Here is a 55,345-nt window from a genome sequence, read left to right on the forward strand (position 1 = left end):
GAGGCGCAGCACGGCCCTATTCCTCGAGCAGGATCTCTTCAGCCACCGCCACTACATTGTCGACGGTGAAGCCGAAGTGCGACATCAGGTCCGCCGCGGGCGCGGACTCGCCGAAGGTCGTCATGCCCACCACCCGGCCGTCGAGGCCGACAAACTTGTACCAGAAATCGGTGTGCCCGGCTTCCACCGCGACCCGGGCCAGCACGTCACTGGGCAGGACCTGTTCACGGTATTCTGCATCCTGCTCCATGAACAGCTCGGCACAGGGCATGGAGACCACCCGCACCTGCCGCCCCGCAGCGGCCAGGCTTGCCGCGGCGTCCACCGCCAGCTGCACTTCCGAGCCGGTGGCAATGAATATCAGCTCCGGATGCTGGTTACAGTCCACCAGGGTGTAGGCGCCGCGGGCGATCGCGACCACCTGCTCCGGCTCCCGGGGCTGGTGGGCGAGGTTCTGGCGCGAGAATACCAGCGCGGTCGGGCCCTTGCTGCGCTCCAGGGCCGCTTTCCAGGACACCGCGGATTCCACCGTGTCACAGGGGCGCCAGGTATGCAGGTTGGGCGTCGTGCGCAGGGAGGTCAGCTGCTCCACCGGCTGGTGGGTGGGGCCATCTTCACCCAGACCAATGGAATCGTGGGTGTAGACCAGGATAGAGCGCAATTTCATCAGCGCCGCCATGCGCACGGCGTTGCGCGCGTACTCCATGAAGATCAGGAAGGTCGCGCCGTAGGGCACGAAGCCACCGTGCAGGGCGATACCGTTCATGATGGCGGTCATGCCGAACTCACGTACGCCGTAGTAAACGTAATTGCCGTTGGCGTCGGCAGCGCTGACTCCCCTGGCGTCGTCCCACAGGGTCAGGTTGGAACCGGCCAGGTCAGCGGAGCCGCCCAGCAGTTCCGGCAGCAGGGGCCCGAGGGCATTGAGGCAGTTCTGGGAGGCCTTGCGGGAGGCAATGGTCTGGCCGTCGGCCTGGCACTGTTCCACCCAGGCCTGGGCCTGCGCCGAAAAATCCTCCGGCAGATCACCGGCCAGGCGACGCCGCAGCTCGGCGGCCAGGCCCGGATGGGCGCTGGCATAGGCCGCCATCGCATCTTCCCATTGTTGCTCGCGGGTGGCACCGGCAGGACGCGCATCCCAGCCGCCGTAGATGTCTTCCGGGATCTCGAAGGGCGCGTGCTGCCAGCCCAGGGCCTCGCGGGCAGCGGCAATCTCCTCGGCGCCGAGAGGCGCACCGTGACAGGACTCGGAGCCCTGCTTGTTCGGAGCCCCCTTGCCGATGATGGTTTTGCAGCAAATCAGGGTCGGCTTGCTGCCCTCGGCCCGGGCGGTCTCGATCGCCTGGCGGATTTCAACCGGATCGTGACCATCCACGCTGGAAATGACCTGCCAGCCATAGGCGCGGAAGCGGGCGGGGGTATCATCGGTGAACCAGCCCTCCACCTCGCCATCAATGGATATGCCGTTGTCGTCGTAGAACGCAATCAACTTGCCCAGGCCCAGGGTGCCCGCCAGCGAACTGACCTCGTGGGAAATCCCTTCCATCAGGCAACCGTCGCCGGCGAAAACGTAGGTGTAGTGGTCAATGACCTCGTGACCCGGGCGATTGAACTGGGCTGCCAGCACCCGCTCCGCCAGCGCCATGCCGACGGCGTTGGCCAGACCCTGGCCCAGCGGGCCGGTGGTGGTCTCGACGCCGGGCGCGTAACCGTATTCCGGATGACCGGCAGTCAGGCTGTGCAACTGGCGAAAATTCTGCAGTTCCTGCATCGGCAGGCCGTAGCCGCTCAGGTGCAGCAGCGAGTAGATCAACATGGAGCCGTGACCATTGGAGAGCACGAAGCGGTCGCGATTGGCCCAGTGCGGGTTGGCCGGGTTGTGCTGCAGGAAATCGTTCCACAGTACTTCGGCGATATCGGCCATGCCCATGGGGGCACCGGGGTGACCGCTGTTGGCCCGCTGCACGGCATCCATACTGAGGGCGCGGATCGCATTGGCAAGATCATTACGGGCTGGCATCGGCAACTCCATGGCGGTAGACGTTCGAGGACTTTGGAAAAAGGGGCGCCATTTTCGCGTAAGCAGGCGCTAACGGCAAACAAATCACCAAACATTTACCATCTGCCGAAGCCCGGCCGACGGCCTTGCCATCTATATCAAAATATTTTGATATAGATGGCAAGGCCTGCTAGACTTCCGCCCCATGTTAGCTGCCACCAGCCCACAACCCGCAGCCGGGGACTGCCTGGACTCGCGCATTGATGCGCTCGCAAGCCTGTGCAAGGCCAGCGCGGACCCTCTGCGCCTGCAGATCCTGCGGGTGCTGCGCAAGGACTCGTTCGGGGTCTCGGAACTGTGCACCCTGCTCGACATGCGCCAGCCCGCGCTCAGCCATCACCTGAAAGTGCTCGCCGGGGCCGGACTGGTCGCCACCCGCCGGGAGGGCAACTCCATTTTTTACCGGCGCAGCGAGCTGGGGCAGCAGCCGGGCCTGGATGCGGTGCAGCAACAGATCCTAGACACCCTGGATGAGCTGCCCCTGTCCGGGAATCTGGCACGGCACCTGGCCGAAGTGCAGGCACAGCGGGAGGCAAACTCGCGGCACTTTTTCCGCGACAATGCCCACAAGTTCCGCCAGCAGCAGGACCTCATTGCCAGCTACGAACAGTATGCCGACACCGTGGCCCAGATCCTGCACGATGCCCCCCTGGCGCGCCTGGACACCGTCCTCGAAGTCGGCCCCGGCGATGGCAGCTTTCTCGCTGAACTCAGTCCCCGGTTCCGGCGGGTCGTGGCCCTGGACAATGCTGCATCGATGCTGGAACGCGCCAGGGCGACCGCCAACTCGGCAGGGCTGGGCAATATCGAATTCGTCCACGGCGATACCCGCCACGCCAGCCTCAGCGGGTTGCAGGCCGACTGCGTAGTGATCAACATGGTCCTGCATCACACCCCCAGCCCGCAGCAGATCCTGCGCGATGTGGCCGGTTGCCTGGCGCCGGGCGGCGTCGTGCTGGTCACCGACCTGTGCCGGCACGATCAGGCCTGGGCGCGGGAGAACTGCGGCGACCTCTGGCTGGGCTTCGCCCCGGAAGAGCTTGCCGGCTGGGCGCACGAAGCGGGCCTCGCAGACATTGCCAGCGTTTACCTGGCACAGCGCAACGGTTTTCAAATCCAGGTGCGCCTTTTCGGCCACCCAAATACAGCAACAAGGAACGCGGTATGAGCGAGTACGCCATTTTCACTTCTGAATCGGTCTCCGAGGGGCACCCGGACAAAATGGCCGACCAGATTTCCGATGCCATCCTGGACCAGATCCTGAAAGATGACCGGGATGCCCGCGTCGCCGTGGAGACCCTGGTAAAAACCGGCATGGTCGTGATCGCCGGCGAGGTGACCACCAACACCTACGTCGATCTTGAGGACGTAGTGCGCAATGTGGTGCTGGACATAGGCTACAACAGCTCCAGAGTAGGCTTCGATGGCGCCTCCTGCGCCGTGCTCAACGCCATTGGCAAGCAGAGCCCCGATATTGCCCGGGGTGTGGACGAAAGTGCCGAAAAGGAACAGGGCGCCGGCGACCAGGGCCTCATGTTCGGCTACGCCACCAATGAAACCGACACCCTGATGCCCGCGCCCATCTACTACGCCCACCGCCTGGTCGAGCGGCAGGCCGAGCTGCGCAAGCACGGCACCCTGCCCTGGCTGCGGCCCGACGCCAAGAGCCAGGTCACCCTGCGCTACGAACATGGCGTACCGGTCGGGGTCGATGCGGTCGTGCTTTCCACCCAGCACGATGAAAACATCAGCCAGGCCGATATCCACCTGGCAGTGATGGACCTGATCATCAAGGAAGTCCTGCCCGAAGCCTGGCTGGGACCGGACACCCGCTACCATATCAACCCCACCGGCCAGTTCATCATCGGCGGCCCCGTGGGCGACTGCGGCCTCACCGGACGCAAGATCATCGTCGACACCTACGGCGGCATGGCCCGCCACGGCGGCGGCGCCTTCTCCGGCAAGGACCCGTCCAAGGTCGACCGCTCCGCCGCCTACGCCGGCCGCTACGTGGCCAAGAACATTGTCGCCGCCGGTCTCGCCGACCGCTGCGAGATCCAGGTCTCCTACGCCATCGGCGTCGCCGAGCCCACCTCGATCTCGATCAACACCTTCGGCACCGGCAAGCTGTCCGATGCCACTATCGTCAAGCTGGTGCGGGAGCATTTTGACCTGCGGCCCAAGGGTATCGTCGAGATGCTGGATCTGAAGCGGCCCATCTACCGTAAAACTGCGGCGTACGGGCATTTCGGGCGCGAAGATCCCGATTTTACCTGGGAGAAGACGGACAAGGCGGAGGTATTGCGGGCAGCGATGTGACGCGGGCTGGTTTGGTGGGCTGTGGTACTCCGTAGCATCGGCTCGGCATGGTGTTGGGGGATTTCGGGACACGCCGTGAACCCATCCATGGGGGCTTGGAGGAAACATCCATGTTTCCTACAGTCCCGAAATCCCCCAACACCACACCGAGCCTGACTTGGGTGCCGCGCCAAACTTTGGGTCAACCACCGGGCAGGCAGCGTTACATGCCTCTGTGCCACGACGGCGGGCAGCGAAGCGTCCCCCGCCGCCCGCCAGACGGTCAGAAGCAGCGCGGCACTCCGCGACCCGCCGGCAGCGCAGCGTCCCGGCGTCCCGGCGACCAGGCCGAGGAGCTGGTGCCAACGAAGGCCCCGCTTGCCGGCCGGTTGGGGCGACCGTAAAGGGCGCCGAGCGGAGGAGTCGGCGCAGGGCCTGGAGGCACAGGGATGTGCCGGAAAGCCCCGCCGCGCAGGACGCGCGTCGGGGCGGGGCCCGGAGCAGGCGCCAGAGCGAGGGCAGCCGCAGGCCGCCCGCCCCGGTCGCCCCGGCCGGCCGGCAAGCGGGGCCGCGCTACGAAGCACCAAACACCGGAACACGGAACACGGAACACGGAACACAAGCAGCATCAATTGAATCAACCAGCAGAAAGGACCTGACAATGAGCACAGCCAAGAAACTCGACACCAAGGCCGACTACAAGGTCGCCGACATCAGCCTCGCCGACTGGGGCCGCCGCGAACTGGATATCGCCGAAACCGAAATGCCGGCACTGATGGCCATGCGCGAGAAATACCGTGCCAGCCAGCCCCTGGCAGGCGCCAAAATCCTCGGCTGCATCCACATGACCATCCAGACCGGCGTGTTGATCGAGACCCTGATCGAGCTGGGTGCGGAAGTGCGCTGGTCCTCCTGCAACATCTTCTCCACCCAGGACCACGCCGCCGCTGCGATCGCCGCCGCCGGCGTCCCTGTCTTCGCCTGGAAGGGCGAGACCGAGGAGGAGTACGAGTGGTGCATTGAGCAGACCATTCTCAAGGACGGCAAGCCCTGGGACGCCAACATGGTACTGGATGACGGCGGCGACCTGACCCTGATGCTGCACCAGAAGTTTCCCGCCATGCTGGACCACATCCACGGCGTGACCGAGGAAACGACGACGGGCGTGCACCGCCTGCAGGAAATGCTGGCCAAGGGCGAGCTGAAGATTCCGGCAGTCAACGTGAATGATTCCATCACCAAGTCCAAGAACGACAACAAGTACGGCTGTCGGCACAGCCTCAACGACGCCATCAAGCGCGGTACCGACCACCTGCTGGCGGGCAAGAAGGCGCTGGTGATCGGCTACGGCGACGTGGGCAAGGGTTCCGCCCAGTCCCTGCGCCAGGAAGGCATGATCGTGCGCATCACCGAGGTGGACCCGATCTGCGCGATGCAGGCCTGCATGGACGGCTACGAGGTGGTGTCGCCCTTCATCAACGGCATCAACACCGGCTCCCCGGACTGCATCAACCGCGAGCTGCTGGGCAGCGTTGACCTGCTGGTCACCAGCACCGGCAACTTCAACGTCTGCGACGAGAATATGCTGCGAGCCCTGAAGTGCAACGCCGTGGTCTGCAATATCGGCCACTTCGACAACGAAATCGATACCGCCTTCATGCGCCGCAACTGGCAGTGGGAGGAGGTGAAGCCGCAGGTGCACAAGATCTACCGCGACGATGCCCGCAGCGACTACCTGATTCTGCTGTCCGAAGGCCGCCTGGTGAATCTGGGCAATGCCACTGGCCACCCCTCGCGCATCATGGATGGCTCCTTTGCCAATCAGGTGCTGGCACAGATCTACCTGTATGAGCGCCGCTTCGCCAACCTGGAACCGGAAATGAAGGCAGCGGCGCTGCGGGTCGAAGTGCTGCCGAAGAAACTGGACGAGGAAGTGGCGGCACACATGGTGGCCGGCTTTGGCGGCGTCATGACGAAGCTGACCAAGACCCAGGCCGAGTACATCAACGTCAAGGTCGACGGCCCCTTCAAGCCCGACAGCTACAAGTACTAGGAGCGACATGAGCACCATCAGCTTCGAGTACTTCCCGCCCAAGACTGCGGAGGGCAGGGCCGCCCTGCTGGAGAAGACGACCCCGGCACTGCAGGCGCTGGAACCGGCCTTCTTCTCGGTCACCTATGGCGCCGGCGGCTCAACTCGCGACAGTACCTTCGGTGTCGTCGAAGCGCTGTGTGCACAGGGTATTGATGTCGCACCACACCTGAGCTTTGGTGCGGATGATCACGACACGGTTGCCCTGCTGCTGCAGCGCTACCGCGACATGGGTGTGCGGCGGCTGGTGGCCCTGCGTGGCGACATGCCCTCGGGCATGGGCGGCGCCAGCCAGCTGGTCTATGCCAGCGAGCTGGTGGCTTTCGTCCGGGAACAGACGGGCGACCACTTCCATATCGAGGTGGCCGCCTACCCTGAAATCCATCCCCAGGCCGCGAGCTACGACAGCGACCTCAAATTCCTCAAGCAGAAACTGGATGCGGGCGCCGACAGCGCCATCACCCAGTACTTCTACAACGTGGAGGCCTACTTCTACTTCCTCGACCAGTGTGCGGCCATCGGCATCGACAAGCCCGTCGTTGCCGGCATCATGCCCATTACCAACTACGCCAACCTGGCGCGGTTCTCGCGCAATTGCGGCGCCGAGATTCCGCGCTGGATCTGCCAGCGCATAGAAGGTTACGGCAATGACCAGGAGAGCATCCGCCAGTTCGGGATCGAAGTCGTGACCCAGCTGTGCCAGACCTTGCTGGAAAACGGCGCGCCCGGGCTGCACTTCTACACCATGAACCAGATCGAGCCGACCCGGCAGATCCGCAACAATCTGGGGCTCTGAGGTCGGGCCGTGCGGGTACCGCGCATCTTTACCCGGCAACCCCTGAGCGCGGGTGCGGAACTGACACTGGAATCCAGTCCCAGCCAGCATCTTGCCCGGGTATTGCGCATGGTTGAGGGCGACGCACTGCGGCTTTTTGACGGTAGTGGCGCCGAATACTGCGCCAGCATTGTCAGCGCCGACAAACGCCAGGTGACGGTGGCAGTACTGGAATCCGAACCTGGCCTGGCGGAATCGCCGTTGCGAATCCACCTCGGCATCGGCATTTCCCGCGGCGAGCGCATGGACTGGGTGGTACAGAAGGCGACTGAGCTCGGCGTGGCCGAGATCAGTCCGCTCTATACCGGGCGCACCGCAGTGCGGCTGCGCGGGGAGCGGGAGGAGCGCAAGCGACAGCACTGGGAGCAGGTGATAGTGAGTGCTTGCGAACAGTGTGGCCGCAGCATCATCCCGGATGTACATGAACCCATGGCATTGTCGCAGTGGCTGCAGCATGCCGCCGGCGAGCGCAGATTCGTGCTTCATCACCGCGCCACGGCAGCGCCGGCAGGGGCACAGCTTCCCGTGTCCATCAGCCTGCTGGTCGGCCCCGAAGGTGGCCTCGACGAGGCCGAGATCGGTGCCGCGGAGACGGCCGGCTTCGAGTCGCTGGCACTGGGACCGCGGGTTCTGCGTACCGAGACCGCACCGCTGGCGGCGCTGGCCATACTGCAGGCGCGCTGGGGGGACATGGGCTCCCTTGAATAAGCCACCCGCACGCCCGGAATTCCCCGACGATGCTTGCGCCGTACCGGCCCATTGCGTACTTTAACTGACCCTCACGACCTGCGGAAATCACTGATGACCATCAAGATCGGCGTAGTCATGGATCCCATTGCGCGGATCCAGTACAAGAAAGACAGCACCCTGGCCATGCTCCTGGCCGCCCAGGCCCGGGACTGGCACTTGTATTACATGGAACCCGGGGACCTGTTCCTGGAGCAGGGCAAGGCCCGTGCCAGCATGGCGCAGCTGACCGTGTTTCGCGACCCCGACGCCTGGTTCCGGCTGGACAGCGCACATGTCCGCGACCTGACCGAGCTCGACGTGATCCTGATGCGCAAGGATCCGCCCTTTGACAACGAGTACGTGTACGCCACCTACATGCTGGAGGCCGCCGAGCGCGAGGGGACGCTGATCGTTAACCGCTGCCAGAGCCTGCGGGACTGCAACGAGAAGGTTTTCGCCACCTGGTTCCCCCAGTGCTGCCCGCCGCTGCTGGTGAGCAGCGACACCGCCCGACTCAAGGCCTTCCACAGCGAACACGGCGACGTCATCTTCAAACCCCTGGACGGCATGGGCGGCTCCTCCATATTCCGGGTCATGCCCGGTGACCCCAATCTCAACGTCATCCTTGAAACCCTGACCGGCCACGGCAAGCACACGATCATGGCCCAGCGCTTCATCCCCGAGATCACAGAGGGCGACAAGCGCATCCTGATGATCAATGGCGAGCCCCTGCCCTACTGCCTGGCGCGCGTTCCGGTCGCGGGCGAAACCCGCGGCAACCTGGCGGCCGGGGGCACCGGCAGGGCACAACCGCTATCCGATCGCGATCGCTGGATTGCCGCCCAGGTCGGCCCCTCGCTGCGCGAGCGAGGGCTCTATTTTGTCGGCCTGGATGTAATCGGGGACTACCTCACGGAGATCAATGTCACCAGCCCCACCGGGGTCCGGGAAATCGACAATGCCTACAATCTGGACATAGGCGGCCAGCTGATGGATTGTATTGCCCAGGAGTTGGCCGCACGCTGAGGCGCGGATGCAGCAGGGCACAGGCACAGAACCCGGAAACGGCCTGGGAATAGCCATTTTCCTTGCCGCTACCCTGCACGCGATCCTGGTGCTGGGCATCGGTTTTGATCCCGGCGCCGAGCCCGCCTACACGCCACAGCTGGAGATTACCCTGGCCCAGCGGCGCAGCGAGCTTACCCCCGATGATGCCACCCACCTGGCCCAGTTCAGCCAGCAGGGCAGCGGCGACCAGGCAGAGGAGAGCAGCGTCAGCAGCGCCGCCAGTGCGCCGCTGGCCATTGCCAGCGAGCAGCAGGCAGAGCTGGCGCCCAGAGAACAGCCACAGACCGAAACGCCGGTAATCAGCAGTGCCGGTTCGCGGCAGATACCCACGAGCCAGCAGGCAAGAGCCCCGGAGACTGTCGCCATGGCGGGCTTGAGTCCGGAAGCGGAGCGCCTGAGCCAGGAGCTCGCCACTCTGGAGGCAGCGCTGGAAGACCAGGCCCGGGACTACTCCAACAGGCCCCGGGTGAAGCGACTGACCTCCCTTTCCACCCGGGAGGCGGTGGACGCAGCCTATCTGTACGACTGGCGGCGACGCGTGGAAGCCGTGGGCAACCAGTATTACCCGGAAGCGTCCATCCGCTACGGCATCTACGGCAGCCTGCGCCTGCTGGTGGTGATCAATTACGACGGTCACCTCGAGGACATTCAGGTTCTGGCCTCTTCCGGCTTTGCGGTGCTGGATGAAGCGGCAATAAAGATCGTGCGCATGGCGGCACCATTTGCGCCATTCCCCGCCGAGCTCAGGGCCAGTGCCGACAAACTGGAAATCATCCGCACGTGGCAATTCGAGGAAAACCGGCTAAGCTCAGGTTAATGGGCGGTGCGAACTGTGCCCGCCGCAGGGAAGAGGTCTACACAAGACAATGTCAGTCCGGACCCCGGCCAGTGCCATCAAGAGCGGGAGTTGCCTGCGGGATCACTTCCTGCTCGCCATGCCCAACCTGTCAGAGGGGCTCTTCTCCCAGAGCATCACCTATATCTGCGAGCATGGCGAAAGTGGAGCCATGGGTATCATCATCAACCAGCCCCTGGACCTGACCGTGGCGGAGATCTTCGAGCATCTCGACATCGAGTCCCACCGGGATTTCAGCGAAGAGCCAGTGCTGGCCGGTGGACCTGTGCAGATTGACCACGGCTTTGTGCTGCACCGCCACTGCGAAAAACGCTGGGAGGCGGGCCTCGAGGTCACCCCGGAAATCACCCTGACCACCTCCCGGGACGTACTCCGCGCCATCGCCGACGGCAGCGGGCCAGCGCAATACCTGATCGCCCTGGGCTACGCGGGCTGGTCCGCTGGCCAACTGGAGGAAGAGCTGTCCCACAACAGCTGGCTTACCCTGCCCGCGGACAGCGATATCATCTTTGCCACCCCCTGGCACCGCCGCCTGTCGGCAGCCGCAGCCGCCCTCGGCATTGACATGAATCTTATTTCCTCCCAGGCAGGGCATGCCTGACTCCAAAACCCCGGCCCACCAGAAACCCGCCACTGTGCTCGCCTTTGATTACGGCCTGAAACAGATTGGCGTCGCCGTCGGCAACACGCTGCTGGGTACAACCCGCAGCGTTGCTGTACTGCGTGCCAGGGACGGGATTCCGGACTGGACGGCGCTGGAGGCGCTGGTGGCCGAGTGGCAGCCGGACCTGCTGGTGGTAGGTGATCCACTGAACATGGACGGCAGCGTCAGCGAACTGGCCACACGGGCCCGCAAGTTCGGCCGTCGGCTGCATGGCAGGCTGGGCCTGCCCGTCACCATGACCGACGAGCGCCTGAGCAGTTATGCCGCCAAGGAGGAGCAACGGCAGCGGGGGCACCGGGGCGACTACAAGGCAGTTCCCGTGGACAGCTACGCGGCGGAGCTGATCCTGCAGACCTGGCTGCGGGAAAACGAAGACCGCCAGCGCGCCGCGACCTGACTGGACCCTCCCCGGCACCCTGCGCGGCCTACGCGGCCTACGCGGCCCGGCCCGGCCCCGCCCGCCTGCACGCGCTACTTGCGGCCCAGATGGTTGCCGCGATCGCCGGCCTCGTCGAAAGTGAGGTCCAGCGTGGTGTCCGAAGTGGACCTGCTTTTTTCGAACATCTTGATCATCAGGCGCACATCGTTGGCCGAATCCGCGTAGCGGATCGCATCTTCCAGGGTGATAAGGCCCTTTTTATAGGTATCGACCAGCGACTGGTCCAGCGTCTGCATGCCCAGCTCCGTGGACTTGGCCATCACGTCCTTGATCAGGTGTACCTCCCCCTTGCGGATGTACTCCTGTATCAGCGGCGTATTCAGCAGCACTTCCACCACCGGGACCCGGCCCTTGCCATCCTTGCGCGGCAACAGTTGCTGCGCCACCATGGCCTTCAGGTTGAGTGACAAATCCATCCAGATCTGGCCCTGCATGTTGGCGGTAAAGAAGCTCTGGATGCGGTCCAGTGCCTGGTTGGCGTTGTTCGCATGCAGTGTACAGAGGCACAGATGGCCAGTTTCGGCAAAGGTGAGGGCCTGGGCCATGGTATCCGCCGACCGGACCTCACCGATCAGGATGACATCCGGCGCCTGACGCAGGGTGTTCTTCAGGGCCACGTCGAAGGATTCAGTATCAATGCCCACCTCGCGCTGGGTCACCAGGCAGTTGCCGTGGTCATGGATGAATTCGATCGGGTCCTCGACACTCATGATGTGGCCGCGGCTGTTGCGGTTGCGGTGCCCCACCATCGCCGCCAGGGAGGTGGTCTTGCCGGTACCGGTGGCACCGACAAAAATCACCAGACCCCGCTTGGTCATGGACAGGTCCTCGATGATCTTCGGCAGGCCCAGTTCCCCGATCTCCGGAATCCGGGTCTCAATCCGCCGCAGCACCATGCCACAGCTCCCCCGCTGCACCAGGGCACTGGCTCGAAACCGCCCCACGTTCTCACTGGCAAGGGCGTAGTTGCATTCCTGGGTACTGAGGAACTCCTCCCGCTGCTTTTCGCTCATCGTGGAGAACACGATTTCACGGGTCTGCTCGTCAGTCAGCTTGACGTCGCTTACCGGGTAGATTTGGCCATCCACTTTGATGCAGGGTGCGGCACCAGCGATGATGAAGCCATCAGAGGCGCCTTCCTTGACCATGCGTTGCAGCAGTTCGTCGATCCTCATGACGGGTTCCTCTCGGCGTCAGGGCTAGAAGTTTTCCGGCATGCGGGCTTTCTCGCGCGCGACGTCCCGGCTGATAACCCGTCGGTCCACCAGTTCCTTCAGGCACTGGTCCATGGTCTGCATCCCCAGCGCCTGACCGGTCTGGATGGCGGAGTACATCTGCGCCACCTTGTCCTCCCGGATCAGGTTGCGGATGGCCGAGGTACCGCGCATGATCTCGTGCGCCGCCACCCGGCCACCGGTGGCGCGCTTGAGCAGGGTCTGGGAAATGACTGCCTGCAGCGACTCCGACAGCATCGAGCGAACCATGGCTTTCTCCGCCGCGGGGAACACGTCCACGACCCGGTCGATGGTCTTGGCGGCCGAGGTGGTGTGCAGGGTACCAAACACCAGGTGACCGGTTTCCGCCGCGGTCAACGCCAGGCGGATGGTCTCGAGGTCGCGCATTTCGCCAACGAGGATGATGTCCGGATCCTCGCGCAGGGCGGAGCGCAGGGCCTCGGAGAAGCCCAGGGTGTCGCGATGGACTTCGCGCTGGTTGACCAGGCACTTCTTGCTTTCATGCACGAATTCGATCGGGTCCTCAATGGTAAGGATGTGTTCGTATTTGTTGTCGTTGATATGATCCACCATGGCGGCGAGGGTGGTGGACTTGCCGGAGCCAGTGGGTCCGGTCACCAGCACCAGGCCACGCGGCATCATCGATATGTCGCGAAAGACCTGGCCCATGCCCAGGTCCTCCATGGTCAAGACCTTGGAGGGAATGGTCCTGAATACGCCGCCGGCGCCGCGGTTCTGGTTGAAGGCGTTGACCCGGAAGCGAGCGACACCGGGGACCTCAAAGGAGAAGTCCGTCTCCATGAACTCCTCGTAGTCCTTGCGCTGCTTGTCGTTCATGATGTCGTAGATCAGGTCGTGCACCTGCTTGTGATCCATCGGCGGCAGGTTGATGCGGCGCACATCCCCGTCCACCCGTATCATCGGCGGCAAACCCGCTGACAAATGCAGGTCGGATGCGCCCTGTTTCGCGCTGAACGCAAGCAGTTCTGTAATATCCACCGATTCACTCCCCTGGGGCCGAGCCAATTATTCTCCACTCGCCCGCCGTGGCCGTTATCCGCTACCATCTCGGCATGGACGCAGATACTCTCAGGCACAACATCGACAGGCTGCTCGAAAGAGTACGACTCAGCGCAGAAAAAAGCCAGCGCGAGCCGGGCAGCGTGCGGGTGCTGGCCGTCAGCAAGACCCGGCCGGCGGCGGACGTACGCGAGGCCGCGGCACTGGGCCTGCGCGAATTCGGCGAAAACTACCTGCAGGAAGCGCTGGACAAGATTGAGACGCTGGCGGATCTGGACCTGTGCTGGCATTTCATCGGCCCCATCCAGTCCAACAAGACCCGGCCAATCGCCAGCCACTTCCACTGGGTGCACAGTGTCGACCGGCTCAAGATAGCCAAGCGTCTGAGCGAGCAGCGGCCAGAGGGTCTGCCGGAGCTGCAGATCTGCCTGCAGGTGAATATTTCCCGCGAGGAGAGCAAGTCCGGTGTCAGCCTGGAGGATCTGCCGGCACTGGCGCACGAAGTCGCGCAATTGCCCCGGCTGCGCCTGCGCGGACTGATGGCCATCCCCGCGCCCGCGGCGGACCCCGCGCAACAGCACCAGCCCTTTGCCGCCCTGCGCCGGGCACTGGCGGAATTGCAGCGCCGGGATCCCGGTCTGGACACTCTCTCCATGGGCATGTCCGGCGATCTTGAGGCCGCGATTGCCGAGGGCGCCACCATTATTCGTGTTGGCACCGACATTTTTGGCCCGCGGAGCACTCCCGCAGGCGGGTGATTTTGCCGCCGCGGGGCGTGTATACTGCGACCTGCCCGACCACCAGCCAACAGGATCAATGCCTTTGAACACCGCGGTTATCACCTTTATCGGTGCCGGTAACATGGCTTCCAGCATTATTGGCGGCCTGCTGGAAAGCGGCCACCCTGCCAGCGCCCTGCGCGCCGCCGATCCCTCCCGCGAGAACCTGGAGAAACTGGGCAAGCTGGGCGCTATCGGGACGTTTCAGGACAACGCAGCTGCCTGCGCCGATGCCGATGTAGTAATCCTGGCGGTAAAGCCCCAGGTCATGGATGCCGCCATGGCCAGCATTGCCGCGCCCGTGGCGGCCAGGGGCGCACTGGTGATCTCCATTGCCGCGGGCACCACCATCGCCACCATGGAAGCCGGGCTGGGTGCCGCCACCGCGGTCGTTCGCTGCATGCCCAATACCCCGGCGCTGCTCGGTGTCGGCGCCACGGCCCTGTTTGCCAACAGCAATGTCAGCAGCGTGCAGCGGGACCTGGCCAGCACCATCCTCGGCGCCGTGGGCATGATCGAATGGGTGCCCGAGGAAAGCCAGCTGGATGCCATTACCGCCCTCTCCGGCAGCGGTCCCGCCTATTTCTTTCTGTTCATGGAGGCCATGGTCAACGCAGGCTGCGCCATGGGCCTGTCGCGGGAATGTGCGGTCGCCATGACCAAACAGACCGCCCTTGGCGCGGCGCGCATGGCCACCGAGAGCGACGTCGACCTGACCGAGTTGCGGCGCCGTGTAACCAGCCCGGGCGGCACCACCGAGCATGCGGTGCAGTGCTTTGAGCACGAGGGCCTGCGCGATCTGGTCGCGCACGCGATGGCAGCCGCGCAGCAACGCGCGGCGGAAATGGGTGCCGGACAGGAGAGCCGCGAAACATGAATGCGGTAAGCGAGATTCTCGCCTATTTGATCCAGACCCTGCTGACCCTGGCACTGGTGGCCGTGGTGCTGCGGTTGCTGCTGCAACTGGTGCGGGCGGATTTCTATAATCCAGTCAGCCAGTTTCTCGCCCGACTGACCAATCCGCTGGTACTGCCGCTGCGCCGGGTGGTGCCCAGTCTCGGCGGGCTCGACCTGTCCTCACTGCTGCTTGCCCTGGTGCTGCAAATGGCCGCCATCGTGGCGCTGCTGGCACTCAACGGCGTCGGGCCGCCCAACATCGTCCTGCTGCTGGTGTGGTCAGTACTCGGCGTGGTGGGACTGGTGGTCAACATCTACTTCTTTGCCCTGCTGGCAATGATCATCCTCAGCTGGATTGCCCCCGCCAGCCGGCACCCCGCCCTGCTGTTGCTGTTCCAGCTCACCGAGCCGGTCATGGCACCCTTTCGCAAGATGTTACCCACTATGGGCGGTCTCGATTTCTCACCCATCCTGGTCTTTATCCTGATCAACATCGTCCAGATTGCGCTGCGGCACATGGCGGCGGGCGTGGGCCTGCATCCGGCGCTGGTGATCGGACTTTGACCCCGGCACCGTGAACCCCGCCAGCGTCGGTATAGTTGAGCCGCAGAGCGCCCGGTTCCCGGAGCCGCTGACCCTGGCCTGTGGCCGGGTGCTGGAGGACTACGAGCTGGTCTACGAGACCTACGGTCAGCTCAATGCCCGACATTCAAACGCCGTGCTCATATGTCACGCACTGTCCGGGCATCATCACGCGGCGGGCTACCACAGCGCCGGGGATCGCAAGCCGGGCTGGTGGGATGAGTGCATCGGCCCGGGCAAACCCATTGATACCAATCACTTCTTTGTCGTCAGCCTGAACAATCTCGGCGGTTGCCACGGCTCCACCGGACCGATCGCCCCCAACCCGGAAACGGGGCAACCCTGGGGGCCTGATTTCCCCTCCCTGCGAGTACGGGACTGGGTACACAGTCAGGCCCGGCTGGCGGATCACCTGGGTATCGACTGCTGGGCTGCGGTCATTGGCGGCAGCCTGGGCGGCATGCAGGCCATGCGCTGGTCCCTGCTCTACCCGCAGCGTCTGCGCCACTGCGTGGTGATCGCCTCGGCCATGCGCCTGAGCGCCCAGAACATTGCTTTCAACGAGATCGCCCGCCAGGCCATCCAGTCGGATCCCGGTTTCGCCGACGGCCACTACCTGGCGCAGAATACACTGCCGGCACAGGGTCTGGCGCTCGCCCGCATGGTCGGCCACATCACCTACCTTTCGGACGGCGCGATGGCCAACAAGTTCGGCCGTGACCTGCGCTCGGGAAGCCTGGAGCTGGGGGATGAGGAGGCCGCCGAGTTCCAGGTCCAGAGCTACCTGCGCTACCAGGGCAGCCAGTTCTCCGGCAGCTTCGACGCCAACACCTATATCCTGATGACGCGGGCCCTGGATTACTTCGACCTGGCGCGAGAGTACGGCGATGACCCGGTCGCTGCGTTCCGGGAAGCCCGGTGCAGTTTTCTGGTGCTGTCCTTCTCCACGGACTGGCGCTTCTCCCCACGGCGCTCGCGAGAGATCGTCGATGCCCTGATCGCTGCCGACCGGCCGGTGACCTACGCTGAAATCGAGGCCGACGAGGGCCACGACGCCTTTCTGCTACCCATACCCCGCTACCTGCAGCTGTTCAGTGCCTACATGCAGCGCGTACGGGACGCCTGCTGATGCGCCTTGATCTCACCCACATCCAGCGCTGGATCGAACCCGGGTCAAAAGTGCTGGACCTGGGCTGTGGCAACGGCGAGTTCCTGCAGCGGCTGCAACAGGAGCGCGATGTGCGTGGCCTGGGCCTGGAGATCGACCCGGACAAAATCACTGCAGCGGTCGCCCGCGGCCTGAACATCGTGGAACAGGACATGGATGCGGGGATGGACAACTTCCCCGACCAGAGTTTCGACACGGTGGTAATGGCGCACGCCCTGCAGGCGGTACACTATCCGGATCGGGTGCTCGACGAGATGCTCCGTATCGGTCGCCAGGGTATCGTCACCTTCCCCAACTTTGCCCACTGGAATTGCCGCCTGTACCTGGGCACCCGGGGCCGCATGCCGGTGTCCCGCTTCATGCCCTATAATTGGTATGACACACCCAATATCCACTTTTGCACGGTGAAGGATTTCGAGGCACTGTGTGGGGAACGCGGCATACGCATCCTCGCCCGGGACATGGTCGGCAACACCGAGCGCAGGCCCCTGCTGGCCAGTGCCTGGCCCAACCTGTTTGCCGTCACCGCCATCTACCTGATCAGCCGTTGAGGTAAACATGATCCGCTACCTACGCTACACTCTGGCGCTGTTGTTGTTGGTCGCCGTCGGCGCGGCAGCCCAGCAATCAGAGCGCTTCGGCCCCTACGAACTGCACTACAGCGTCGTCAACACGACCTTCCTCGAGCCCCGCGTGGCATCCAGCTACGGCATTACCCGGGGCAAGAACCGGGCAATCCTGAATCTGGCGGTACGCGAGCACGTGGACGGCGGCACCGTTCCGCGAGGTATGCAGCTGCAGGGCAGCACCCGCGACCTGATCACCGCGCAGGCACTGGAGTTCCAGGAGATCCGCGAGGGCGAAGCCATCTACTACATCGCTGAATTCCGCTTCATCAACGAGGAGTGGCGCTTCTTTGATATCGACTTCCGCCCGCAGGGCGCGGAGGAAACCTTCCGCTTCGAACTCAAGCACCAGCTGTACGAACACTGATGACCTCGATCGCGCCATTGCAGACCGTCGTCCTCGCCAGCGGCAATCGCGGCAAACTCGCGGAGCTCGCCCGGATCCTGGAACCACTGGGTGTGGAGCTGCGCGCGCAGTCGGAGTTTGGTGTACCCGAGGTTGAGGAAACCGGACTGACCTTTGTCGAGAACGCCATCCTCAAGGCACGGGCCGCGGCACAGCATACCGGCCTGCCCGCCATTGCCGACGATTCCGGGCTGGAAGTGGACTTCCTGCAGGGCGCCCCGGGGATTCGCTCGGCGCGCTATGCCGATGGGGGCGACGAGGCCAACAACCGCAAACTGCTCTCGACCCTGGCCGGCGTGCCCAGGGCCGAGCGCAGCGCCCGCTACCAGTGTGTGCTGGTATTCATGCGCCACGCCCTGGACCCGACCCCGATCATCTGCCACGGCAGCTGGGAGGGCCACATCCTGGAAGCGCCCGCGGGTAGCGGCGGCTTCGGCTATGACCCCCTGTTCCATGTTGCCGCCTTCAATTGCAGCGCCGCCGAACTGGCGCCCCGGACCAAGAACCGCGTCAGTCACCGCGCCATCGCCTGCGCCCAGCTGGAGCAGGCGCTGCTGGGCTCCCTGCGCGGCCCCGACCCCACGGGCAGCTGATGCCCGCGCTGCAACTGCCCCCGCTGGGGCTCTACATCCACCTGCCCTGGTGCGAGCGCAAGTGCCCCTACTGCGATTTCAATTCCCACGAAACCGGCCTTGTTCCGGAACAGGCCTACATCGACAGGCTGCTGGCCGACCTGGAAGCGGATGCGTGTTACACACAGGGCCGCAGCATCGCCACCCTGTTCATCGGCGGCGGTACTCCCAGCCTGTTCAGCGCCGCCGCCATTGCGCACCTGATGGCGGGGATTGCGGCGCGAGTTCCGCTGGCAGACGGCTTCGAAGCGACCATGGAGGCCAACCCGGGTAGTGCCGAGGCGGAGAAATTCGCCGGTTTCCGGGCGGCGGGCATCAACCGCCTGTCCATCGGCATCCAGTCCTTCCAGGACACCCAGCTGCAGGCGCTGGGACGGGTGCACAGCAGCGACCAGGCCCACGCCGCCATCGCCGCCGCCCACGCTGCCGGCTTCCAGCGCATCAACCTGGACCTGATGCACGGCCTGCCGCAACAGGATTCCACACTGGCCCTGGCGGATCTCGCCACCGCCACCGGCCATGGCATCAGCCACCTCTCCTGGTACCAGCTCACCATCGAACAGAACACCGTGTTCTATACGCGACCGCCGCTGCTGCCGCTGGAAGACGCACTGGCGGATATCCAGGATGCGGGCGAGGCGCTGCTGGCCGGCACGGACCTGCGCCAGTACGAGGTCTCGGCCTGGGCAGTGCCCGGACAGCAGTGCCGTCACAATCTCAACTACTGGGAGTTCGGCGATTACCTGGGCATTGGTGCAGGCGCCCACGGCAAGGTGAGTTTTGCCGACGGCCGTATCCTGCGCTACGCCAAGCGCCGACAACCAGAGGCCTATATGGCTGCAGCGCCAGCGCAGATGCAGGTCCAGCCGCTGTGGCTGGCGAAGCGGGACCTGCCCGGGGAGTACATGCTCAATGCCCTGCGCCTGAACGCGGGCTTCCAGCTCGCTGACTACAGCGCGCGCACGGGCCTGGCTGCGGATACGCTGCAGCCGGCCCTGGACTCACTGCTCGGGCGGGGGTTGCTGGAGCAGGAAGCGGGACAGATACGAGCCACCGGTCTGGGGCGGCGGTTTCTGGATACGGTGATTGCGGAGTTTCTGGTTTAGCTGGGGGCGCCTAGCTGGGGGCGCCTGGCCGGCCGCACCTGGCCCGTCGGCTCTAAACGCGCCGGAACAAAACGTCCCAGACCCCGTGGCCGAGGCGCTCACCCCGGGCCTCGAACTTGGTGAGCGGCCGGGTGTCCGGCTTGGGCGCATAGTTGCCGCTCGCGGCGGCATTTTCCAGCCCCGGCGTCGCCGACAGCACTGCCAGCATCTGCTCGGCGTAGTTCTCCCAATCGGTAGCCAGGTGCAAAATGCCCCCGGGCTTGAGATAGCCTACCAGCTGCTCGGCAAAGGCCGGCTGGATCAGGCGCCGCTTGTGGTGGCGCTTCTTGTGCCAGGGATCGGGAAAGAAGATCTGGATTGTGTCGAGGGAAGCGGGCGGGATGCAGTCGCGCAGCACTTCAACCGCGTCGTGGCAGTAGATGCGGATATTGTCCACACCCTCCACCGCCATGCTGTGCAACAGCTTGCCGACACCGGGCCGGTGTACCTCGATACCGATAAAATCGGTGGCAGGCGCCGCCGCAGCCATGGCAACCAGGGACTGGCCCATCCCGAAGCCTATTTCCAGCACCCTCGGTGCATCGCGGCCAAAGACCGCCGCATAATCCAGTGGGCCATCACTGTGGGCCAGGCCATAGCGTGGCCAGTATTCATCAAAGGCGCGCTGCTGGCCGTCGGTGAGACGCCCCATGCGCAGCACGTAGCTGCGGATGGGGCGATGGGGAGTATCAGTCATGATTCAGGGCAGCAGCTTCCAGCTGGCGGCGGCCAGGCAGCCCCAGCCCGCGATGAAGGCCAGGCCACCCAGCGGGGTGATTGCGCCCAGCCAGCGCAGGCCGCTGAAGCTGAGCAGGTACAGACTCCCGGAGAACACCAGCATGCCCAGCAGGAACAGCCAGCCGCTGCTGCGCAGCAGGTTCACGTGGGGATAGTTGAGGGCCAGGATACCCACCGCCAGCAACGCCAGCGAATGGTAGAAGTGATATTGAACGGCTGTTTCATAGACACCGAGCGCGTAAGCGTCGAGCCGGTTCTTGAGCGCGTGGGCGCCAAAGGCGCCGAAGGCGACGGCGAGAGCTCCACTGATAGCGGCGCTGGCAATGAAAATCTGGGCCATGGCAGGGGATCCAGCAAAAAAAACGGGAGTGCCAGTGTAACGCAAAACACTGGCGCTGCTCCCGCGGGATTGTCAGGCGGCGATAGCGGCCCGCAGCTTTTTCATGGCATTCTGCTCCAGCTGGCGGATACGCTCGGCCGAAACCTCATACTTCGCCGCCAGTTCATGCAGGGTGGCCTTTTCGTCCGCCAGCCAGCGCTGGGCGAGAATATCGCGGCTGCGCTCGTCCAGGTCCGCCAGCGCCAGGTACAGCTGCTCTTCGCTGTTTTCCTGCCAGTCGTCGGACTCCACGGCCAGCGCCGGGTCGCTGCGCTGGTCTTGCAGATAATACTGGGGCGCCTGCCAGGCGTCGTCATCGTCCTGGTCCAGGGGCGAGTCGAAGGCCAGATCGCGGCTGCTGAGCCGGCCTTCCATGCGCTGCACTTCGGCGATGTCAACGCCGAGGTCACTGGCCACTGCCTGCGCCTCTTCAGCACTCAGCCAGGCCAGGCTTTTCTTGGCACTGCGCAGGTTGAAAAACAGCTTGCGCTGGGCCTTGGTGGTGGCGATCTTGACTATGCGCCAGTTGCGGAGGATAAACTCGTGCATCTCGGCCTTGATCCAGTGCACGGCAAAAGACACCAGCCGCACTCCCTTCTCGGGATTGAAGCGCTTCACCGCTTTCATCAGGCCGACGTTGCCTTCCTGGATCAGGTCCGCTTCCGCCAGTCCATAGCCGGAGTAGCTGCGGGCAATGTGGACCACGAAGCGCAGGTGCGACATGACCAGTTGGCGGGCGGCCTCGAGACTTTCGTTGTAGTACAGGTCCTCGGCCAGCTCCTTCTCACGCTCCGGGGTCAGCAGCGGAATGCTGCTTACCGCCTGGACATAGGCCGCAAGATTGGCGCCGGGCACCATCTGGTCAACCGGAAGCAGGGTTTTGCTCATGCGGGGCTCTCCATATTCACTGGCCTGATTTTAGCACTCATTTTGTTAGAGTGCTAATCACGGAAAAGTTCCCTGGAAAACTGCGTATTCAGGGAAAATTTACTTGCAGAACAATGAGTTGAAAACCGGTCACCGTGGCGCAATGCGCCCCAGATGGCGGGAAACGGCCAACCAGGCGCCGGCAAGACCGAGCAGGCCTCCGAGGACGACAAGGTTCAGGCTGCCCATGATCCCCAGCCCGCCCAACTCGAAACTGCTCTGGTACAACTCTGCCAGCCGGGCCACGGGTTCGCCGAGAAACCACAGCGCCGCAGCCACCAGCAGGGCGGCAAAAAATCCTCCCCCGACCCCGTACCAAAGGCCTGTGTAGAGGAAAGGCCGGCGCACAAAGCCATTGCTGCCGCCCACCAGCTTGACCACCACGATTTCCTCGCGCCGGCTCTCGATGGCGAGGCGGATGGTATTGCCGAGAATCAACACCACCCCGGCCACCAGCACCCCTCCCAGCGCCAGCACCATGCGCCGGCTCAAATCCATCAAGGTATTGAGCCGCTCCAGCCAGGCCATGTCCAGCACCGCTTCCGCTACCCGGGGGTCGGCAGAAAGTTGTTGCTGCAGCGCCGCCACCGAGTCGGCCTCCGGGACCGGTGTCACCAGCAGCAGGTCGGGAAGCGGGTTGCTGTCCAGGCTGTCGAGCACGTCCGCAAAACCTGACAGCAGGCTGAATTCCTCCAGCGCTTCTTCCCTGGAAACCAGCGTCACCGCCGCGATATCGGGCCTCTCCTGCAGCTCCCGGGACAGCTCCCGGGCCTGCTCGGAACTGACGCTGGCGGAAAGAAACAGTGACAACTGGGCGGGACTGTCCCACTTGTCGCTGAGCTGGCGGGCATTGTCGAGGGCGACGTCCAGCGCCGCGGGCAAGGCCAGGGCAATACCGATCACCAGCCAGGTGAGCAGGCTGGAGACCGGGTTGTCCAGCACCCGCGCCAGGCTGTCGGCGGCCGATAAACGGTGGTGGGCCAACCAGCCGTTAAAGCGATGTCGAAGCCTGGCGCGACTGGTACTGGCTCCCTCCCGCCGGGTCTTGCCGTCGGCGGCACTCATGCGCGGTTGCTCACCAGGCGCCCGTCGCGCAGGGTCAGGATCCGGTGGCGCAAACGGGAAATGAGCGCCAGGTCGTGGCTGGCGATCAAGACGGTCACGCCCACCTGGTTGAAGGCTTCGAACAGTTGCATGATCTCCGCCGACAGGGCCGGGTCGAGGTTGCCGGTGGGCTCGTCAGCGAGCAGGATCCGGGGCCGCGCCACCACCGCCCGGGCAATGCCCACGCGCTGCTGCTCCCCTCCGGACAGGGTGATGGGCAGGGCCCGCTCTTTCGCCAGCAAGCCGACCTTGTCCAGGGCTGCCCGCACCCGGCGCCCGACCTCCCGCTGCTCATAGCCGGCAATCACCAGCGGCAGCGCCACATTGTGATAGACAGAGCGGTCAAACAGCAGCTGGTGGTTCTGGAACACCACGCCGATATTGCGGCGGTGTGCGGGAATGCCGCGGGCGCCGATCTTGGCGAGGTTCTGGCCATCGACAATGACCTGGCCGCGGCTGGGGCGCTCAATCAGCATGATCAGGCGCAGCAGAGTGCTCTTGCCCGCACCGGAGTGGCCAGTGAGGAAGACCAGTTCATCCTGGCGGATCTCGACGCTGATTTCACTCAGGGCCTCGTGGCCCTCCGCGTAGCGTTTGCTGACACGGTCAAAAGTGATCATTGCTCGGGGTCGGCACCTGCAAACAAGGCTTCAATGAAGGGTTCCGCCGCAAAGGGCCGGAGATCGTCGGCGGTTTCACCCACACCGATAAAACGAATGGGCAGGCCCAGTTTGCGGGCAATGGCGAAAATGATCCCGCCCTTGGCGGTGCCGTCGAGCTTGGTCAGGGTGAGCCCGGTCACCCCCACCACCTGCTGGAACTGGCTGGCCTGCGCCAGGGCGTTCTGGCCAGTACCGGCATCCAGCACCAGCATCACTTCATGCGGGGCTTCCGGATCCAGCTTGCCCATCACCCGGACCACCTTGCGCAGCTCCTCCATCAGGTGGTCCTTGTTGTGCAGGCGGCCGGCGGTATCCGCGATCAGCACGTCGACCTTGCGCGCCTGGGCAGCCTGCAGGGCGTCGTAGATCACCGAGGCGCTGTCGGCCCCCGAGTGCTGGGCGATGACCGGCACATTGTGGCGCTGACCCCACACCTGGAGCTGTTCCACTGCTGCCGCGCGGAAGGTGTCCCCGGCCGCCAGCATGACCGAGTGGCCCTCGGCCTGGTAGCGACGCGCCAGCTTGCCGATGGTGGTGGTCTTGCCGACGCCATTGACGCCGACCATCAGGATCACATAGGGCGTTTTGCCGGCAACGTCCAGCGGCTGCTCACAGGGCCGCAGCACCTCCAGCAACTCCTCCTGCAGCGCCCGCTGCAGGGCTTCCGGGCTGGTCAGCTCCTTGCGCGATACCCGCCGCGTGAGCCGGTCGATAATCTCCACCGTGGCGTCGACACCCACATCCGCCAGCAACAGGCGCGACTCCAGTTCCTCCAGCAACTCGGCGTCAATTTCCTTGCGACCCAGGAACAGGGTACCCAGGCCCTGCACCAGGGTGTCGCTGGTGCGTCCGAGACCACGCCGCAGGCGGGCAAAGAAACCGGCCTCGGCAGCCGCAACCGGGCGCGCGGCGGGCTCCGTGACGGAAGGCGCGGACTCCTCGGCTGCGGCGGGAACCATGGCCTCCGCAGCGGGTACCGGCGTCGACACTGGCGGGGCAGGCGCCGGGGAATCGTCAATGGCTGCGTCAGCGCCAGCCTCCGCCGCGTCGCTGTCAGCGGCACTGTCGACGGCAGTATCAGGCTGCCCAGGGACCTTTTTGTTGCGTTTGAAAAACTTCATGAGTCTCGTGTTAGAGTTTGCCGGAGGGCATCTGCGGGATGGCGTATCCTATCACTCTTGGGCGGAGCGGCGAAATGACAGGGAGGAGCAGGCGGCGATCACAGGAATCGCCGGCAACGGCCGGCCTGCTGCGCATCATCGGTGGCCGCTGGCGCGGTCGCAAGCTGCGCTTCACCGCGGCTGATGGCCTGCGTCCCACACCGGACCGGGTGCGGGAGACCCTGTTCAACTGGCTTGCCACCGATATCCGGGATGCCCGCTGTCTGGACCTGTTCAGCGGCTCCGGCGCCCTCGGCCTCGAAGCCCTGTCCCGCGGTGCCGCCCATTGCGATTTTGTCGACAACAACCCTGCCAGCAGCGCACAGATCCGGCGTCACCTGCAGGATCTGGGGGCAGAGGCGCTGGGCAGCTGCCACACCGCCAGGGCCGCTGACTTTCTGGCCAGAGTCGACCGGCCCTGGGACATCGTCTTTATCGACCCGCCCTTCGGCCAGGAGCTGGTGGCGCCGGCCTGGCAGTTGCTCGACACCAGATCACTGCTGGCTGCCGGCGCCTGCATCTATGTCGAGACCGGCGCCGGGGACACTGTGCCCGAGCCGCCAGCAAACTGGCTGTTGCACCGGGACAAAACCGCCGGGGCAGTCAGCTACCGCCTGTATCGCAGGCAGGCCGCAGTCGCATAGATCGCGATGCAGGTTAAGCCCGACAACCGGGCGCGCAAGGTCCTTGTTCATCTGCCCTTTCCCTCAATCCAAATCTCTGGATTTTCCCGGTCTGGGTTTTGGGCAGTGCGTCGATAAATTCGATGGCACGGGGGTACTTGTAGGGTGCGATTTCGGCCTTGACGAAATTCTGGATGTTGCTGGCGAGGATATCATCTGCATGTACGTCGGGCCTGGGCACGATGAACGCCTTGACGATCTGGCCCCGGTCCGGGTCGGGGGCGCCGACAACGGCACATTCCAGCACCGCCGCGTGGCGCATGAGCACCTCTTCCACTTCCGGCCCGGCTATGTTGTAGCCTGACGAAATAATCATGTCGTCAGCGCGCCCCTCGAACCAGAAGTAGCCGTCGTCGTCCATGCGGAAAATGTCCCCTGTCACGTTCCACCCGTTGACCACGTAGTCGTGCTGGCGAGGATCATCCAGATACCGGCAGCCGGTGGGACCACGCACCGCCAGCCGGCCAGTAGCGCCGGGGGGCAACGGTTGGTTGTCCTCCCCCATAATGCGGGCCTCATAGCCCGGCACCGCCTTGCCGATGGCGCCGGGTCGGATGTCGTCGGCCGACGCGGAGATGAAGATATGGATCATTTCGGTCGCGCCCAGTCCGTCAATGATGCGGATGCCGGTGCGTTCCTGCCATGCCTCCCAGGTGGCAAGCGGCAGCTTCTCCCCGGCTGAAATACATTTGCGCAAGGCCCCATGCCTGCCCGCTTCCACACGGTCCAGCAGGGCCCGGTACATGGTGGGCGCGGTAAACAGTGTGGTCGCCCCCGCCTCGATGGCTTCGAGAAGCGCGTCGGGAGAGGGTGTTTCAATCAGCCGGGTGGTGCAGCCAAAGCGCATGGGAAACACCAGCAGCGCGCCAAGCCCGAAGGTGAACGCAAAGGGCGGTGATCCGGTGAACACCTCGTCCGGATCCGGGCGGAGCACATGGCGCGCTGCGGTGTCAGCCATGGCCAGGATGTCGCGGTGGAAATGCATGGTGACCTTGGGTTCCCCCGTGGTGCCCGAAGTGAAACCCAGCAATACCACGTCATCGGCCAGGGTCGGCACGGCATCGAAGGTCTCGGGCTTGCCCGCCATCAGCCCTTCAAGGTCGCCGGCGCCGAAGCAGACCACCCGGTCAAGCGCGATCCCATCACCCAAAAGGGGCTCAAGGGCCTCCGACAGCCTGTGATCGCACAGCGCCAGCCTGATGTGCGCTCTGGCAATGTACTTGCGGAGTTCCGGCGTGCGCAGTAGTGGCATGCTGTCCACCACAACACCACCCGCCTTCACCACCGCCAGCCATATCGCCAGGTGCATGGCGTTGTTGAAGCCCCGGATCAAAACCCGGTTGCCGGGTACCAGCCCCAAGTCCTCCACCAGAACACGGGCGATGCGGTTGACCTGTCCATTCAGCACCTCATAAGTCCACGCATGATCGGCCCCGATTACCGCCACCTTGCCACCAAACCCTGCGCCCATAGCCCCATCAAGCAACGTCGCCGCCGCATTCAGAACCTCCGGATATTGCAACTCGGGCAGGTCAAACGTCATCACCGGCCACGCATCCCGGGGCGGCAGGTGATCCACAGTGAAACTGTCTATATGGGGCGAGATCGGCATATTGCTAAACCTGTTGTTGGAAGCGCATATTCACTGAAACGTTAATCACGTCGAAAAACACTTTCCCCCATCAACGGAGGACTGACGGGAGCGTTCTCGGGACTTCAAGGGCCACAGGGGACCGGCCGGAAACACCCATTAGTACGCGCCTGAGATCACGTTGATGGTGTAGTTCACGGAATAATTGCGTAGAGCCTGCGCAACCCGTTTTTCGAGGTCACAATGCGCCGTGTTCAGCGTTATCTGGAACAGGGTACCGACACGATCGTCATTTTCTACCGCAACAACTATACCGACGCCAGGTGGCAGTTCACTCGACAGGGTCTCTATCAGCGTACGCTTGATGATATCGATGCGCAGGGTCGGCTTGAAAATCTTTCCCACTGCCGTGACCGGCATCGTGTCGATGATTATTACCTCGCTCGGCGCGGCGGCACGATCAGCCACCCGTGCACGAGCGTGGTCCCTGAGCTCGGCCGCCGAAACAGTTGAGCTGTTCCGAACGGTGACGTAGGCTACGGGAAGCTCCCCGGCATCTCCGTCTGGTTTGCCCACAGCAGCGGCGAGCTCTACCGCCGCGTGTGTTATCAAGGCATCCTCGATCACGGCAGGATCAATATTGTGGCCGCCGCGTATGATCAGATCCTTTGCACGACCCGTCAGCCAGAAATAGCCTTCCCGATCCTGGCGCGCCATATCACCAGTATTGAACCAGCCATCATCCGCCCAGATATTTTCATTGTGCTTGTCTTGCCGATAGCCGGGGAAGACGTTGGGACCGCGGATCAAGAGGTTGCCAATCTCGTCGGGTGCGCAATCCCGCTCATACCGGGCGTCACTGTCGAGCTGCACGACCTTCATATCCTGATAGGGAATGCGCAACCCAATGGAGCCAACCAGCCGCTCTCCCTCTCGCGGGTTAAAGGCGCTGACGCAGACCGCTTCAGTCATCCCATAGCCTTCGAGGATCCGCACACCGGTGCGGCGCTCGAACTCCTCGAAAAGAGCAGTCGACATGGGTGCTGCGCCACACAAGCCATACGTGAGAGACGTAAGATCAGCCCCGTCAACCGGCAAATCCAGAAGGCGTGCGTATATCGTTGGAACGGCGCTGAAAGCGTTGATTCGGTATTTCTCAACGATGTTCCAGAAGTCCTGCATCATCTGGCGGTCGCGATACCCTTGAGGGCCGACGAGCACACATGCTGCACCCGCGAAAAGGGGCGCAAGCCCACCCACCATCACCGCATTGACATGGAACAGTGGCAACCCGCAGAGCATGCGTTGCCCTGCGGTGAGCCCAAGTGCCTGAGCGATCGCCCAGGCATTATAGGCTTGACCGAAACCGGTATGCTGCGCGAGCTTCGGGGTCCCCGTCGTCCCCCCGGTGTGAAAGCAGGCCACCACGCGGTCAGGGTCGGTGTCGCGCACAAAGCCCAGCTCTGAGGCCGAGTACCTGCTGACGAGCTCCGAGAAACCAAGGACGCCGTCGCTCTCATCACCCGCACCGCCGAGCTCCAGTACGGTTTCAAGTTCAGGGCACTGTTTTCGAACACTTGGCAACACCTGCCATAGCTCCGGATGGCTTTCCCTTGAGGGGGCGACGAGCACCCGACTACCCGCGGCCGCTATAATCTCGGCAATATGATCAGCCTGCAGAAGGGGATTGATGGCATTGACGATTCCTGCCGTCTCTCCGCCCCAGATCGTAAAATAGGTTTCAGGATGATTACCAAGAAGGTAGGAGACGGAGGTGCCCGGCCTCACCCCAAGATCATGGAACATATTGGCTGTCTGTGTGACCCGGGCCAGATAGTCTCGGAAGCTGAAGACCTCCGGTTTGTCCCCGGCCCGTCCATTGGGGAGATAGCAAAGCGCCAGTTCATCAGCCCGGTCATCCGCAGCTTGACGAATAATATCGAACGAAGTCCGGATCTGAAGCCGCTCACTCAGAGGGGTCGCCTCTATGGCCTTGATATCCTTGAGCGTTCCATAAGGAAGGGAAAAGTTGTCCATGATTTTCCCACCGGTCATTGCGAACCAGCTTTCTGAAGCGTGCCATACCAACCGTCATGAAACACAAGGGCGCGACCGTTGACGCAGGAATAGTTTTCGACATGGCCAACCAAAATGAGGTGATCACCGCCTTCATAGCGTTCGTGTACACTGCATTCAAACACGGCGAGCGCACCGTCGATGAAAAGCGGCCCCATATTGCTGCGACCGCAACGGACGCCGGCGAATTTATCTGCGACCGACCCGGCGAAGCGATTGGAAATGTTCTCCTGCTCCTCACCCAGGACGCTGATGACAAAATTTTCGGTTGTGGTAAATACCGGGTAGCTGGGGGCGCTGCGAGAGACACTCCAGAGGACAAGCGGCGGAGCAAGAGAAACCGAAGTAAAGGAGTTTATCGTCATTCCATAATCACGCTCTTCACCGTCGCGGGTGGTCACAATAGCAACACCCGTCGCGAATTTCCCAAGCGCCTGCCTGAGTGCGCGCCCATCCGAAGTTTTATTTTGTGGCTTGGCCATTGTCTCCATCATCACCTCACTACTGTCGTTTATAGATGGCCAGAAAGGCCTGAATTCCGCGGTGAATACTCTCTTCCACTTCTTCGCGCGACGGCGAGTAGTCGCACATGAACAGCATCATGGTCCGCATTGGATTCAACGTCAGCCCCCAAAAGTGGTGGGCCGCTGACTCCAAATCCTGGATATCCAGATCACCTCGGTCGATGAAGATTTGCAGGTACTCCATAATGCCGCGCAGCGCAGCCTCGGGTCCCGCACGATAGAAAAGTTCGCCAACTTTCGGAAACCGCTGTGCTTCACCCACAGCAAGACGATGCATTGCAAGCATCTTCGGATCGAGCATTACCGAAGCGTAAACATGAGTGAACCGTTCCAGCGCTTCCTCAACCGACACAGACGCGGGAACCGTTTCACGTGTCGGGATCAAAATGCGATCAGCGATATCCCGGATAATTGCAGCGAAGAGACCTTCCTTGTCCTTGAAGTAGCTGTAAATAGTCGGCTTGGAGACGCCGGCAGTGGCAGCAATATTGTCAATACTTGCGCCATGAAAGCCATGCTTCAGAAAAACCTGGAGAGAACCAGCCATGATCTGATTTCGCTTTTCCGCATTGCGCAGCGTTTTCGGCTTTTTCCCCGCGGCGGTGGCGCCAACTTTGTCTGTGTTTATAGTTCGCGTCGCCATTTATTCATGTCTCCCTTGTCCTGAAATCGTAACGCGGCAGCCCGTTCCGCCTGCCGTTTCGTCCGGGGCCAACTCGTACAGAAACTCCAGAATGGCGTCATTGAATTCATCCGGCTTTTCTATGTTGGAAACATGCCCCGCGCCTTCGATCACAGTGAAACGCGCATGCTTGATGCGGGCCGCGAGATACGCCATGTCGTCTCGCGTGATCAGCTTGTCCTCGCCCGCTGCGACCAGATGAACTGGTGCCGTGATAGATTCAGGGGCAAGATCAATCCTGTGGTGTGCCACAGCCTCCAGCGTCTTCAGATACGAATCTTTTCGCAGAGCCTTGATACTCTCAATAAGCTCCTGGCGTACTCCATTACTCACGTTACTGCCCAGAAGCCCCTCCGCTACGGGCTCTGCGATATCGTACGGTTCCTTGCCCGAAAGGAGCGGCGCCTGCCGCACCGAAAGGAACTCCTGTACAGCTTCCGGGGGCAAGGCGTCTGTGCCTATGGTTGCAGAACAAATGGTCAAGCTGAGCACGTTTTCAGGGAAGCGTGTGTAGAAATCAAAGGCAATCAATCCACCCATGGAAAGCCCGACAATATGAGCACGATCATAGGAGAAATGATCGAGGACCCGCAGGATATCCTGGCTTACGTCCTCAAGCCTGAACGGGCCCTCATAATCCTCGCTTCCGCCGTATCCGCGTACATCCCACGCCAGGGCATGAAACGAATGACCGAAGGTTTCGAGCTGCCTGTGCCAATTAAGGGCGTTCCCCCCAATGCCATGCAGAAGCAGGCAGGGAGTCCCTTGGCCTGAATGCAGTACCCGGAGCCGTGGACGGGGTCCGATGGTTATACTTTCTATAGTGTTCAAACAAAAAACTCCATCACTGCCTCATTGATCGGCGCAATTCAGGTTCCGGAAAAATGACTGATCAGGGCTTCGATCCCGCCGGTGAAAATACCGGTTGAGGCCTGTTGAAGGTCCGACTGGAGATCCGGTGGTGCATTATAGGTCGCTCGCCAGCTCACAACTGTGCGATCTTCCATGGTGATCGGCAGCAACTCCAGAACCGCCCGATAATCCCATACCGGCAGCGGACCCGGAGAGAGGGTGTAAACTACCTGCCGTGCCTCGTCGGAAAGGGCTACAAGAACTTCTTCGATCTCACCATCCACGTTTCTCATGGTCATTGTGCGCCGCGCCCCGATCGTCGTTCCATCACAACCATCCTCAAGGCGACATGTCACGACATCGGGGTGCCATGCTCCCAGCGCTCCAAAATCGCGGACCAGCTTCCAGACCGGAGCAACCGGAGCATCGATAAGCCCACTGACGTGAATCTGTACCATCTTGCCCTCCATCATTGCTTGGAAGCCACTGCCTTTGGCGGCAACGGGGGCGGTGCCTCGAGTTCTTCACCCTCATCATAGAGGCATGAAATGCCCAGAAACGTGGTGCAGATTTCAGCGGTGTACGGCAGCATCAGCGAACCGCAGCGACTGTCGCGGTAATACCTCTCCAGAGGCAGACTGCGGAGCATGGACTGCCCCCCGCAGGTACGAATGGCCAGACGGCAGATATCGTTACTGTATTCCATCACCGTGTACTGGCAGACATAAAGCCGCATGATGTCCTCAGGACCTGGATTGCCCTTGGCATCACTGATTGCCCGATTAAAAACGGCCCAGGCCTGCTGCAACTTGATATACATTTCAGCCACAGCGGCCTGCTTGGAGGGAAAGGCCCGTCGCTTCACCGGGGGCATTCCCTCGATTTCACCACGCAAATAGGCCCGGGTGAAGTCATAGGCCGCCTGTGCCGTGCCGAGGTAGGCTGGAGTAAGCGTCATGTACATGTGCGGCCAGACAATCTGGCCGTGATAATATGCGCCCTTCGGCATAATGGCTTCTTCGTATGGCACGAAGACGTTATCAAGGACGAGGGTACGCGACACCGTGCCACGCATCCCCAATGGATCCCAGGAGCCGGTAATGCTGAAGCCCGGGCTGTCCTTGGACATGGCGACGTACAGCGTATTGTCGAAGTAAAGTTCCCCATCGTCGGCAACCTCAGTGCAGACGATGCCGTAATAGTCAGCGGCACCGGAGAGCGACGCGAAGACCTTCTTGCCGGTAATGTGCCAGCCGTCCTTCCCGCGCACCGCCCTCGTGCTGAAGGGCTTGGCCATCCAGTTGTCGCCCGTTTCGGAGAACGGCTGGGAGTATATCTTGCCCTCGTCCACGACCCGGGCGAAATGCCGGAGCTTGAGCGTTTCGTGTTCAGCTCGCTGCTGATCGCTGATCGGAAAATCATGGATCATCTGTGCGTTCCACATCATCGCACAGCTGTGCATATTGAAGGTCAGTGCTGTGGCCGCGCAGTGACGGGCGATCTCTGCGGCCACCAGCATATAGGTCTGATAGTCGGCGCCAAGGCCACCGTGCTCCTTGGGCACGCAAAGCTTCAGGAGTCCCGCGTCGCGCAGGTCATTATAGTTCTCCATCGGGAATTCGGCGTCTCGATCATATTGGGCCGCACGCTTTGCAAACTTTTCGCGTCCGAGTTCCGCGGCGAGGCCGATAAGGCGTTCTTGTTCAGATGTAAGATTAAAGTCCATGATTATTACCTTTCGCCAGCGGCACTGGCGCCTATGGGCCAAATGAAAAATGACTTGCGGGGCTTACCCTGCCTCGGAACCCTGATCCCAGGGCAGGTGAATCCGTTCCCCGTTCGGGTCTTCCACGATCACCGGTGCCATCGTGAGAAACCCGAAGCCGGTGATGGGTTCGCTGCCGGTGTTGACAATCTGGTGGACGACATTGGGTGGGATGATCATGACCGACCGGGGGCCAAAGGGATAATCCCTGTCCTCGCATTTGCACACGCCGCTTCCCGTCAGGACGATAACCACTTCTTCGCAGTCATGCCTGTGGACCGGCGTGGCACCGCCGGGTTCGGCGATCTGTGTCCATACCTCCCCCTGCGTCATTCCATTGCGCGGGCCGGCCAGGGTCCTGTGGCGCAGACCAGGTAACTCCAGCTCGGGAACGTCGTCAATTTTGATAATTTGCATGGTAAAGTCCTTTCGAGGTTCGAAATTAGCGTGTCAAGTATCCGCCGTCGACGTTGAGGCATGTCCCGGTCACGAAGCTTGCGCCGGCACCACTGAGCCACAGCACGGCCTCGGCGATTTCCCGGGGTTTGCCCAGCCGGCCGATGGGATGAAGTGCTTCTAGCTTCCGGGTCTCCACATCATCAAGGATCTCCGCAATGAGCGGCGTCTTGATGAGCCCCGGCAGGACAGCGTTGACACGGATATTCTGAGCCGAATAGTCAAGCGCCGCGCTCTTCGTCAGTCCGGCGACACCGTGTTTGGCGGCCGTGTAGGCTGGTGTCCCTTCAAGCGTGATACGCGCGGCTACCGAGGCGATGTTGACGATCGCTCCCCCACCATTAGCAATCAGCGCCGGGATCTGTGCCCGCATGCCGAAAAAAACGCCCGTGAGATTGATATCAATGGCATCGTGCCAAAGGTCAACCGGATAATCCGCAAGGGGGAAGCGCGCCCCAGGAATACCCGCGTTGTTGCAGGCGATATCCAGCTGGCCATAATGCTCAAGGGCATTGTCTACAAGCTTTTGATGATCGTCGAGCTGGCGCACATTGCAGGGGGCATAGTGCGCCGTACCGCCTTCGCTTCTGATCCTCTCGACAAGCGCCAGGCCAGCGGCATCATTGATGTCCGAAACCACCACTCGGGCGCCAGCCCGAGCGTAGGCAAGGGCAACTTCGTAGCCGATCCCCGAAGCGGCACCGGTGACAATGGCAACCTTGTCTTGCAGTAGCATTATAGCCTCCTAATACTTCAATCGTGCGGTAACGAACCATTCCCTTGGCCGCGAGAAGATGCCGTAGGTCGTACCGACTCCGTCAATGTCGGAGTACCCGGAAACCAGATAGCGCTCGTTGCCAAGATTGGTAACACCTGCGGTCAGGGACCATCGATCGTCGCTGTCAGTAAATGTGGTGCTTAGATTCCACAGACCGTAGCCGCTCTGATGCAGAAGCGACGTGTTTACGGCATCCTTGAAGTGATCCCCCCGATACGCCCAGTCCGCCCTGACACTGAGGTCACCGATAGCGCCAGTATAGAGATATATGTTGACACCGAGATTTGCCGTCCACTCGGGCGCATTGGGCAACTTGCTAGCCACCGTGACCGGAGCTGCAGCGGGTGAAATATCGCGATACCCCGCGTCCGTGAGTCCAACGCCGCCGTCCAGATGCAGCCAGTCAAACGGTCGTGCCTCAAAGTTGGCCTCGAAACCCTTGATCCGCGCCTTGCCCGCATTCTGGACCGTGGGCGCGATGAACTCGGTCACCAGGACCTGCAGATCCGTATAGTCCATGTGGAATGCAGCAGCGTTCAGGCGCAGGCGGCGATCAAACAACTCTGTCTTCAGGCCAATCTCATAGCTTTCCGCGAATTCAGGCGCAAAGTCGGGCACCTGGGTCAGAGGAGGAAACACCCTTTGCGTGAAGCCACCCGACTTGAAACCCTTGGAATACGATGCGTAGGCCATGGTTTCGTCACTCAAACGATAATCGAGGGTGAGTGCTGGCGTGAACTCCTTAGCGCTCACGCTCCCTTCACGTTGAGGCAGCAGCAGCGAACCCGCCTGCAGAGGCCCCCCATCGCCATTGACATCCGTAAACCCGATCATCGCCATGAAACCCGCAACCGCAGGATCAATGAACAGAACCTCCTGCTCGGGGAGGAAGCGTTTTTTCTCATACGTATAGCGACCGCCCAGCGTCAGGCTCAGGGCGTCTGTCAGATCGTATGTCAGCTGGGCAAAGCCCGCGTAGCTGTCATTATCGACCTTGCCCCCGCTCATGAAAGAGATCGCCTGGGGATTGAAGTTGGAGAGAAAATTGCGATCTGCGCCCTTTTCCTTGAAATAATAAAGACCAGCAAGCCATTGCAAGCGGTTATTGGCGGTGGCTCCCTGAAGCTGGAATTCCTGACTGAATTGCCACTGACTGTATTCATTGGCGGAACTTGTCGCGTCGAGGGGAGAACCATCGTGCTCGAGAGTGAAGCTGCTATCCAGATCGCGGTAGGCGGTAATGGACTTGACGCCGGCCCAGCTCAAATCCCAGTCCGCAGTCAGCGAAACACCCCAGAGATCGAGGTTCGAATCATCTGGCTGCGTATTGTGGTTAGTGTATGGTCCGTCTGTCAGCCACTGGGCGTTCTGGCAGGAGGGGTTGTCAAGCGCGGTGGGGGTCATGCTGCCATTCGGCTGGAACTGAGCGCAGCCAAGGCCGCCCGCAACGAAGTTGTTGTAGATCATCGGAAAAAAACCGAATTCGTTGATCTCAAGTATCTTGATGGGGGGCGAATGCTCACGGGATCGGGTGCCATCAATGGCCAGCGTGAGGCTCAGGTTTTCGGTCGCCTCAAGACTTCCAACGATGCGGCCTGACCAGCTGTTCCGGTCACCGAGTTCCTGACCATCGGTGAGACGAGAGCCATAGCCGTCCCGGCTTTGTCGGCTAATGGATGCCCGCACCGCGGCCCGGTCCGTAACCGGCAGGTTGAAATTGAACTTGCCATCCAGGCGCCCGAAACGACCCGTTGTCAGCTCAGCGGACAGACCAGGTTCATCTCCCGGCGCGCGGGATGTGAGCACCACCGCACCACCAATCGTGTTCTTTCCAAATAGTGTTCCCTGGGGGCCGCGGAGAACCTGGATCTGCTCCAGATCAGCGGTATCAAGAAGCGCTCCCACGGACCTACTGACATAGACACCATCGAGGTAAATTCCCACGCCGGGGTCAATGGTCAGGTTAAAGTCCGTTTGCCCGACACCGCGTATGAATACTGTTGCGGAATTGCTACTGCCGGAAATCGCCGAAGCGCTGTCGAAACTCATATTCGGCGTGAAATGACCCACATCGGCAATGGTACTCATCTGCCGCGCAGCGATTGCGTCGGCGGAAAAGGCAGATATGGAGATCGGAGTATCCTGAAGACTCTCCTCCCGTTTGCGCGCCGTTACTGTGATTTCCTCCAGAAACGGACTGGCTGTCTGCGACAACGCCGGCAGCGGCATCATACCCACAGCTGTCACCCCGACCAGCGTCGGAAGTGCAGAGCGTTTAAGCAGCCTTCCCCCAAGTTCGCAAGCTTTTAGCATTTCCACTTTGCCTCCACTGTCCCGATTTTGTGTCTTATTGTCTCTGCCCTTATTTATACTAAACGGTTTAGTAAAATGTCAACTCCCTTTTGAAAAATTAGTACGACGCGAGGCACATTGCGAAAAATTTCCTTCCAGAATCCAGCTGCTCTGGCGAAAGTGGTCGCGGGGAAAGCTGAAATCTACTGAGAATGAGCCCAGGTGCGGACCCGTTGGAGTCCTTTCCGGGCTTCAGTCCACAGGAGCCTATGTCAATCCGTTGTTCAGCGGGAAGGCGGGGATGCCCCGCTCCTTCTCGCCAAGGTGTGCAGGGAATCTGCCGATGACGTAGAGTTTGCACGACACTCAGTGAGTGTTTACCATCCGCAGCTCGTTCCATGACGCCGGGTGGCACAATGCGCACACATACTGTTATCTACCCGGGCAGCTTCGACCCGATCACCAACGGCCACGTCGACCTGACCGAACGGGCGGCGCGCCTGTTCGGCAAGGTCGTGGTCGCCGTTGCCCACAGTGAGAAGAAGACCCCGCTGTTCTCGCTGCAACAGCGGGTGGAGCTGTGCCAGGAGGCCCTGCAGCATCTGGATAATGTCGAGGTGGTTGGCTTCAGCAATCTGCTGATCGATTTTGCCAAGAGCCAGAATTCACGCTGCGTTCTGCGCGGGCTGCGCGCGGTGGCTGATTTCGAGTACGAATTCCAGCTTGCCAACATGAACCGGGCGATGGACCCGGAGTTCGAAAGTGTGTTCCTGACCCCCTCGGAACACCTGTCCTATATTTCTTCCTCCCTGGTCAGGGAGATCGCGGCGCTCAACGGCGACATCACACCCTTCGTGCCCGACCCGGTGGCGCGGGCACTGCAGGCCAGGTTCAGCTAGTCCGCGGACTGCGCGTCTGCGGACTGCGCGCGGTTGCGCTCAATATCCTTGTTGGTATAACCGGTCTCCCGGCAACCCAGGCAGCGCAGGAAAGTGGTCTCCGCGGGACCAACCATCAGGGTCTCGGCGGCCTCACCGGCATGGCCCGCCATCAGGGTGAAGGGCAGGCTGACGATCCAGGCGGCGGTGCCACCGACGGTCATCACCAGACCGATGGGGCGCGCGACCAGCAGATCGCCGACCATGGCACCGGCCGAGGGACTTTCATCGACCGCAGTCTGGGCCCACAGCGGCGGTGCGGTGAGCAGGGAAGCCACCAGGGCGATGGCTGCGAGACGACGGTTTGCACAGATTGTTTTCATTTTCCACTCCCGGAAAGAATCCCACCCCAAACAGCATTGCCTGCAGTTTAGCCTGTTCAGCGCTGGCAGGTCACGCAATAGACCGTGGCCCGCTGCCCCAGCCGACACTCGCGCAGGGGCCTCTGGCAGTGCTTGCAGGGTAGCCCGCCACGGCCATAGGCATACAGTTGCTGGGCAAAGTAGCCCGGCTTGCCGTCGCCGCCAACAAAATCCCTCAGCGTCGTTCCACCCTCGCTTATGGCGGAAGTTAGCACTTGCTTCACATGCTCGGCAAGCCTCTCGTAGCGGGCCAGGCCAATGCGGCCTGCAGGACGATCGGGGCGGATCCCGGCCAGGAACAACGCTTCGTTGGCGTAAATATTACCAACGCCTACCACGATGCGGCCGTCCATGAGGAACGACTTGACCGGCGCCCGACGGCCACGGGAGCGTCGATGGAGAAGCTCACCAGTGAAATCGGTTGACAGTGGCTCGGGGCCCAAACCCTGCAACAGGGAATGCGAGGCACCGGGTTCCAGCCAGAGCATGCAGCCGAACCGGCGCGGGTCGTTGAAACGCAGGCGATCACCGCTGGAGAGCAGGATTTCGACATGGTCGTGGCGCAGCAGTGGGCTGTGATCGCGGATCACCCGCAGGGAACCCGACATGCCCAGATGCACCAGCAGGCTGCCGGCGGCTGTGCGGAACAGCAGGTACTTCGCACGCCGCTCCACCGCCTCAATCAGCTGCCCCTGCAGGCGCGGGGCAAGATCGGGCGGCACCGGCCAGCGCAGGCGCGGCTCCCGGACTTGCACCGCGACCACGCGCTGGCCGCGACTCCAGGGCTCGACGCCGCGGCGGGTGGTCTCGACCTCGGGCAGCTCAGGCATCAGTTCCAGCCATAAAAAACCCCGACCTGGGCCGGGGTTCCGCGAGTACCGACGGCAGCGATCAATTACTTGATCTTGCCTTCCTTGTACATCACATGCTTGCGCACGACCGGATCGAATTTCTTCATTTCCAGCTTGTCCGGGGTGGTACGCTTGTTCTTGTCAGTGGTATAGAAGTGGCCAGTACCGGCTGACGAAATCATTCTGATCTTGTCTCTCATGCTGTTTCTCCTTCAGCTCTGGCTGCTCAGACCTTGGCGCCATTGGCGCGAATGTCACTGAGGACCTGGTCGATACCCTTCTTGTCAATAATGCGCATGCCCTTGCTGGAAACCCGCAGGGACACGAAGCGCTTCTCTGACTCAACCCAGAACCGGTGCTGGTGCAGATTGGGCAAAAAACGACGACGGGTGCGGTTTTTTGCGTGTGATACGTTGTTACCGGTGACCGGACGCTTGCCGGTGACCTGACATACTCTTGCCATGTTCGCCTCTCCCATTACCACGGGAATTGAAAGATTGGTGTGGCCAAACGGGTCTGAAATGGTACCCCGGCCGCGCGGAGCGCGACTTTATACCAGAAGGCACCCCGCTGCGCAAGCAAAAGCGGGGATTACAACAGGCCGCTTTCCGCGAAGGAATAGCTCTGGCCGCGGCCGATGATAACATGGTCCAGTACCCGGATATCCAGCAAGCCCAGGGCAGACTGCAGGCGCTCGGTGATACGCCTGTCCGCCTGGCTGGGCTCTGCCACCCCGGACGGATGATTGTGCGCCAGGATGACCGCCGCGGCGTGATATTGCAGGGCGCGAACCGCCACCTCCCGGGGATACACCGCCGCGCCGTCAAGGGTACCGTAGAACAGGTCTTCACAGCGCAGGATACGGTGCTGGTTGTCCAGGAACAGGCAAGTGAACACTTCCCGCTGCTGGCCGCCGAGATGGTGCTGCAGAAAGCGGCGGGTTTCCCGCGGGCTGCACAGGGCGCTGCCGGCCCTGGCCTCCTCTAGCGCGTGCCTGCGGGCAAGCTCCAGGGCCGCTGCCAGCTGTGCGACCTTGCCCGCACCCATCCCGGGGCTGCCCAGCAGGGTCTCCTGCCCCGCCGCCAGCAGGCCCGAAAGGCTGCCAAAACGCAGCAGCAGTTCCCGGGCCATATCCAGTGCCGTATGACCCCGGCGCCCGGTGCGCAGCATTACCGCCAGCACCTCCGCATCCGACAGTGACGCCGCCCCCCGCTGCAACAGCTTGTCCCGCGGCCCCTCCCCGGTGCCCCAGTGCCTCATCGACATCGGCTTACCCTCCCTGGCAATGCCCGCGCTGTGTCAAATCGCCTGACGTGGTGGTATTGTTTCCCCACTCAACCCTATTGTCCCAGTTCGGTGGCCGCAGTGGCACATCTTTTCAATCGCAATATTGTGCTCGGCGTCACTGGCGGCATCGCTGCCTACAAGTCCGCGGAACTGGTGCGCCAGCTGCAGGAACTGGGGGCCGATGTGCGGGTGATCATGACCCGTGGCGCCCGGGAGTTCATCACCCCCCTCACCCTGCAGGCCCTGTCCGGCAGACCGGTCCACACGGAGCTGCTGGATCCCGATGCGGAGCTGGGCATGGGCCATATCGAGCTCGCCCGCTGGGCCGACCTGCTGCTGATCGCCCCGGCGACAGCAGACCTGCTGGCAAGACTCGCCGCGGGCCGCGCCGACGACCTGCTGACCACCGTTGCCCTGGCGACTGCCGCACCCAGACTGTTGGCCCCGGCAATGAACCAGCAGATGTGGCGCGACCCGGCCACCACCGCCAATGTCGCCACCCTGACCGAGCGCGGCTTCCATATGATCGGTCCCGCTGCGGGCGAGCAAGCCTGTGGCGACATCGGCCCGGGGCGCATGGAGCAGCCCGCGGTCATTGCCCAGGCGGCCGCCGCCCTGTTCAGCAGTGGCCTGCTCGCGGGCCGACGCGTGCTGATCACGGCGGGCCCCACCCGGGAGGCCCTAGACCCGGTGCGCTACCTCTCCAACCACAGCTCCGGCAAGATGGGCTTCGCCCTGGCACAGGCCGCCACCGACGCCGGCGCCCACACCACCCTGGTGAGCGGCCCGGTCCACCTGTCGACACCGGATCATGTGCACAGAATTGATGTACAAAGCGCAGAAGACATGTTGCGTGAATGCCTCGCGCTGGCGCCCTCCTGCGATATCTTCATCGCCTGCGCGGCGGTGGCCGACTACCGCCCGGCGGACGTCGCCGCACAGAAAATCAAGAAAGGCGCAGAGCGAATTACCCTGGAGCTGCAGCGCAACCCGGATATTCTCGCCACCGTGAGCGCCAGTCCCGGCGCGCCATTTACCGTGGGATTTGCAGCGGAGACCAACGATGTGCTGACCTACGCCAGGGGCAAACTGGAGCACAAGGGCCTGGACATGATTGTCGCCAACGATGTCTCCAACACCGCCATCGGGTTCAACAGCGAGCACAACGCCGTGACCGTGCTCTGGCGCAGTGGCAGCAGGCAACTGGAACAGGCGAGCAAGAGCGTCATCGCCCGGGAGCTGATTGCTCTCATCGCCGCACAGCTGGACAGCAACCATGACTGATCGCGATCCACACAACAGCCGCGGCGTGGTCGCCGGCAACAAGGCCCTGCTCAAGATTACGGCCCTGGCGCTGACACTGGCACTGGCGCCGCTGTTGGCCGGGTTCGCCTATTTGGGACTGGTGCGGGACCCGCAGCTGGAGAGCCGGAACATCCATGCCGTCAGTGCCATGGTCGCCAGGCAACAGGCAACCAGCCTGTCCTCACTGCTGCAGGACCTGGGCCAACGGCTGCAGCAGGCAGGCAATGCTGCATCCTGGCAACTGCAGCTACGTGATGGAGCCGACCCGGGAGCACTGGCGCAGTCGTTGCTGCCTTTCTTCCCGGAGTTTTCGGAACTGAGGCTGGTGCCCCTGACAGATATGGGGACGGCCACTCTGGGCGAGGGTCACTACGGCCTCCGCAGCCACATAGAAGTCGACCTGGTGCGACGGGCCGCGGCTGGCGAGGGCGTGCGACCCGAGGCCTACCGCGTCGACGGCGAACTACTCACCGCCATTGCCCATCTCGCCCACAACCCGGCGACCGACGAAAACCAAACCGTGGTCCTCGGAACCCTGCGTGAACAAGTGCTGATTTCGCGCCTGCAGGTCGGCGACGGTGAGTTCGGCGAAGTGACCCTGCAACAGCAGTTCGGCAATGACCACAACGATTTCCTGCGCACTGGCCAGGCCAGTACGGAGGGGCGTCCCTACCAGGCGTCGCACGCCGTCCCCACAACCGCCTGGCAGGTGACGTTCACCCCCTCCACCACCCTGATGCAGGATCTCGCCGTGAGCCGGCTGCCGTTGCTGCTGGTGCTGGGCCTGCTGCTGGCGGGAGTCTGCGCCGGACTGTTCACGGTGGCGCTGTGGCTGCCGCGCCTGGTTGGGCGGGACGTTGCGCGCATCATCGACTCCGCTGGCCTGAAAAGCCGCCTGCACCTTGATATTCCCCACCTGGTACCCCTGGGACAACACCTGCGCAGGCTGCTGGGCGGGCAGACGATGGCGGCCACCCCAGACAGCGGCGATCGACCCTCACCCCCTGAGGTGCTCACCGGCCATCACCTGACCAATCCCCTGTTCCAGCGCACCGCCATTCTGGATGGGGAACAGGCTGAAGGCGACGAAAGCCTGGAACTGGAACTGCCGGAAAGCAGCGCGGCGCAAGACACCGCGCTGCTACTGCCGCCGCACATTTTCCGTGCCTATGATATCCGGGGGGACGCTGACAATGAGTTGGCCGATAGCGCCGTTGACCTGATCGCCAGAGCGATAGGTACCCTGGCGGCCGAAAAGAATGAGGATACGCTGGTGGTGGGCTGCGACGGTCGCGAGTCCAGCCCAAGGATCAAGCGGGCGCTGATCCAGGGCCTGCTGAGTACCGGGCGCCAGGTGGTCGACATCGGCGTGGTACCTACACCGCTACTCTATTACGCCACCCGCAAGCTGGAGACTCGCTCCGGCGTCATGGTCACCGGCAGCCACAACCCCGCCGCGGACAACGGTCTCAAGATAGTCTTGAAAAACCACACCATTGCCGGTGGCCTGGTGCAACGGATTCGGGAGTCGGCCCTGGAAGCCAATTTCTGCGAGGACCAGGGCGCACTGACTCACAAAGACCTGCTGCCCGAGTATCTGGAAGAAGTGGTCCGCGATATCGCCCTGCCGGTTCCCCTGAAACTGGTTATTGACGCCGGCAACGGCGCGACCAGCGAAATAGCACCACGTCTCTTCACCGAGCTGGGCTGCGAGGTGCTGCCCCTGTTCTGTGATATCGATGGCAGCTTTCCCAATCGCTCTCCCGATACCAGCCGGGAGGACAACCTGGCGGCCCTGGTCGCAACCGTTGTACGCGAAAAGGCTGACCTGGGGATCGCCTTCGATGGCGACGGTGACCGGGTCGCAGTGGTAACCGGTTCCGGACGCATACTGCGCACGGACCAGCTGATGATGCTCTACGTGCAGGATGTCGTCTCCCGCAACCCGGGCACCGATGTGGTGTTTGACATCAAGTGCAGCCGCAATCTCGCCCAGCTGGTCGTGACCCACGGCGGCCGGCCGGTACTGTCGAAAACCGGCCACGCCTTCATGAAGGAGAAAATGGCGGAAACAGGTGCCCTGCTCGGCGGTGAATTTTCGGGGCACATTTTCTTTGGCGAGCGCTGGTACGGTTTCGACGATGGCCTGTACGCCGCAGCCAGGCTGGCGGAGATCATAAGCAATCAGGGCGAGACCCTTGATCAGCTGATGACTGCATTCCCCGAAACGGCAAACACGCCTGAAATCCTGATTCCCGTGCCTGAGGCCGGCAAGTTCGCACTAGTGAAGAAGCTCATCGAGACCGCCAGCTTTCCCGAGGGCAAGATCAACACACTGGATGGCCTGCGGGTTGATTTCAACGATGGCTGGGGCCTGGTCCGGGCCTCCAATACCTCCGCCGCCCTCACCGCCCGCTTTGAGGCCTCCACAACGGAGCAGTTGCGGCTTATCATGGACGCATTCCGGGGCCAGCTCGCCGCCATTGAGCCCGGCCTCGAAATTCCCGACTGACCTCACCAATCCGGGCGCAAGCCCTGCGCAGGAACTGTTATGTCACTCGATCGTGATTCCGCCATGAATATTGCCAGGGTACTGACCGAGGCCCTGCCCTACATCCAGCGTTTTACCGGCAAGACGATCGTGGTCAAGTTCGGCGGCAATGCCATGGTGGACCCGCTGCTGCACGAGAGCTTCGCCCGCGATGTGGTATTGATGAAACTGGTGGGCATGAACCCGGTGATCGTGCACGGTGGCGGTCCCCAGATCGGGCAACTGCTGGAAAAACTCAATATACACACCGAATTCGTCAACGGCATGCGAGTGACCAACAGTGAAACCATGGACGTGGTGGAAATGGTGCTCGGTGGAAGCGTGAACAAGGAGATTGTCTCCTCCATCAGTCGCGCCGGTGGCAAGGCCATCGGCGTGACCGGCAAGGATGGCCAGCTGATCCGCGCCCGCAAGTTGCAGGTCAGCCGCTTCAGCCCGGAGCTGGGTGCCTCCGAAATCATCGATATCGGCCAAGTCGGGGAAGTCGAGCAGATCGACACCGAAGTCTTGCAGGTCATCCTCGGCAGCCACTTCATTCCGGTCATTGCACCGATAGGCGTTGACCGCGAGGGTAACACCTACAATATCAACGCCGACCTGGTAGCCGGGAAGATCGCCCAGGTAATGCGCGCGGAAAAATTGATGTTGCTGACCAACATCTCCGGCCTGCTGGACAAGGACGGCAACATCCTGACCGGCCTCAGTACCCGGCAGGTCGACGAACTGATTGCGGACGGCACCATCAGCGGTGGCATGCTGCCGAAGATCAGCTGCGCGCTGGACGCGGTAAACTCGGGCGTGGCGAGCGCCCACATCATCGACGGACGGGTACCCCATGCGGTGCTGCTGGAAATCTTTACCGACATCGGTATTGGCACCCTGATCACCAGCCGTCCGGGCTGAGTCGGCGAAAAAGGCCCGGCATCGGTCCGGAGCTTGTTGCAGGACCGTCGGCGAGCCGCTAGCATAATCCCATCCTCTGCCGATCGTGAGCGTCATGCCGCCGAAGAAATCCCAACGCCGCCAGCAGATCCTGGAAGCACTCGCCCAGATGCTGGAAGCCAGCCCCGGCACACGCATCACCACAGCGGGCCTGGCGCGCCAGGTGGGTGTCTCGGAAGCGGCACTGTATCGCCACTTTCCCAGCAAGGGCAAAATGTTCGAGGGTCTGATCGAATTCATCGAGGACACCCTGTTCTCCCGCATCAGCATCATCCTCAACGAAGAGCCTGGCGCAGCCGCGCGCTGTGAGAAGATGCTGTTATTGTTGCTGGCCTTCACCGAGCGCAATCCCGGTATTACCCGTATCCTTACCGGTGACGCCCTGACGGGCGAAACCGGGCGCCTGCACCAGCGGGTAGCACAGCTGTTTGATCGCTACGAAACGCAGCTGAAGCAAGTACTGCGGGAAGCGGAACTGCGGGAGGGGCTGCGTCCCGTGATCCCCCTGGGAGCGGCGGCCAATCTATTGATGGCAACGGCAGAGGGGCGGATCGCCCAGTTCGTGCGCAGCGGATTCACCCGCTCACCGACGGCGAACTGGCAGGACCAGTGGGAGATGTTGATGGCCGGCTTCTTTCGCCAGACTGTAGCGAGCCCCGCGGCTGGGCCCCTGATGGGGCAAGCCTAGAGGGGCCCCCTGGGCGGGCCCCCCTGGGCGGGCCCCCCTAATCTTTCTGGCGGGCGGCTGCGCGGCGCCGCTGTACCAACTCTTCCAGTAGCGTAAAGCGCTCCATGTCCGCGGCATAGCTCATCTCGACTTCCTCTATTTCGCGCTGGCGCTCCGCAATCTGGCGCTCGGTGACACCGACCTCCTGCTGTAGATCGGCGATGGTTTTCAGCAGCTCCTCATCCACCTCCCAGCCGCGGCGCTCGAGATCCGCCGCCTGGGCCTGATAGTTTTCTATCTGCTGCCTGAGGCTGCTGCGGTTGCTCTTGAGGATGCTCACCCTGACGCGCAGGTCGCGCAAAGCACGATCGCGCGCAGCCTCTATGTCCGACACCGCGCTGTAGCGCAGCAACAGGGTCTCATCCCACTTGCGCAGGCGCTCCTCTTCTTTCCGCGCCTCCGCTTCCAGTCGCTGCTGCGCGTTGACGTCGGCGCGTTCCTCCTCCGAAGGCATTCGCGGCACCACCCGCAATACCACACCGCGGTCATTGAGGACCTCGTAGCCGTTGGCAATGTACTCGGGTGGTACCCGGTGATCGATCACCACGACGCCCTCCGCATTGCGATAGCGGTACAACTCCTTGCCCTGGGCATCTGCGAGCGGCACCACGCTCGCCAACAGGAGCGCCAGGGGGAACAACAAATAACGGATGTCGGACATGGGCGCCAATATAGAGCCTGGCAGACGGGTAAACAAGTCAGACGCCGTAGCGCCGACGGTAGTCACGCATGGCTGCAAGCGCATCGGCGTAGTCATCGCCCGCAGCCTCCAGATAGGCGATGATGTGACTCATGTCAATAATGCTCAGCACGGGTATGGCGTGCTCCCGCTCGATTTCCTGGATTGCGGACAGCTCACCGGCGCCACGTTCCTGACGGTTCAGGCCGATAGCGACCCCGGCAAGGCTGGCGCCAGCAGATTCAATCATGGCGATGACCTCGCGGACAGCAGTGCCGGCGGTAATCACATCGTCAATAACCAGAACCCGCCCGCGCAGGGGCGCCCCCACCAAGACACCACCCTCGCCATGGGCTTTGGCTTCCTTGCGGTTATAGGCAAAGGGAACATCGCGTCCATGGTGGTCAGCCAGCGCAATGGCGGTGGCGGCGGCCAGCGGAATCCCCTTGTAGGCTGGACCCAGGAGGACATCAAAGTCGAGGCCTGCAGCAACAATACGCTGGGCGTAACAGCGCCCCAGGGCAGCCAGGGCAGCGCCACTGGCAAAGCCGCCCGCATTGAAAAAATAGGGGCTGACACGCCCCGACTTCAGGGTAAATTCACCGAACCGGAGTACTTCATGGCGTCGGGCCAGTTCAATGAACTCCTGCTGGTATGCATTCATGCGCTAATCCGGTGCAGGGTAAAAGCTGCGAAATCGAGGGATTGGGGTTATGCTTTGGCAGTGGCGCCGTTATCATGCGCACCACAACAACGGATTTATGATACACGCTCTCTCTGCAAGGGGCCACGCATGAGGATCATCAGTTTCAGTGCCGACGGCATTCAGCAAGCCGCGGGCAATGGTTTCTATGACTGGCTGAGCGAGCAGGACGCCGATTTCGTCTGCATTCAGGATCTGCGTTGCACAGAATACGACCTGCGGGACGATCTCTACTTCCCGCGGGAGTACAACGCCTATTTCTTCGACCACGTGGATGGCAAATCCGATGGCGTAGCGATCTACTGTCGCAAGCTGCCCAAGGCCATCATGACCGGCCTCGGCTTCTCGGATTTTGACATGGAAGGTCGCTATATCCAGGCCGACTACGAGAATTTGAGCGTGGGCTGCCTGCTGGCACCCTATGCGGAACCCGGCAACGCCGACCAGCTGCGGCGCAAGACCGAATTCTACGGGCTCTTGCAGCACCACCTGCAGAAAATCCGCAACAAGCGCCGGGAGTTCATCATCTGCGGTAACTGGCATATCGCCCACACCGCAGCCGATGTCCAGGACACCGAGCACAACAGCACTACCCCCGGCTTCCTCGCGGAAGAACGCCAGTGGATGGATGAGTTGGTCGAATCAGGCTATGTGGACGCCTTCCGGGAGATCAATTCCGACCACGACGAGTTCAGCTGGTGGCCCGATGGCAAACCCGGCAGCAACGGCTGGCGCACGGACTTCCAGGTGGTGTCCAAGGGGCTGAAATATGCCGTGGACTACGGTGCCATCTACAAGGCGCGAGTGTTCTCAAGTCACGCGCCGATCATTATGGACTACGACATCGAGGTTTGATCCGGCGCAGGGTCGTCTCGGCACCGAGCTCCCTGCCAAATCCACCGCCATAAATTTAGCCTGCCAGGGCCTGCTTTTGCAGGGCAAAGAGGTGGCGGATGCCCGATTCCGCCAAATTCAGCATTTCGTCCATTTCGGCACGGTGGAAGGGTTGGCCTTCGGCGGTGCCCTGGATTTCGATAAACCCGCCGTCTTCGCCCATGACCACATTCATATCGGTGTCGGCCTTTGAATCCTCTCGATAATCCAGGTCCAGTACTGGCACGCCCTGGAAGATCCCCGCCGACACCGAGGCCACCATCTGCAGCAGGGGGTCGGTGGTGATCAGTTTCTTCCGCTGCAAGTGGTTGAGGGCATCAACCAGGGCCACGCAGGCGCCGGTAATGGCTGCGGTGCGGGTACCGCCGTCTGCCTGGATGACATCGCAGTCCACGGTGATCGTGTATTCGCCCAGCTTTTTCAGGTCCACGGCAGAGCGCAGTGAACGGCCGATCAGGCGCTGGATCTCCAGCGTGCGCCCGCCCTGCTTGCCGCGGCTGGCCTCGCGGTCCATGCGCGAACCCGTGGACCGCGGCAGCATGCCGTATTCGGCGGTCACCCAGCCACTGCCGGTACCGCGCAGAAAGCGGGGTACGCCGGCCTCGACCGACGCGGTACAAATAACTTTGGTGGCACCGAATTCAACCAGCACAGAGCCCTCGGCGTGGCAAGTGTACTCCCGCGTCATGGTGACGTTTCGCAGGTCGGCGGGCGCGCGGCCACTGGGTCTTTGCATGGGTTGGTACTCCGATGAGAATGGCAGCGCGACAGTATACGCGAGCCGCACGCGGACTGCAGGAGCAGAGCAGGCCCGGCGCTGTGAGTGGGCGCTGCAAGCTGCTAGACTGACCTCCTCCCCGTTATCATTGAGGCGTCCCTTTGGCAGCCGTTTACAGCATGACCGCCTTTGCCCGCGAGACCGTCGATACCGGGGAGGGGGCGCTCACAGTCGAGATCCGGACGGTTAACCACCGCTACCTGGACTGCAGCTTCAAGCTGCCGGAGGCGCTGCGCAACCTGGAAGTTCGGCTGCGGCAGCAGGCTGGCGCCAGACTCGCCCGGGGCAAGGTGGAGTGCCTGTTCCGGCTGCAACCCCGGACGGACCAGGCGTCGGCAATGGCTATCGACCGGGAGCAGATGCAGCGGGTCATCGTGGCAGCCACTACGATAGCCAGTGCACTGCCACAGGCGCAGCCGATCAACCCGCTGGAGGTCCTCCAGTTCCCCGGAGTCTGCGTTGCCCCGGAAGCGGATGAAGAAGCACTGCAGGCCAGTGCCGCAGCACTGTTCGATGCGGCTCTGGCGTCGCTGCTGGAGAGCCGCGCCCGGGAGGGCGCCAAACTGGCCGCCATGATCCGGGACCGCCTGCAGCAGGTGGAATTGGAGACCACGGCGATCCGCGAACTGCTGCCGGAACTCAAGCAACAGCAGCGTGCGCGCCTGCTGGCGCGGCTGGCCGAACTGCAGGTGGAAGTCGACCACAACCGCCTGGAACAGGAACTGGTGTACCTCGCCCAGAAAGCGGATGTGGACGAGGAACTGGACCGGCTGCAGACCCACGTCGAAGAGGTGCGCCGCACCCTGGACCAGGGTGGACCCTGCGGCCGGCGGCTGGATTTCCTGATGCAGGAGCTGAACCGGGAAGCCAATACCCTGTCTTCCAAATCCATCGCCAGCAGCAGCACCCACAGCGCGGTCCAGCTCAAGGTCCTGATTGAGCAGATGCGGGAGCAGATCCAGAACATTGAGTAGGGTTCAGCGCCGCACAGCCTGCCCGACACAGCGCTCCCGTTGCACCATTGACAAGGAATACAGATGCACCGATTTATTGTTTACCAGTATGGCAAGGTGGGCAGCACCGCTGTTGTCGAGACACTGAACACACTCCCTGAGACAGAGGCTCATCAGGTTCATTTTTTCGGCCCCGCCGCGTTCGAAATCATTTTCAACAAGCTTCTCGACCCCGAGTTGTCCGAGTATTTTTTCGAACACTCCTCGGGACAGTTGCAGGGCAACATGCGGGTTTACCGGCAGTTTCGGCAGGCCAGGGACAAGGGCGAGAGGGTCACGGTATTGACCATGTTCCGGGAGCCGTTCGACTGGTTCCGGTCCTGTATCGCCCAGGAAATCGACGATCACATCAATACCTTCCGCTATAGCCTCGACCGCGGAGGCATCGCCTGGGACAGCGACGAGGAGGCGGTAACCCTGGGCCTGGAACTACTGTTGACGCGTATCCTGGGCGCCCTGGAATTGGCGGGCGGCATAGACAACCTGTCCATGGAGGTACGGCGAGGCCTGAAGCGGACCATGGCGTTTGCGGACGACAGGGACTTTGAGCAGTTCCTGTTCCTTCTGGGCCGTTTCCTGGCACCCCATTTCTGGTTTGCAACCAATCTGCGCCCGGCCCTGGAGACCGACCTGCAGGATATGGAGCGTCTCTCTACAGACCTGTTTCGCGCACGGAAGGAATGGGGCAATATCTATCTGCTGCGTTATGAACAATTGCAGGGGGCCTTTGATTCCGCGCTGCGTGATCTCGGCTATGCTGACCCGCCGCAACTGGCACACTCGAACATCAGTGCCGAGAAGCCTTTCAGCGATGCGATAAGCGCTGTCTTTGCCTCACCTGCAGCGCGCCAGCTGAAACGCCTCTGTCAGTCGGAGACAGACAGCTTCCTGGGTTATGGAAGCCTACGCACCCCTGGCTAGTGGGCCACGCGGCAAGTTGCCGACAATGAGCCAGCGCCGGGGGCCAACCAGCGCGTGTGTGGATCTGCAAACACACTGCTTGCCCCCCGGGAGCCGTCTCTGTGTAAAATGCCCGGCAATGCACAACCGCAAGAGGACAGCCTGAAACCATGAGCGGCACCGGCACTCTGTACACCGTCTCCGCACCCAGTGGTGCCGGCAAGACCAGCCTGGTCAACGCGCTCATTGCGCGCTGCAACCAGCTGCGGGTCTCCGTATCCCATACCACCCGGCCCCAGCGCCCCGGGGAACAGGATGGCCTCAACTACCATTTCGTCGAGGAAAACGCGTTTCTCGACATGCTGGAGCAGGCTGCGTTCCTGGAGCACGCCCGGGTATTCGGCAACCTCTACGGCACCTCCCAGGCCTGGGTAGAGGAGCAGCTTGCCGCCGGCACCGACGTCATCCTGGAAATCGACTGGCAGGGAGCGGAGCAGGTCAAGCGCCTGCTGCCCGCCACCCGCGCCATCTTCATCCTGCCGCCGTCGCGCCAGGCCCTGGAGCAACGGCTGACGGGTCGCGGCCAGGACAACCCGGACATCATCGCCAGCCGCATGGCGCTGGCGGTGGAGGAGATGTCGCACTACATCCAGTCCGACTTCCTGGTCGTGAACAATGACTTCGAGCAGGCGCTGGCCGAGCTGGAGGCTATCGTGGTCTGCCAGCGGCTGCAGACAACGCGCCAACAGGAGGTTCTGACCGGCCTGCTGCGGGACCTGCTCGACGGCTGACGCCGGCACGGCATTATTCACATCGCCCCGCAACCACCCGTTGCTGTACCTTAACCCCCACAAAGAGGGTATAATTACCGGTTCATTTACCTTCACAGGACTGACACACAGATGGCACGCGTAACCGTTGAAGATTGTCTGGAAAATGTTGATAACCGATTTGAACTGGTCATGGTCGCCAGCAAGCGCGCCCGGCAGATCGCGACCGGCGGCAAGGATCCGCTGGTGGAGGAAGAGTCCGACAAGCCCACTGTTATCGCCCTGCGCGAAATCGCCGAAGGTCTGGTCAACGCCTCCATCCTCACCCGCGAGGAGGAAATGGACGCGGAAGACGAGTTCGCCGAAGTCATGGCGGCATCCCACGAGTCGTTCTGATGTCCCCGGGGCATCCTTGCTAGCCGGAGGCGCCTAGCCAGGTAGCACTACTGACATGCAAACCATTGATGCCCTTGATTCCACCCTGCGCAGCTACCTGAACGCCGATCAGGCGCGACAGGTGCGTCGCGCCTACTATTTCGCCGAGCAGGCCCATTTCGGGCAGATCCGGCGCAGCGGCGAGCCCTACGTCACCCACCCCCTCGCCGTGGCCGGCATCCTCGCCGACATGCACATGGACCACCAGAGCCTGATGGCCGCCATGTTGCACGACGTTATCGAGGACACCGGCATCGACAAGGACTCCATCGGCAACCAGTTCGGGCCGGCGGTGGCGGAACTGGTGGACGGAGTCAGCAAACTGACCCAGATGGAGTTCAGCTCGCTGGCGGAAAAGCAGGCGGAGAACTTCCAGAAAATGGCCCTGGCCATGGCCCGGGACATCCGCGTGATCCTGGTAAAGCTGGCAGACCGCCTGCACAACATGCGCACCCTGGGCGTCCTGCCCCAGGACAAGGCCCGCCGCATAGCCCGCGAAACCCTCGAAATCTATGCCCCCATCGCCATGCGCCTGGGGATGAACGCGGTGCGCATCGAGTTCGAGGATCTCGGCTTCAGCGCCCTGTACCCGATGCGCGCCAGCCGCATCGCCGCTGCCATGCGCGCCGGCAGCGGCAACCGCAAGGAGCTGGTCGACAAGATCCGCCACCAGATTGAGTCCACCCTGGAGCACGAAGGGCACGACGTGGAGGTCATCGGCCGCGAGAAGCACCTCTACAGCATCTACAGCAAGATGAAGTCCAAGAAAAAGTCCTTTGCGGAGATCATGGACATCTACGCCTTCCGCATCATCGTCGACTCGGTGGACACCTGCTACAGGGTGCTGGGTTCCGTGCACAGCCTGTACAAGCCGGTCCCCGGGGAATTCAGTGACTATATCGCGATCCCCAAGGCCAACGGCTACCAGTCCCTGCACACGGTGCTGATGGGCATGCATGGCGTGCCCATCGAGATCCAGATCCGCACCCGGGAAATGGAAGAGATGGCGAACAACGGCATTGCCGCCCACTGGTTGTACAAGAGCGACGGCCAATCCGCCAATGGCAGCCATGCCAGGGCCCGGGAATGGGTGCAGGGCCTGCTGGAAATGCAGCAGCGGGCCGGGAACTCGCTGGAATTCATCGAAAGCGTCAAGATTGACCTGTTTCCGGACGAAATCTACGTGTTCACGCCCAAGGGCCGGATCCTGGAGCTGCCCCGCGGCGCCACGGCGGTGGATTTCGCCTTTGCAGTGCATACCGACGTCGGCAACAGCTGCGTCGCCTGCCGCATCAACCGGCGCCTGGCGCCTCTCTCCGAGCCCCTGCAGAGCGGCCAGACCGTCGAGATTCTCACCGCACCCGGCGCCCGCCCCAACCCGTCCTGGTTCAATTACGCGGTGACCGCCAAGGCACGGACCAACATCCGCCACTTTCTCAAGCACCAGACCCGGGAAGACTCCGTTGCTTTGGGCAGGCGCCTGCTGGACAAGGCCCTGCAGGCCTTCGACAGCGGCCTGGAGCAGCTCCCCGGGACCCAGCTGCAGGACTACCTGAAACGACACGAGTACGAGGCGCTGGACGACCTGCTGGTAGATATCGCCCGCGGCAATCGCCTGCCGCCGATCACCGCCCAGCAGATTCTGGGTGAACTCGCGGCTGGCCTGCTGGAACCGGCCGAGCAAAAACCGCAGCCGATGGCCATTCGCGGCACCGAGGGCTTCATGGTCACCTATGCCCGCTGCTGCCATCCGATTCCCGGTGATCCGATCGAGGGCTACCTGAGCTCGGAAAAAGGCGTGGTCGTGCACCGCGAGCGCTGCAAGAACCTGGCGGAGATGCGCGAGAACCGCGAGCGCCTGGTGGCCTTGCGCTGGGATGAGCAGGTGCAGGGAGAATATCTGACCGAGCTGCGCATCGAGGTGGAGAACCGCCGTGGCATGATCGCGGTGCTCGCCACCCGCATCAACAGCATGGGCGTGAACATCGAAAAGATCTCCACCGAGGACAAGGACTACCAGTTCACCTACGTCGACCTCGCCATGCAGGTCAACAACCGGATCCACCTCGCCCGGATCATGAAGCGCCTGCGCACGGTCAATTCCGTGCGCCGGGTATCGCGACTCAAGAACGAGGCGCCCGCGCGGCGCCCGAAGCAGGGAACCGCCAAATGACCAACCGTGCCATTATCTCCAGCCCCGATGCCCCCGCGGCAATCGGGCCCTATTCACAAGCCGTCAAGGTGGGCAACACGGTGTGGCTTTCAGGCCAGATTCCGCTGGTGCCGGGCACCATGGAGCTGGTCACCGGAGACATCAGCGCCCAGGCGCGGCAGGTGTTCAGCAACCTGAGGGCGGTAGCGGAAGCCGCCGGTGGCACCCTGAACAGTGCGGTAAAAATCAATATTTCCCTGACCGACATGGGCGATTTCGCCGCGGTCAACGAGGTCATGACGGAGTTCCTGCAGGCGCCCTTCCCGGCCCGGGCCTGCGTCCAGGTTGCCGGCTTGCCCAAGGGTGTCGCCATCGAAGTCGAGGCGATCCTCGCCCTCTGAGACCCAGGGCGGCAGCAGCGTTGGATCGCGCAGGGACTGCGCTCCTGTAGGAGCCCGCTCCGCGGGCGATCGCGCAGGGACTGCGCTCCTACAATAGCCCGCTGGCCCAGGCCACCCTCTCTGGCCGCTATGCGGCCATTCACCTTGTCTGCGGGCGATCACCCACCACGGCGGCATAGCCGCTGCGATAATCCGGGTAGCGCAGCCTGTAGCCGCTGGCCCGCAGGGCCAGGTTGCGACAGCGCTTGTGGCCGCCGCCGCGCAGGCCCGCGCCGCGCAGGCCGCTGACCCGAGTCCGCCATTCCTTGAGACCCAGCTCCCGCGCCAGCCACAGCTCTACCTCGAATTGCGGCGCCGGCTCATTGTCCGCCGCGATCATGATTCGCGCCGGGACGACGCCCCGCTCCCATTGCTGCAGCAACCAGGCCAACAGTCCCCCTACATCGTCCCGGTGAATCCGGTTGCTGTAGCGCAGCGGCGTCTGCGGGGACAATTCGCCGCCGGCGATGCGCCGCAGCAGCATGCCCTCCGGCTCACCGTAGATCCCGGCACAGCGCAGAACACAGGCGGGGTGCCCTGATGCCAGCAGCTGGCGCTCAGCGTCCATGATCGCCAGCGCCGCAGGATCCGTGGTCGCCAGGGGGCTGTCATCCTCCACCCAGCCACCCTCCGACTCGGCGTAGACGCGGGTACTGGATACCATGATGATTCCCGCCGGCCGGTGCCCGCCCAGGCCCGCGAGGACATTGTGCATGGCCTGACTGAACCCGGCACGGTATCCCGCTTCGCCGCTGCCGACCGGCTTCAGGGTCAGGATGATGTAGTCCGGCGCCAGCGCCTCCAGCATGGCCAGTGGCGCATCAGTCGCGGCGTAGTCCGCGGCAACCCCGGCGAAGCCCTCCGGCAGGGCATCGGTATTCCGTCGCAGGCCGGTCAGCGACCAGCCGGCCCGCTGCAAAATGGCTCCGGCGCGGGCGCCCAGGTCACCACAGCCAACAATCAGTACGCTTTTACCCTTCATCTGCCCTTCCCTGACTGGTTACACTGTACGGCCATGACCCAACGGGCCCGCCGCCTTGAACACAGTGTACTGCACCCCCGGTGCCCGCATCTTCCCCTCCGGAGTCGCCGGCCTTGGCCGTGCTTGAACGCCTGCCGGTTACCACGCTGCGTGGGGTCGGGCCGCGGCTGGCCCAGCAGCTCTCGGACTATGGCATTACCCTGGTGGAGGACCTGTTGTTCCACCTGCCGCTGCGCTACCAGGACCGCACCCGGGTGACACCGATTGCGGCGCTGCAGGAAGGCGGCGAGGTTTCGGTCGAGGGCGAAATACGGCTTGCGGACATTGTCTTTGGACGCCGGCGCAGCCTGGTGGCGCGGATCCAGGATGGCACCGGCACCCTGACCTTGCGCTTCTTCCACTTCAGTGCGGCACAGAAAAACAGTCTGCAGCCTGGC

Annotated in this window: 60 protein-coding genes (2 of these 60 only partly in view); 31 read left to right on the forward strand and 29 right to left on the reverse strand. The window is 62.6% G+C overall.

The features are described 5' to 3' along the window. A protein-coding gene (locus RLO07_RS19770; protein WP_462293868.1) for a glyceraldehyde 3-phosphate dehydrogenase NAD-binding domain-containing protein crosses the window boundary here: on the reverse strand, positions 1-12 show its beginning. The gene continues 999 nt to the left of window position 1, outside the view; 12 of the gene's 1,011 nt are visible here — the first part of the coding sequence; it begins with the start codon at positions 10-12; the stop codon falls past the left edge of the window. 4 nt (positions 13-16) lie between these two features. Next, positions 17-2,020 (reverse strand): transketolase, encoded by a 2,004-nt coding sequence (gene tkt / locus RLO07_RS19775; RefSeq protein ID WP_462293869.1) that lies wholly within the window; start codon positions 2,018-2,020, stop codon positions 17-19. A gap of 184 nt (positions 2,021-2,204) precedes the next feature. Between tkt and RLO07_RS19780 the strand changes: the two genes are divergently transcribed. The 9 genes from RLO07_RS19780 (at position 2,205) to ruvX (ending at position 10,998) form a co-directional block, all read left to right on the forward strand. Continuing rightward, a complete protein-coding gene (locus tag RLO07_RS19780) occupies positions 2,205-3,227 on the forward strand; it encodes an ArsR/SmtB family transcription factor (protein WP_462293870.1) in 1,023 nt (340 codons plus the stop codon). Further along, positions 3,224-4,378 (forward strand): methionine adenosyltransferase, encoded by a 1,155-nt coding sequence (metK, locus tag RLO07_RS19785; RefSeq protein WP_462293871.1) that lies wholly within the window; start codon positions 3,224-3,226, stop codon positions 4,376-4,378. The genes RLO07_RS19780 and metK overlap by 4 nt, the downstream gene beginning before the upstream one ends. Before the next feature lie 640 nt (positions 4,379-5,018). After that, entirely contained in the window at positions 5,019-6,410 is a 1,392-nt protein-coding gene (gene ahcY / locus RLO07_RS19790) for an adenosylhomocysteinase (protein ID WP_462293872.1), read from the forward strand. 7 nt (positions 6,411-6,417) lie between these two features. Next, positions 6,418-7,245, forward strand: coding sequence for a methylenetetrahydrofolate reductase [NAD(P)H] (metF, locus tag RLO07_RS19795; RefSeq protein ID WP_462293873.1), 828 nt, complete (start codon positions 6,418-6,420; stop codon positions 7,243-7,245). Between the two features lie 9 nt (positions 7,246-7,254). Continuing rightward, positions 7,255-7,992 carry a 16S rRNA (uracil(1498)-N(3))-methyltransferase gene (locus RLO07_RS19800; RefSeq protein ID WP_462293874.1) on the forward strand — a complete coding sequence of 246 codons (738 nt, stop codon included), beginning with the start codon at positions 7,255-7,257 and terminating at the stop codon, positions 7,990-7,992. 93 nt (positions 7,993-8,085) lie between these two features. After that, positions 8,086-9,039, forward strand: coding sequence for a glutathione synthase (gshB, locus tag RLO07_RS19805; protein WP_462293875.1), 954 nt, complete (start codon positions 8,086-8,088; stop codon positions 9,037-9,039). Between the two features lie 7 nt (positions 9,040-9,046). Next, a complete protein-coding gene (locus RLO07_RS19810; RefSeq protein ID WP_462293876.1) occupies positions 9,047-9,898 on the forward strand; it encodes an energy transducer TonB in 852 nt (283 codons plus the stop codon). Positions 9,899-9,947: 49 nt separating this feature from the next. Beyond that, a complete protein-coding gene (locus RLO07_RS19815) occupies positions 9,948-10,538 on the forward strand; it encodes a YqgE/AlgH family protein (protein WP_462293877.1) in 591 nt (196 codons plus the stop codon). Then, positions 10,531-10,998, forward strand: a complete 468-nt coding sequence (ruvX, locus tag RLO07_RS19820; protein WP_462293878.1) for a Holliday junction resolvase RuvX — start codon at positions 10,531-10,533, stop codon at positions 10,996-10,998. Before RLO07_RS19815 ends, ruvX begins: the two co-directional genes overlap by 8 nt. Positions 10,999-11,072: 74 nt before the next feature. Here ruvX and RLO07_RS19825 read toward each other — a convergent pair whose 3' ends face one another. Together RLO07_RS19825 and RLO07_RS19830 are read right to left on the reverse strand one after the other, a co-directional pair. Next, positions 11,073-12,215 carry a PilT/PilU family type 4a pilus ATPase gene (locus tag RLO07_RS19825; RefSeq protein WP_462293879.1) on the reverse strand — a complete coding sequence of 381 codons (1,143 nt, stop codon included), beginning with the start codon at positions 12,213-12,215 and terminating at the stop codon, positions 11,073-11,075. A 24-nt stretch (positions 12,216-12,239) separates the two neighbouring features. After that, positions 12,240-13,274: a type IV pilus twitching motility protein PilT gene (locus RLO07_RS19830; protein ID WP_462293880.1), complete on the reverse strand. Its 1,035-nt coding sequence runs from the start codon at positions 13,272-13,274 to the stop codon at positions 12,240-12,242. A 74-nt stretch (positions 13,275-13,348) separates the two neighbouring features. Between RLO07_RS19830 and RLO07_RS19835 the strand changes: the two genes are divergently transcribed. The 8 genes from RLO07_RS19835 to hemW are packed head-to-tail and all read left to right on the forward strand — an operon-like array spanning position 13,349 to position 19,491. Next, positions 13,349-14,053 carry a YggS family pyridoxal phosphate-dependent enzyme gene (locus RLO07_RS19835; RefSeq protein WP_462293881.1) on the forward strand — a complete coding sequence of 235 codons (705 nt, stop codon included), beginning with the start codon at positions 13,349-13,351 and terminating at the stop codon, positions 14,051-14,053. A 58-nt stretch (positions 14,054-14,111) separates the two neighbouring features. Further along, the gene (gene proC / locus RLO07_RS19840) at positions 14,112-14,951 is read left to right on the forward strand and encodes a pyrroline-5-carboxylate reductase (protein WP_462293882.1); all 840 of its coding nucleotides are present in this window, start codon (positions 14,112-14,114) and stop codon (positions 14,949-14,951) included. After that, positions 14,948-15,535: a YggT family protein gene (locus tag RLO07_RS19845; protein WP_462293883.1), complete on the forward strand. Its 588-nt coding sequence runs from the start codon at positions 14,948-14,950 to the stop codon at positions 15,533-15,535. The genes proC and RLO07_RS19845 overlap by 4 nt, the downstream gene beginning before the upstream one ends. A gap of 10 nt (positions 15,536-15,545) precedes the next feature. Continuing rightward, positions 15,546-16,682 (forward strand): homoserine O-succinyltransferase MetX, encoded by a 1,137-nt coding sequence (metX, locus tag RLO07_RS19850; RefSeq protein WP_462293884.1) that lies wholly within the window; start codon positions 15,546-15,548, stop codon positions 16,680-16,682. Beyond that, positions 16,682-17,272, forward strand: a complete 591-nt coding sequence (gene metW / locus RLO07_RS19855; RefSeq protein WP_462293885.1) for a methionine biosynthesis protein MetW — start codon at positions 16,682-16,684, stop codon at positions 17,270-17,272. Before metX ends, metW begins: the two co-directional genes overlap by 1 nt. Positions 17,273-17,279: 7 nt before the next feature. Next, positions 17,280-17,714 (forward strand): DUF4426 domain-containing protein, encoded by a 435-nt coding sequence (locus tag RLO07_RS19860; RefSeq protein ID WP_462293886.1) that lies wholly within the window; start codon positions 17,280-17,282, stop codon positions 17,712-17,714. Next, positions 17,714-18,346, forward strand: coding sequence for an RdgB/HAM1 family non-canonical purine NTP pyrophosphatase (gene rdgB / locus RLO07_RS19865; protein WP_462293887.1), 633 nt, complete (start codon positions 17,714-17,716; stop codon positions 18,344-18,346). The genes RLO07_RS19860 and rdgB overlap by 1 nt, the downstream gene beginning before the upstream one ends. Beyond that, entirely contained in the window at positions 18,346-19,491 is a 1,146-nt protein-coding gene (hemW, locus tag RLO07_RS19870; protein ID WP_462293888.1) for a radical SAM family heme chaperone HemW, read from the forward strand. The genes rdgB and hemW overlap by 1 nt, the downstream gene beginning before the upstream one ends. Before the next feature lie 52 nt (positions 19,492-19,543). Here hemW and trmB read toward each other — a convergent pair whose 3' ends face one another. The 6 genes from trmB to ftsY form a co-directional block, all read right to left on the reverse strand. Next, on the reverse strand, positions 19,544-20,230 hold the full coding sequence (trmB, locus tag RLO07_RS19875) for a tRNA (guanosine(46)-N7)-methyltransferase TrmB (protein ID WP_462293933.1): 687 nt from the start codon (positions 20,228-20,230) through the stop codon (positions 19,544-19,546). After that, the gene (locus RLO07_RS19880; RefSeq protein ID WP_462293889.1) at positions 20,231-20,608 is read right to left on the reverse strand and encodes a DUF423 domain-containing protein; all 378 of its coding nucleotides are present in this window, start codon (positions 20,606-20,608) and stop codon (positions 20,231-20,233) included. A 72-nt stretch (positions 20,609-20,680) separates the two neighbouring features. Next, positions 20,681-21,535, reverse strand: coding sequence for an RNA polymerase sigma factor RpoH (gene rpoH / locus RLO07_RS19885; protein ID WP_462293890.1), 855 nt, complete (start codon positions 21,533-21,535; stop codon positions 20,681-20,683). Between the two features lie 129 nt (positions 21,536-21,664). Beyond that, positions 21,665-22,639, reverse strand: a complete 975-nt coding sequence (ftsX, locus tag RLO07_RS19890) for a permease-like cell division protein FtsX (protein ID WP_462293891.1) — start codon at positions 22,637-22,639, stop codon at positions 21,665-21,667. Further along, positions 22,636-23,298, reverse strand: coding sequence for a cell division ATP-binding protein FtsE (gene ftsE / locus RLO07_RS19895; protein WP_462293892.1), 663 nt, complete (start codon positions 23,296-23,298; stop codon positions 22,636-22,638). Before ftsE ends, ftsX begins: the two co-directional genes overlap by 4 nt. Next, positions 23,295-24,461 (reverse strand): signal recognition particle-docking protein FtsY, encoded by a 1,167-nt coding sequence (ftsY, locus tag RLO07_RS19900; RefSeq protein ID WP_462293893.1) that lies wholly within the window; start codon positions 24,459-24,461, stop codon positions 23,295-23,297. The genes ftsE and ftsY overlap by 4 nt, the downstream gene beginning before the upstream one ends. Positions 24,462-24,535: 74 nt before the next feature. Between ftsY and rsmD the strand changes: the two genes are divergently transcribed. Then, positions 24,536-25,144: a 16S rRNA (guanine(966)-N(2))-methyltransferase RsmD gene (rsmD, locus tag RLO07_RS19905; protein ID WP_462293894.1), complete on the forward strand. Its 609-nt coding sequence runs from the start codon at positions 24,536-24,538 to the stop codon at positions 25,142-25,144. A 13-nt stretch (positions 25,145-25,157) separates the two neighbouring features. On the opposite strand, the gene RLO07_RS19910 is transcribed toward rsmD, so the two are convergent. The 10 genes from RLO07_RS19910 to RLO07_RS19955 all read right to left on the reverse strand — a co-directional run bounded on the left by RLO07_RS19910 (position 25,158) and on the right by RLO07_RS19955 (position 36,220). Further along, the gene (locus RLO07_RS19910; RefSeq protein WP_462293895.1) at positions 25,158-26,726 is read right to left on the reverse strand and encodes an AMP-binding protein; all 1,569 of its coding nucleotides are present in this window, start codon (positions 26,724-26,726) and stop codon (positions 25,158-25,160) included. 207 nt (positions 26,727-26,933) lie between these two features. After that, complete coding sequence (locus RLO07_RS19915; protein ID WP_462293896.1) at positions 26,934-28,811, reverse strand: acyl-CoA synthetase; 1,878 nt, start codon at positions 28,809-28,811, stop codon at positions 26,934-26,936. Between the two features lie 14 nt (positions 28,812-28,825). Then, a complete protein-coding gene (locus RLO07_RS19920) occupies positions 28,826-29,332 on the reverse strand; it encodes a flavin reductase family protein (RefSeq protein ID WP_462293897.1) in 507 nt (168 codons plus the stop codon). Positions 29,333-29,351: 19 nt separating this feature from the next. Then, a complete protein-coding gene (locus RLO07_RS19925; RefSeq protein WP_462293898.1) occupies positions 29,352-30,017 on the reverse strand; it encodes a TetR/AcrR family transcriptional regulator in 666 nt (221 codons plus the stop codon). After that, positions 30,018-30,887, reverse strand: a complete 870-nt coding sequence (locus RLO07_RS19930; protein ID WP_462293899.1) for an alpha/beta fold hydrolase — start codon at positions 30,885-30,887, stop codon at positions 30,018-30,020. It lies immediately after the preceding gene. 38 nt (positions 30,888-30,925) lie between these two features. Then, positions 30,926-31,366 (reverse strand): SRPBCC family protein, encoded by a 441-nt coding sequence (locus tag RLO07_RS19935; RefSeq protein WP_462293900.1) that lies wholly within the window; start codon positions 31,364-31,366, stop codon positions 30,926-30,928. Positions 31,367-31,377: 11 nt separating this feature from the next. Next, a complete protein-coding gene (locus RLO07_RS19940) occupies positions 31,378-32,634 on the reverse strand; it encodes an acyl-CoA dehydrogenase family protein (protein ID WP_462293901.1) in 1,257 nt (418 codons plus the stop codon). Positions 32,635-32,697: 63 nt separating this feature from the next. After that, the gene (locus RLO07_RS19945) at positions 32,698-33,090 is read right to left on the reverse strand and encodes a cupin domain-containing protein (protein ID WP_462293902.1); all 393 of its coding nucleotides are present in this window, start codon (positions 33,088-33,090) and stop codon (positions 32,698-32,700) included. A gap of 25 nt (positions 33,091-33,115) precedes the next feature. Further along, entirely contained in the window at positions 33,116-33,865 is a 750-nt protein-coding gene (locus RLO07_RS19950; protein WP_462293903.1) for an SDR family NAD(P)-dependent oxidoreductase, read from the reverse strand. 9 nt (positions 33,866-33,874) lie between these two features. Next, positions 33,875-36,220, reverse strand: coding sequence for a TonB-dependent receptor (locus RLO07_RS19955; protein WP_462293934.1), 2,346 nt, complete (start codon positions 36,218-36,220; stop codon positions 33,875-33,877). Positions 36,221-36,615: 395 nt separating this feature from the next. On the opposite strand from RLO07_RS19955, the gene coaD reads away from it, so the two are divergent. Continuing rightward, the gene (gene coaD, locus RLO07_RS19960; RefSeq protein WP_462293904.1) at positions 36,616-37,098 is read left to right on the forward strand and encodes a pantetheine-phosphate adenylyltransferase; all 483 of its coding nucleotides are present in this window, start codon (positions 36,616-36,618) and stop codon (positions 37,096-37,098) included. On the opposite strand, the gene RLO07_RS19965 is transcribed toward coaD, so the two are convergent. The 5 genes from RLO07_RS19965 to radC form a co-directional block, all read right to left on the reverse strand. After that, complete coding sequence (locus tag RLO07_RS19965; protein WP_462293905.1) at positions 37,095-37,460, reverse strand: hypothetical protein; 366 nt, start codon at positions 37,458-37,460, stop codon at positions 37,095-37,097. The two genes, coaD and RLO07_RS19965, sit on opposite strands and share 4 nt — an antisense overlap. Before the next feature lie 56 nt (positions 37,461-37,516). Then, on the reverse strand, positions 37,517-38,329 hold the full coding sequence (mutM, locus tag RLO07_RS19970; RefSeq protein WP_462293906.1) for a bifunctional DNA-formamidopyrimidine glycosylase/DNA-(apurinic or apyrimidinic site) lyase: 813 nt from the start codon (positions 38,327-38,329) through the stop codon (positions 37,517-37,519). A 65-nt stretch (positions 38,330-38,394) separates the two neighbouring features. Further along, entirely contained in the window at positions 38,395-38,550 is a 156-nt protein-coding gene (gene rpmG, locus RLO07_RS19975) for a 50S ribosomal protein L33 (RefSeq protein WP_462293907.1), read from the reverse strand. 26 nt (positions 38,551-38,576) lie between these two features. Beyond that, positions 38,577-38,813 (reverse strand): 50S ribosomal protein L28, encoded by a 237-nt coding sequence (rpmB, locus tag RLO07_RS19980; protein WP_462293908.1) that lies wholly within the window; start codon positions 38,811-38,813, stop codon positions 38,577-38,579. A 128-nt stretch (positions 38,814-38,941) separates the two neighbouring features. Continuing rightward, complete coding sequence (gene radC, locus RLO07_RS19985) at positions 38,942-39,616, reverse strand: RadC family protein (protein WP_462293909.1); 675 nt, start codon at positions 39,614-39,616, stop codon at positions 38,942-38,944. A 99-nt stretch (positions 39,617-39,715) separates the two neighbouring features. Here radC and coaBC point away from each other — a divergent pair, with 99 nt between their 5' ends. The 4 genes from coaBC (at position 39,716) to slmA (ending at position 45,123) form a co-directional block, all read left to right on the forward strand. Beyond that, positions 39,716-40,921, forward strand: a complete 1,206-nt coding sequence (gene coaBC, locus RLO07_RS19990) for a bifunctional phosphopantothenoylcysteine decarboxylase/phosphopantothenate--cysteine ligase CoaBC (RefSeq protein ID WP_462293910.1) — start codon at positions 39,716-39,718, stop codon at positions 40,919-40,921. Then, positions 40,914-43,454 (forward strand): phosphomannomutase/phosphoglucomutase, encoded by a 2,541-nt coding sequence (locus RLO07_RS19995; protein WP_462293911.1) that lies wholly within the window; start codon positions 40,914-40,916, stop codon positions 43,452-43,454. The genes coaBC and RLO07_RS19995 overlap by 8 nt, the downstream gene beginning before the upstream one ends. A 39-nt stretch (positions 43,455-43,493) precedes the next feature. Then, positions 43,494-44,396 (forward strand): acetylglutamate kinase, encoded by a 903-nt coding sequence (gene argB, locus RLO07_RS20000; protein WP_462293912.1) that lies wholly within the window; start codon positions 43,494-43,496, stop codon positions 44,394-44,396. Positions 44,397-44,490: 94 nt separating this feature from the next. Then, the gene (gene slmA, locus RLO07_RS20005) at positions 44,491-45,123 is read left to right on the forward strand and encodes a nucleoid occlusion factor SlmA (RefSeq protein WP_462293913.1); all 633 of its coding nucleotides are present in this window, start codon (positions 44,491-44,493) and stop codon (positions 45,121-45,123) included. A 37-nt stretch (positions 45,124-45,160) separates the two neighbouring features. On the opposite strand, the gene RLO07_RS20010 is transcribed toward slmA, so the two are convergent. Next, complete coding sequence (locus tag RLO07_RS20010; protein WP_462293914.1) at positions 45,161-45,823, reverse strand: FlxA-like family protein; 663 nt, start codon at positions 45,821-45,823, stop codon at positions 45,161-45,163. 37 nt (positions 45,824-45,860) lie between these two features. Continuing rightward, positions 45,861-46,505 (reverse strand): orotate phosphoribosyltransferase, encoded by a 645-nt coding sequence (gene pyrE / locus RLO07_RS20015; RefSeq protein WP_462293915.1) that lies wholly within the window; start codon positions 46,503-46,505, stop codon positions 45,861-45,863. A 129-nt stretch (positions 46,506-46,634) separates the two neighbouring features. Between pyrE and RLO07_RS20020 the strand changes: the two genes are divergently transcribed. Beyond that, entirely contained in the window at positions 46,635-47,399 is a 765-nt protein-coding gene (locus tag RLO07_RS20020; protein ID WP_462293916.1) for an exodeoxyribonuclease III, read from the forward strand. Positions 47,400-47,454: 55 nt separating this feature from the next. Here the strand turns inward: RLO07_RS20020 and rph are convergent, their stop codons facing one another. Further along, positions 47,455-48,174: a ribonuclease PH gene (gene rph / locus RLO07_RS20025; protein ID WP_462293917.1), complete on the reverse strand. Its 720-nt coding sequence runs from the start codon at positions 48,172-48,174 to the stop codon at positions 47,455-47,457. A 143-nt stretch (positions 48,175-48,317) separates the two neighbouring features. Here rph and RLO07_RS20030 point away from each other — a divergent pair, with 143 nt between their 5' ends. The 6 genes from RLO07_RS20030 (at position 48,318) to RLO07_RS20055 (ending at position 53,887) form a co-directional block, all read left to right on the forward strand. After that, positions 48,318-49,190 carry a YicC/YloC family endoribonuclease gene (locus tag RLO07_RS20030; RefSeq protein WP_462293918.1) on the forward strand — a complete coding sequence of 291 codons (873 nt, stop codon included), beginning with the start codon at positions 48,318-48,320 and terminating at the stop codon, positions 49,188-49,190. A 63-nt stretch (positions 49,191-49,253) separates the two neighbouring features. After that, complete coding sequence (locus RLO07_RS20035; protein ID WP_462293919.1) at positions 49,254-50,150, forward strand: hypothetical protein; 897 nt, start codon at positions 49,254-49,256, stop codon at positions 50,148-50,150. A gap of 149 nt (positions 50,151-50,299) precedes the next feature. After that, positions 50,300-50,920 carry a guanylate kinase gene (gene gmk, locus RLO07_RS20040; RefSeq protein WP_462293920.1) on the forward strand — a complete coding sequence of 207 codons (621 nt, stop codon included), beginning with the start codon at positions 50,300-50,302 and terminating at the stop codon, positions 50,918-50,920. A gap of 111 nt (positions 50,921-51,031) precedes the next feature. Next, the gene (rpoZ, locus tag RLO07_RS20045) at positions 51,032-51,295 is read left to right on the forward strand and encodes a DNA-directed RNA polymerase subunit omega (protein WP_462293921.1); all 264 of its coding nucleotides are present in this window, start codon (positions 51,032-51,034) and stop codon (positions 51,293-51,295) included. A gap of 55 nt (positions 51,296-51,350) precedes the next feature. Then, on the forward strand, positions 51,351-53,507 hold the full coding sequence (gene spoT / locus RLO07_RS20050) for a bifunctional GTP diphosphokinase/guanosine-3',5'-bis pyrophosphate 3'-pyrophosphohydrolase (protein WP_462293922.1): 2,157 nt from the start codon (positions 51,351-51,353) through the stop codon (positions 53,505-53,507). Then, the gene (locus tag RLO07_RS20055; protein ID WP_462293923.1) at positions 53,504-53,887 is read left to right on the forward strand and encodes a RidA family protein; all 384 of its coding nucleotides are present in this window, start codon (positions 53,504-53,506) and stop codon (positions 53,885-53,887) included. The genes spoT and RLO07_RS20055 overlap by 4 nt, the downstream gene beginning before the upstream one ends. Before the next feature lie 139 nt (positions 53,888-54,026). Here RLO07_RS20055 and RLO07_RS20060 read toward each other — a convergent pair whose 3' ends face one another. Then, on the reverse strand, positions 54,027-54,908 hold the full coding sequence (locus tag RLO07_RS20060; protein ID WP_462293924.1) for a Rossmann-fold NAD(P)-binding domain-containing protein: 882 nt from the start codon (positions 54,906-54,908) through the stop codon (positions 54,027-54,029). 119 nt (positions 54,909-55,027) lie between these two features. Between RLO07_RS20060 and recG the strand changes: the two genes are divergently transcribed. Further along, positions 55,028-55,345: the start of an ATP-dependent DNA helicase RecG gene (gene recG, locus RLO07_RS20065; protein ID WP_462293935.1), read on the forward strand. The gene runs 1,773 nt beyond the window's last position; only the first 318 of its 2,091 coding nucleotides appear in the window; it begins with the start codon at positions 55,028-55,030; the stop codon falls past the right edge of the window.

The organism is Haliea sp. (genome assembly GCF_040221975.1).
Taxonomy (GTDB): Bacteria; Pseudomonadota; Gammaproteobacteria; order Pseudomonadales; family Halieaceae; genus Haliea.

Bases quoted from the DNA above. Each gene is read 5' to 3' on its own strand.
- tkt (WP_462293869.1), bottom strand. From the start codon at position 2,020: ATGCCAGCCCGTAATGATCTTGCCAATGCGATCCGCGCCCTCAGTATG.
- RLO07_RS19780 (WP_462293870.1), top strand. From the start codon at position 2,205: ATGTTAGCTGCCACCAGCCCACAACCCGCAGCCGGGGACTGCCTGGAC.
- metK (WP_462293871.1), top strand. From the start codon at position 3,224: ATGAGCGAGTACGCCATTTTCACTTCTGAATCGGTCTCCGAGGGGCAC.
- ahcY (WP_462293872.1), top strand. From the start codon at position 5,019: ATGAGCACAGCCAAGAAACTCGACACCAAGGCCGACTACAAGGTCGCC.
- metF (WP_462293873.1), top strand. From the start codon at position 6,418: ATGAGCACCATCAGCTTCGAGTACTTCCCGCCCAAGACTGCGGAGGGC.
- gshB (WP_462293875.1), top strand. From the start codon at position 8,086: ATGACCATCAAGATCGGCGTAGTCATGGATCCCATTGCGCGGATCCAG.
- RLO07_RS19810 (WP_462293876.1), top strand. From the start codon at position 9,047: ATGCAGCAGGGCACAGGCACAGAACCCGGAAACGGCCTGGGAATAGCC.
- RLO07_RS19815 (WP_462293877.1), top strand. From the start codon at position 9,948: ATGTCAGTCCGGACCCCGGCCAGTGCCATCAAGAGCGGGAGTTGCCTG.
- ruvX (WP_462293878.1), top strand. From the start codon at position 10,531: ATGCCTGACTCCAAAACCCCGGCCCACCAGAAACCCGCCACTGTGCTC.
- RLO07_RS19825 (WP_462293879.1), bottom strand. From the start codon at position 12,215: ATGAGGATCGACGAACTGCTGCAACGCATGGTCAAGGAAGGCGCCTCT.
- RLO07_RS19835 (WP_462293881.1), top strand. From the start codon at position 13,349: ATGGACGCAGATACTCTCAGGCACAACATCGACAGGCTGCTCGAAAGA.
- proC (WP_462293882.1), top strand. From the start codon at position 14,112: ATGCCTTTGAACACCGCGGTTATCACCTTTATCGGTGCCGGTAACATG.
- RLO07_RS19845 (WP_462293883.1), top strand. From the start codon at position 14,948: ATGAATGCGGTAAGCGAGATTCTCGCCTATTTGATCCAGACCCTGCTG.
- metW (WP_462293885.1), top strand. From the start codon at position 16,682: ATGCGCCTTGATCTCACCCACATCCAGCGCTGGATCGAACCCGGGTCA.
- RLO07_RS19860 (WP_462293886.1), top strand. From the start codon at position 17,280: ATGATCCGCTACCTACGCTACACTCTGGCGCTGTTGTTGTTGGTCGCC.
- rdgB (WP_462293887.1), top strand. From the start codon at position 17,714: ATGACCTCGATCGCGCCATTGCAGACCGTCGTCCTCGCCAGCGGCAAT.
- hemW (WP_462293888.1), top strand. From the start codon at position 18,346: ATGCCCGCGCTGCAACTGCCCCCGCTGGGGCTCTACATCCACCTGCCC.
- RLO07_RS19880 (WP_462293889.1), bottom strand. From the start codon at position 20,608: ATGGCCCAGATTTTCATTGCCAGCGCCGCTATCAGTGGAGCTCTCGCC.
- rpoH (WP_462293890.1), bottom strand. From the start codon at position 21,535: ATGAGCAAAACCCTGCTTCCGGTTGACCAGATGGTGCCCGGCGCCAAT.
- ftsX (WP_462293891.1), bottom strand. From the start codon at position 22,639: ATGAGTGCCGCCGACGGCAAGACCCGGCGGGAGGGAGCCAGTACCAGT.
- ftsE (WP_462293892.1), bottom strand. From the start codon at position 23,298: ATGATCACTTTTGACCGTGTCAGCAAACGCTACGCGGAGGGCCACGAG.
- ftsY (WP_462293893.1), bottom strand. From the start codon at position 24,461: ATGAAGTTTTTCAAACGCAACAAAAAGGTCCCTGGGCAGCCTGATACT.
- rsmD (WP_462293894.1), top strand. From the start codon at position 24,536: ATGACAGGGAGGAGCAGGCGGCGATCACAGGAATCGCCGGCAACGGCC.
- RLO07_RS19910 (WP_462293895.1), bottom strand. From the start codon at position 26,726: ATGACGTTTGACCTGCCCGAGTTGCAATATCCGGAGGTTCTGAATGCG.
- RLO07_RS19915 (WP_462293896.1), bottom strand. From the start codon at position 28,811: ATGGACAACTTTTCCCTTCCTTATGGAACGCTCAAGGATATCAAGGCC.
- RLO07_RS19920 (WP_462293897.1), bottom strand. From the start codon at position 29,332: ATGGCCAAGCCACAAAATAAAACTTCGGATGGGCGCGCACTCAGGCAG.
- RLO07_RS19925 (WP_462293898.1), bottom strand. From the start codon at position 30,017: ATGGCGACGCGAACTATAAACACAGACAAAGTTGGCGCCACCGCCGCG.
- RLO07_RS19935 (WP_462293900.1), bottom strand. From the start codon at position 31,366: ATGGTACAGATTCACGTCAGTGGGCTTATCGATGCTCCGGTTGCTCCG.
- RLO07_RS19940 (WP_462293901.1), bottom strand. From the start codon at position 32,634: ATGGACTTTAATCTTACATCTGAACAAGAACGCCTTATCGGCCTCGCC.
- RLO07_RS19945 (WP_462293902.1), bottom strand. From the start codon at position 33,090: ATGCAAATTATCAAAATTGACGACGTTCCCGAGCTGGAGTTACCTGGT.
- RLO07_RS19950 (WP_462293903.1), bottom strand. From the start codon at position 33,865: ATGCTACTGCAAGACAAGGTTGCCATTGTCACCGGTGCCGCTTCGGGG.
- RLO07_RS19955 (WP_462293934.1), bottom strand. From the start codon at position 36,220: ATGCTAAAAGCTTGCGAACTTGGGGGAAGGCTGCTTAAACGCTCTGCA.
- coaD (WP_462293904.1), top strand. From the start codon at position 36,616: ATGCGCACACATACTGTTATCTACCCGGGCAGCTTCGACCCGATCACC.
- RLO07_RS19965 (WP_462293905.1), bottom strand. From the start codon at position 37,460: ATGAAAACAATCTGTGCAAACCGTCGTCTCGCAGCCATCGCCCTGGTG.
- mutM (WP_462293906.1), bottom strand. From the start codon at position 38,329: ATGCCTGAGCTGCCCGAGGTCGAGACCACCCGCCGCGGCGTCGAGCCC.
- rpmG (WP_462293907.1), bottom strand. From the start codon at position 38,550: ATGAGAGACAAGATCAGAATGATTTCGTCAGCCGGTACTGGCCACTTC.
- rpmB (WP_462293908.1), bottom strand. From the start codon at position 38,813: ATGGCAAGAGTATGTCAGGTCACCGGCAAGCGTCCGGTCACCGGTAAC.
- radC (WP_462293909.1), bottom strand. From the start codon at position 39,616: ATGTCGATGAGGCACTGGGGCACCGGGGAGGGGCCGCGGGACAAGCTG.
- RLO07_RS19995 (WP_462293911.1), top strand. From the start codon at position 40,914: ATGACTGATCGCGATCCACACAACAGCCGCGGCGTGGTCGCCGGCAAC.
- argB (WP_462293912.1), top strand. From the start codon at position 43,494: ATGTCACTCGATCGTGATTCCGCCATGAATATTGCCAGGGTACTGACC.
- slmA (WP_462293913.1), top strand. From the start codon at position 44,491: ATGCCGCCGAAGAAATCCCAACGCCGCCAGCAGATCCTGGAAGCACTC.
- RLO07_RS20010 (WP_462293914.1), bottom strand. From the start codon at position 45,823: ATGTCCGACATCCGTTATTTGTTGTTCCCCCTGGCGCTCCTGTTGGCG.
- pyrE (WP_462293915.1), bottom strand. From the start codon at position 46,505: ATGAATGCATACCAGCAGGAGTTCATTGAACTGGCCCGACGCCATGAA.
- RLO07_RS20020 (WP_462293916.1), top strand. From the start codon at position 46,635: ATGAGGATCATCAGTTTCAGTGCCGACGGCATTCAGCAAGCCGCGGGC.
- rph (WP_462293917.1), bottom strand. From the start codon at position 48,174: ATGCAAAGACCCAGTGGCCGCGCGCCCGCCGACCTGCGAAACGTCACC.
- RLO07_RS20035 (WP_462293919.1), top strand. From the start codon at position 49,254: ATGCACCGATTTATTGTTTACCAGTATGGCAAGGTGGGCAGCACCGCT.
- gmk (WP_462293920.1), top strand. From the start codon at position 50,300: ATGAGCGGCACCGGCACTCTGTACACCGTCTCCGCACCCAGTGGTGCC.
- rpoZ (WP_462293921.1), top strand. From the start codon at position 51,032: ATGGCACGCGTAACCGTTGAAGATTGTCTGGAAAATGTTGATAACCGA.
- spoT (WP_462293922.1), top strand. From the start codon at position 51,351: ATGCAAACCATTGATGCCCTTGATTCCACCCTGCGCAGCTACCTGAAC.
- RLO07_RS20055 (WP_462293923.1), top strand. From the start codon at position 53,504: ATGACCAACCGTGCCATTATCTCCAGCCCCGATGCCCCCGCGGCAATC.
- RLO07_RS20060 (WP_462293924.1), bottom strand. From the start codon at position 54,908: ATGAAGGGTAAAAGCGTACTGATTGTTGGCTGTGGTGACCTGGGCGCC.